The sequence below is a fragment of the Microbispora sp. NBRC 16548 genome, from assembly GCF_030268985.1.
Classification (GTDB): Bacteria; Actinomycetota; Actinomycetes; order Streptosporangiales; family Streptosporangiaceae; genus Microbispora; species Microbispora catharanthi.
The window spans coordinates 1-55,507 of the sequence record NZ_BSSF01000019.1 but is presented as its reverse complement, the minus strand read 5'-3'; the positions used below and the strand labels follow the sequence as shown (position 1 = coordinate 55,507).

General features: G+C 71.8%; 55 protein-coding genes, 2 tRNA genes, 1 pseudogene and 1 riboswitch. Of the genes and pseudogenes, 25 read left to right on the top strand and 33 right to left on the bottom strand.

Features of this window, described 5'->3' with window-relative positions; genetic code table 11:
- Positions 1-133 precede the first annotated feature (133 nt).
- On the top strand, positions 134-667 hold the full coding sequence (locus QSK36_RS37195; protein ID WP_183537992.1) for a peptidylprolyl isomerase: 534 nt from the start codon (positions 134-136) through the stop codon (positions 665-667).
- Positions 668-789: 122 nt separating this feature from the next.
- Positions 790-1,653 (top strand): rhomboid family intramembrane serine protease, encoded by an 864-nt coding sequence (locus tag QSK36_RS37190; RefSeq protein ID WP_183537991.1) that lies wholly within the window; start codon positions 790-792, stop codon positions 1,651-1,653.
- Here the strand turns inward: QSK36_RS37190 and QSK36_RS37185 are convergent.
- Positions 1,646-2,359 (bottom strand): TetR/AcrR family transcriptional regulator, encoded by a 714-nt coding sequence (locus QSK36_RS37185; RefSeq protein ID WP_285785614.1) that lies wholly within the window; start codon positions 2,357-2,359, stop codon positions 1,646-1,648. The genes QSK36_RS37190 and QSK36_RS37185 overlap by 8 nt on opposite strands.
- Positions 2,360-2,472: 113 nt before the next feature.
- Here QSK36_RS37185 and QSK36_RS37180 point away from each other — a divergent pair, with 113 nt between their 5' ends.
- Both QSK36_RS37180 and QSK36_RS37175 read left to right on the top strand, forming a co-directional pair.
- A complete protein-coding gene (locus tag QSK36_RS37180; protein WP_285785613.1) occupies positions 2,473-3,207 on the top strand; it encodes an SDR family oxidoreductase in 735 nt (244 codons plus the stop codon).
- 65 nt (positions 3,208-3,272) lie between these two features.
- Entirely contained in the window at positions 3,273-3,479 is a 207-nt protein-coding gene (locus tag QSK36_RS37175; protein ID WP_041952913.1) for a 4-oxalocrotonate tautomerase family protein, read from the top strand.
- 131 nt (positions 3,480-3,610) lie between these two features.
- Here the strand turns inward: QSK36_RS37175 and QSK36_RS37170 are convergent, their stop codons facing one another.
- Positions 3,611-3,856, bottom strand: coding sequence for a cell division protein CrgA (locus QSK36_RS37170; protein WP_139579635.1), 246 nt, complete (start codon positions 3,854-3,856; stop codon positions 3,611-3,613).
- Between the two features lie 195 nt (positions 3,857-4,051).
- On the opposite strand from QSK36_RS37170, the gene QSK36_RS37165 reads away from it, so the two are divergent.
- Complete coding sequence (locus tag QSK36_RS37165) at positions 4,052-4,630, top strand: anthranilate synthase component II (RefSeq protein ID WP_041952911.1); 579 nt, start codon at positions 4,052-4,054, stop codon at positions 4,628-4,630.
- 184 nt (positions 4,631-4,814) lie between these two features.
- On the opposite strand, the gene pknB is transcribed toward QSK36_RS37165, so the two are convergent.
- From pknB to QSK36_RS37130, 7 genes are all read right to left on the bottom strand, one after another.
- Positions 4,815-6,722 carry a Stk1 family PASTA domain-containing Ser/Thr kinase gene (gene pknB, locus QSK36_RS37160; protein WP_285785612.1) on the bottom strand — a complete coding sequence of 636 codons (1,908 nt, stop codon included), beginning with the start codon at positions 6,720-6,722 and terminating at the stop codon, positions 4,815-4,817.
- 67 nt (positions 6,723-6,789) lie between these two features.
- The gene (locus tag QSK36_RS37155; RefSeq protein ID WP_285785611.1) at positions 6,790-8,277 is read right to left on the bottom strand and encodes a serine/threonine-protein kinase; all 1,488 of its coding nucleotides are present in this window, start codon (positions 8,275-8,277) and stop codon (positions 6,790-6,792) included.
- Positions 8,274-9,731, bottom strand: a complete 1,458-nt coding sequence (locus tag QSK36_RS37150; protein ID WP_285785610.1) for a peptidoglycan D,D-transpeptidase FtsI family protein — start codon at positions 9,729-9,731, stop codon at positions 8,274-8,276. The genes QSK36_RS37155 and QSK36_RS37150 overlap by 4 nt, the downstream gene beginning before the upstream one ends.
- Complete coding sequence (locus QSK36_RS37145) at positions 9,728-11,077, bottom strand: FtsW/RodA/SpoVE family cell cycle protein (RefSeq protein ID WP_285785679.1); 1,350 nt, start codon at positions 11,075-11,077, stop codon at positions 9,728-9,730. Before QSK36_RS37145 ends, QSK36_RS37150 begins: the two co-directional genes overlap by 4 nt.
- Before the next feature lie 26 nt (positions 11,078-11,103).
- Positions 11,104-12,378 (bottom strand): Stp1/IreP family PP2C-type Ser/Thr phosphatase, encoded by a 1,275-nt coding sequence (locus QSK36_RS37140; RefSeq protein ID WP_183537985.1) that lies wholly within the window; start codon positions 12,376-12,378, stop codon positions 11,104-11,106.
- On the bottom strand, positions 12,375-12,839 hold the full coding sequence (locus QSK36_RS37135) for an FHA domain-containing protein FhaB/FipA (RefSeq protein ID WP_041952906.1): 465 nt from the start codon (positions 12,837-12,839) through the stop codon (positions 12,375-12,377). Before QSK36_RS37135 ends, QSK36_RS37140 begins: the two co-directional genes overlap by 4 nt.
- Positions 12,840-12,856: 17 nt before the next feature.
- Positions 12,857-13,597: an FHA domain-containing protein gene (locus tag QSK36_RS37130; RefSeq protein WP_183537984.1), complete on the bottom strand. Its 741-nt coding sequence runs from the start codon at positions 13,595-13,597 to the stop codon at positions 12,857-12,859.
- A 157-nt stretch (positions 13,598-13,754) separates the two neighbouring features.
- Here QSK36_RS37130 and QSK36_RS37125 point away from each other — a divergent pair.
- Positions 13,755-13,840: transfer RNA gene (locus QSK36_RS37125), tRNA-Leu, on the top strand.
- Positions 13,841-14,386: 546 nt separating this feature from the next.
- Here QSK36_RS37125 and QSK36_RS37120 read toward each other — a convergent pair.
- Together QSK36_RS37120 and QSK36_RS37115 are read right to left on the bottom strand one after the other, a co-directional pair.
- The gene (locus tag QSK36_RS37120) at positions 14,387-15,391 is read right to left on the bottom strand and encodes a hemolysin family protein (protein ID WP_139579642.1); all 1,005 of its coding nucleotides are present in this window, start codon (positions 15,389-15,391) and stop codon (positions 14,387-14,389) included.
- Positions 15,388-16,872 carry a hemolysin family protein gene (locus QSK36_RS37115; protein ID WP_285785609.1) on the bottom strand — a complete coding sequence of 495 codons (1,485 nt, stop codon included), beginning with the start codon at positions 16,870-16,872 and terminating at the stop codon, positions 15,388-15,390. Before QSK36_RS37115 ends, QSK36_RS37120 begins: the two co-directional genes overlap by 4 nt.
- A 254-nt stretch (positions 16,873-17,126) precedes the next feature.
- Here QSK36_RS37115 and QSK36_RS37110 point away from each other — a divergent pair, with 254 nt between their 5' ends.
- Entirely contained in the window at positions 17,127-18,380 is a 1,254-nt protein-coding gene (locus QSK36_RS37110; RefSeq protein WP_285785608.1) for an LCP family protein, read from the top strand.
- Between the two features lie 52 nt (positions 18,381-18,432).
- Here QSK36_RS37110 and QSK36_RS37105 read toward each other — a convergent pair whose 3' ends face one another.
- On the bottom strand, positions 18,433-19,083 hold the full coding sequence (locus tag QSK36_RS37105; protein ID WP_285785607.1) for a GOLPH3/VPS74 family protein: 651 nt from the start codon (positions 19,081-19,083) through the stop codon (positions 18,433-18,435).
- Between the two features lie 43 nt (positions 19,084-19,126).
- On the opposite strand from QSK36_RS37105, the gene QSK36_RS37100 reads away from it, so the two are divergent.
- On the top strand, positions 19,127-19,732 hold the full coding sequence (locus tag QSK36_RS37100; protein WP_285785606.1) for a TenA family protein: 606 nt from the start codon (positions 19,127-19,129) through the stop codon (positions 19,730-19,732).
- 22 nt (positions 19,733-19,754) lie between these two features.
- Positions 19,755-20,633 (top strand): Fpg/Nei family DNA glycosylase, encoded by an 879-nt coding sequence (locus tag QSK36_RS37095; protein ID WP_285785605.1) that lies wholly within the window; start codon positions 19,755-19,757, stop codon positions 20,631-20,633.
- 37 nt (positions 20,634-20,670) lie between these two features.
- Here QSK36_RS37095 and QSK36_RS37090 read toward each other — a convergent pair whose 3' ends face one another.
- Positions 20,671-21,549, bottom strand: coding sequence for an alpha/beta fold hydrolase (locus QSK36_RS37090; RefSeq protein ID WP_352241579.1), 879 nt, complete (start codon positions 21,547-21,549; stop codon positions 20,671-20,673).
- A gap of 194 nt (positions 21,550-21,743) precedes the next feature.
- On the opposite strand from QSK36_RS37090, the gene QSK36_RS37085 reads away from it, so the two are divergent.
- Together QSK36_RS37085 and QSK36_RS37080 are read left to right on the top strand one after the other, a co-directional pair.
- Complete coding sequence (locus tag QSK36_RS37085) at positions 21,744-22,067, top strand: rhodanese-like domain-containing protein (RefSeq protein ID WP_142563707.1); 324 nt, start codon at positions 21,744-21,746, stop codon at positions 22,065-22,067.
- A gap of 55 nt (positions 22,068-22,122) precedes the next feature.
- A riboswitch (TPP riboswitch) is annotated at positions 22,123-22,239 on the top strand.
- On the top strand, positions 22,230-23,570 hold the full coding sequence (locus tag QSK36_RS37080; RefSeq protein WP_285785604.1) for a purine-cytosine permease family protein: 1,341 nt from the start codon (positions 22,230-22,232) through the stop codon (positions 23,568-23,570). Its footprint overlaps the riboswitch before it by 10 nt.
- 18 nt (positions 23,571-23,588) lie before the next feature.
- On the opposite strand, the gene QSK36_RS37075 is transcribed toward QSK36_RS37080, so the two are convergent.
- The 4 genes from QSK36_RS37075 to QSK36_RS37060 form a co-directional block, all read right to left on the bottom strand.
- Positions 23,589-24,179, bottom strand: a complete 591-nt coding sequence (locus QSK36_RS37075; protein ID WP_183537978.1) for a TetR/AcrR family transcriptional regulator — start codon at positions 24,177-24,179, stop codon at positions 23,589-23,591.
- A gap of 24 nt (positions 24,180-24,203) precedes the next feature.
- Positions 24,204-24,932, bottom strand: coding sequence for an ABC transporter ATP-binding protein (locus QSK36_RS37070; RefSeq protein WP_225898225.1), 729 nt, complete (start codon positions 24,930-24,932; stop codon positions 24,204-24,206).
- Positions 24,929-26,071: an ABC transporter permease gene (locus QSK36_RS37065; protein ID WP_285785603.1), complete on the bottom strand. Its 1,143-nt coding sequence runs from the start codon at positions 26,069-26,071 to the stop codon at positions 24,929-24,931. The genes QSK36_RS37070 and QSK36_RS37065 overlap by 4 nt, the downstream gene beginning before the upstream one ends.
- 247 nt (positions 26,072-26,318) lie before the next feature.
- Complete coding sequence (locus QSK36_RS37060) at positions 26,319-26,879, bottom strand: methylated-DNA--[protein]-cysteine S-methyltransferase (protein ID WP_183537976.1); 561 nt, start codon at positions 26,877-26,879, stop codon at positions 26,319-26,321.
- Between the two features lie 104 nt (positions 26,880-26,983).
- Between QSK36_RS37060 and QSK36_RS37055 the strand changes: the two genes are divergently transcribed.
- A complete protein-coding gene (locus tag QSK36_RS37055; protein ID WP_285785602.1) occupies positions 26,984-29,002 on the top strand; it encodes a sensor histidine kinase in 2,019 nt (672 codons plus the stop codon).
- A 149-nt stretch (positions 29,003-29,151) separates the two neighbouring features.
- Entirely contained in the window at positions 29,152-29,604 is a 453-nt protein-coding gene (locus tag QSK36_RS37050; protein ID WP_352241575.1) for an ATP-binding protein, read from the top strand.
- A 9-nt stretch (positions 29,605-29,613) separates the two neighbouring features.
- Here the strand turns inward: QSK36_RS37050 and QSK36_RS37045 are convergent, their stop codons facing one another.
- The 4 genes from QSK36_RS37045 to QSK36_RS37030 form a co-directional block, all read right to left on the bottom strand.
- Entirely contained in the window at positions 29,614-30,123 is a 510-nt protein-coding gene (locus QSK36_RS37045) for a GNAT family N-acetyltransferase (protein WP_285785601.1), read from the bottom strand.
- Between the two features lie 25 nt (positions 30,124-30,148).
- Positions 30,149-30,811, bottom strand: coding sequence for a YidC/Oxa1 family membrane protein insertase (locus QSK36_RS37040; RefSeq protein WP_285785600.1), 663 nt, complete (start codon positions 30,809-30,811; stop codon positions 30,149-30,151).
- 73 nt (positions 30,812-30,884) lie between these two features.
- Positions 30,885-31,166, bottom strand: coding sequence for a DUF6412 domain-containing protein (locus QSK36_RS37035; RefSeq protein WP_285785599.1), 282 nt, complete (start codon positions 31,164-31,166; stop codon positions 30,885-30,887).
- Position 31,167: 1 nt separating this feature from the next.
- Positions 31,168-31,335: a hypothetical protein gene (locus tag QSK36_RS37030; RefSeq protein WP_182897859.1), complete on the bottom strand. Its 168-nt coding sequence runs from the start codon at positions 31,333-31,335 to the stop codon at positions 31,168-31,170.
- A 261-nt stretch (positions 31,336-31,596) separates the two neighbouring features.
- Here QSK36_RS37030 and QSK36_RS37025 point away from each other — a divergent pair, with 261 nt between their 5' ends.
- The gene (locus QSK36_RS37025) at positions 31,597-32,310 is read left to right on the top strand and encodes a response regulator transcription factor (protein WP_139579654.1); all 714 of its coding nucleotides are present in this window, start codon (positions 31,597-31,599) and stop codon (positions 32,308-32,310) included.
- Positions 32,307-33,422: a sensor histidine kinase gene (locus QSK36_RS37020; RefSeq protein WP_285785598.1), complete on the top strand. Its 1,116-nt coding sequence runs from the start codon at positions 32,307-32,309 to the stop codon at positions 33,420-33,422. Before QSK36_RS37025 ends, QSK36_RS37020 begins: the two co-directional genes overlap by 4 nt.
- A gap of 125 nt (positions 33,423-33,547) precedes the next feature.
- Here QSK36_RS37020 and QSK36_RS37015 read toward each other — a convergent pair whose 3' ends face one another.
- The 8 genes from QSK36_RS37015 to QSK36_RS36980 all read right to left on the bottom strand — a co-directional run bounded on the left by QSK36_RS37015 (position 33,548) and on the right by QSK36_RS36980 (position 40,248).
- Complete coding sequence (locus tag QSK36_RS37015) at positions 33,548-35,329, bottom strand: ABC transporter ATP-binding protein (protein WP_285785597.1); 1,782 nt, start codon at positions 35,327-35,329, stop codon at positions 33,548-33,550.
- Positions 35,326-35,853: a TlpA family protein disulfide reductase gene (locus QSK36_RS37010; RefSeq protein WP_041952887.1), complete on the bottom strand. Its 528-nt coding sequence runs from the start codon at positions 35,851-35,853 to the stop codon at positions 35,326-35,328. Before QSK36_RS37010 ends, QSK36_RS37015 begins: the two co-directional genes overlap by 4 nt.
- Positions 35,854-35,880: 27 nt before the next feature.
- Complete coding sequence (locus tag QSK36_RS37005; RefSeq protein ID WP_285785596.1) at positions 35,881-36,357, bottom strand: S26 family signal peptidase; 477 nt, start codon at positions 36,355-36,357, stop codon at positions 35,881-35,883.
- 2 nt (positions 36,358-36,359) lie between these two features.
- Positions 36,360-36,914 (bottom strand): MauE/DoxX family redox-associated membrane protein, encoded by a 555-nt coding sequence (locus tag QSK36_RS37000; protein ID WP_285785595.1) that lies wholly within the window; start codon positions 36,912-36,914, stop codon positions 36,360-36,362.
- A gap of 174 nt (positions 36,915-37,088) precedes the next feature.
- Positions 37,089-37,286, bottom strand: coding sequence for a hypothetical protein (locus tag QSK36_RS36995; RefSeq protein ID WP_041952886.1), 198 nt, complete (start codon positions 37,284-37,286; stop codon positions 37,089-37,091).
- A gap of 285 nt (positions 37,287-37,571) precedes the next feature.
- Positions 37,572-39,146: a multicopper oxidase family protein gene (locus QSK36_RS36990; protein ID WP_285785594.1), complete on the bottom strand. Its 1,575-nt coding sequence runs from the start codon at positions 39,144-39,146 to the stop codon at positions 37,572-37,574.
- 11 nt (positions 39,147-39,157) lie between these two features.
- Positions 39,158-39,628: a COX15/CtaA family protein gene (locus QSK36_RS36985; protein ID WP_183537969.1), complete on the bottom strand. Its 471-nt coding sequence runs from the start codon at positions 39,626-39,628 to the stop codon at positions 39,158-39,160.
- A gap of 182 nt (positions 39,629-39,810) precedes the next feature.
- On the bottom strand, positions 39,811-40,248 hold the full coding sequence (locus tag QSK36_RS36980; protein WP_225898224.1) for a hypothetical protein: 438 nt from the start codon (positions 40,246-40,248) through the stop codon (positions 39,811-39,813).
- A gap of 224 nt (positions 40,249-40,472) precedes the next feature.
- Here QSK36_RS36980 and QSK36_RS36975 point away from each other — a divergent pair, with 224 nt between their 5' ends.
- From QSK36_RS36975 to serS, 7 genes are all read left to right on the top strand, one after another.
- Positions 40,473-40,823, top strand: coding sequence for an STAS domain-containing protein (locus QSK36_RS36975; protein WP_030511009.1), 351 nt, complete (start codon positions 40,473-40,475; stop codon positions 40,821-40,823).
- Positions 40,824-40,836: 13 nt separating this feature from the next.
- The gene (locus QSK36_RS36970; protein ID WP_285785593.1) at positions 40,837-41,574 is read left to right on the top strand and encodes a glycosyltransferase family 2 protein; all 738 of its coding nucleotides are present in this window, start codon (positions 40,837-40,839) and stop codon (positions 41,572-41,574) included.
- A gap of 99 nt (positions 41,575-41,673) precedes the next feature.
- A complete protein-coding gene (gene mptB / locus QSK36_RS36965; protein WP_285785592.1) occupies positions 41,674-43,134 on the top strand; it encodes a polyprenol phosphomannose-dependent alpha 1,6 mannosyltransferase MptB in 1,461 nt (486 codons plus the stop codon).
- 2,103 nt (positions 43,135-45,237) lie between these two features.
- Positions 45,238-46,491 carry a glycosyltransferase 87 family protein gene (locus QSK36_RS36960; RefSeq protein WP_285785591.1) on the top strand — a complete coding sequence of 418 codons (1,254 nt, stop codon included), beginning with the start codon at positions 45,238-45,240 and terminating at the stop codon, positions 46,489-46,491.
- A 22-nt stretch (positions 46,492-46,513) separates the two neighbouring features.
- Complete coding sequence (locus QSK36_RS36955; RefSeq protein WP_285785590.1) at positions 46,514-46,933, top strand: DUF4446 family protein; 420 nt, start codon at positions 46,514-46,516, stop codon at positions 46,931-46,933.
- A gap of 88 nt (positions 46,934-47,021) precedes the next feature.
- Positions 47,022-47,942 carry a prephenate dehydratase gene (gene pheA / locus QSK36_RS36950; RefSeq protein WP_183537964.1) on the top strand — a complete coding sequence of 307 codons (921 nt, stop codon included), beginning with the start codon at positions 47,022-47,024 and terminating at the stop codon, positions 47,940-47,942.
- Positions 47,943-47,980: 38 nt separating this feature from the next.
- Complete coding sequence (gene serS, locus QSK36_RS36945) at positions 47,981-49,246, top strand: serine--tRNA ligase (RefSeq protein ID WP_183537963.1); 1,266 nt, start codon at positions 47,981-47,983, stop codon at positions 49,244-49,246.
- Between the two features lie 349 nt (positions 49,247-49,595).
- Here serS and QSK36_RS36940 read toward each other — a convergent pair whose 3' ends face one another.
- Positions 49,596-49,799 carry a cold-shock protein gene (locus QSK36_RS36940; RefSeq protein WP_041952879.1) on the bottom strand — a complete coding sequence of 68 codons (204 nt, stop codon included), beginning with the start codon at positions 49,797-49,799 and terminating at the stop codon, positions 49,596-49,598.
- Positions 49,800-50,039: 240 nt separating this feature from the next.
- On the opposite strand from QSK36_RS36940, the gene QSK36_RS36935 reads away from it, so the two are divergent.
- Entirely contained in the window at positions 50,040-50,837 is a 798-nt protein-coding gene (locus tag QSK36_RS36935) for an HAD family hydrolase (RefSeq protein ID WP_183537962.1), read from the top strand.
- A gap of 20 nt (positions 50,838-50,857) precedes the next feature.
- Here QSK36_RS36935 and QSK36_RS36930 read toward each other — a convergent pair whose 3' ends face one another.
- Both QSK36_RS36930 and QSK36_RS36925 read right to left on the bottom strand, forming a co-directional pair.
- On the bottom strand, positions 50,858-51,385 hold the full coding sequence (locus QSK36_RS36930) for a bacterial proteasome activator family protein (protein WP_041952877.1): 528 nt from the start codon (positions 51,383-51,385) through the stop codon (positions 50,858-50,860).
- 58 nt (positions 51,386-51,443) lie between these two features.
- Positions 51,444-52,406 carry an NAD(P)H-quinone oxidoreductase gene (locus QSK36_RS36925; RefSeq protein WP_183537961.1) on the bottom strand — a complete coding sequence of 321 codons (963 nt, stop codon included), beginning with the start codon at positions 52,404-52,406 and terminating at the stop codon, positions 51,444-51,446.
- Positions 52,407-52,592: 186 nt separating this feature from the next.
- Here QSK36_RS36925 and QSK36_RS43775 point away from each other — a divergent pair, with 186 nt between their 5' ends.
- Complete coding sequence (locus tag QSK36_RS43775) at positions 52,593-54,977, top strand: MinD/ParA family ATP-binding protein (protein ID WP_502883415.1); 2,385 nt, start codon at positions 52,593-52,595, stop codon at positions 54,975-54,977.
- Between the two features lie 99 nt (positions 54,978-55,076).
- Positions 55,077-55,165: transfer RNA gene (locus tag QSK36_RS36915), tRNA-Ser, on the top strand.
- Positions 55,166-55,201: 36 nt separating this feature from the next.
- Here the strand turns inward: QSK36_RS36915 and QSK36_RS36910 are convergent.
- Positions 55,202-55,507: pseudogene (locus tag QSK36_RS36910) on the bottom strand (hypothetical protein); the annotation flags it as partial.

The window sequence follows — 55,507 nt, the reverse complement described above, 5'->3', positions numbered from 1 at the left end:
CTCCCCAATCGACGGGGCCCCGGAACGACCCCTTCCCGGATGGTCGTGGCTCAATCACGAGCGGTGCTTGAAGGCATGCTCGATACCCTGTTCACCGGACAACTAACACGAGCTACCAAAGGGGGCGGCCCTCGTGGCTGACAACCTCATCGCGAATCTGCGCACGAACCACGGCACGATCCGCGTGCAGCTTTTCCCCAACAAGGCGCCGAAGACCGTGCGCAACTTCGTCGAACTCGCCGAGGGCACCCGGGAGTGGACCCACCCGGAGACCGGTGAGAAGCAGACGAACGTCAAGCTCTACGACGGCACGATCTTCCACCGCGTCATCAACGGGTTCATGATCCAGGGCGGCGACCCGCTCGGCCAGGGCATCGGCGGCCCCGGCTACGACTTCGACGACGAGATCCACCCCGAGAACCAGTTCAACCGGCCCTACCTGCTCGCTATGGCGAACGCGGGCAAGCGGTTCGGCAAGGGCACCAACGGCTCCCAGTTCTTCATCACGGTCGCGCCGACGCCGCACCTCAACCAGGGACACACGATCTTCGGTGAGGTGATCGAGGGCACCGAGGTGGTCGACGCGATCGCGAAGACCCCCACCGGCCGCAACGACCGGCCGGTGAACGACGTGGTCCTCGAAGAGGTCACCATCGAGCGGTCCTGACGCCGCCCCTTCCGGCGCTCCGGAGACGCCTCGGCCCCGCGAACACGCGGCCGGGGCGTTTCCGGCTTATAGGCTGGCTGGTGGATGCGCCCCCGCACAGGGCCCCGCCCAGGAAGGACCCCATGACCTCCCAGCCTCCGCCGCCCCCGCAGCCGGGGGCGCAAGCCGTGCCCACCTGCTACCGGCACCCCGAGCGCGAGACCTACGTCCGCTGCCAGCGCTGCGAGCGCCCGATCTGCCCCGACTGCATGCGTGAGGCGGCGGTCGGCCACCAGTGCCCCGAATGCGTCCGCGACGGCAGTCGCGAGGTGCGGCAGGCCCAGGCGACCTTCGGCGGTGCCGCCGTGGCCACGCCCCGCGTCACGTGGACCCTGCTGATCCTCAACGTGCTCGCGTACGGGGCCGAGGTCCTGCGGCCCGACGAGGTCGTCCAGCGGTTCGCGATGTGGTCGCTCGGGGTCCACATGGGCGAGTGGTGGCGGCTGATCACCAGTGCCTTCCTGCACTCCCCGCCGCCGTCGTTCTGGCACATCCTGTTCAACATGTGGGCGCTCTACGCCCTCGGCCCCGAGCTGGAGCGCAGGCTCGGCGCCGGCCGGTTCGCCGCGCTCTACCTGCTGTCGGCGCTGGGCGGCTCGGTCGCCATCTACCTGTTCGGCACGTCGGCCGTCGGCGCCTCCGGCGCCATCTACGGCCTGTTCGGCGCGTTGTTCGTCGTCGCCCGCAGACTCGGCTACGACGCCCGCGGCGCTCTCTGGCTGATCGGCATCAACGTGGTGCTCACGTTCGTCGTGCCGGGCATCAGCTGGCAGGGCCATCTCGGCGGGCTCGTGACCGGCACGATCCTCGCCGCCGGCTTCGCCTACGCTCCGCCGCGCAACCGCACCCTCGTACAGGCCGGCGTCGCCGCCGCGGTGCTGGTGGCGCTGGTCCTGCTCGTCACCATGCTCCCGCCGTACGGCCTGCTGGAGGGCGCCTTCACCTGACGCTCCCCGCACCGGGCTGCGTGATGCGGTCGAGCCAGCGCCGGAGCAGGGCGGTCTCGACCGGCTCGAGGGCGTCGGTGCCGGCGAGGTCGAGCTGCGCGCGCAGGCGCAGCGCGGCCTCGTGGAGGGGATCGGCGTCCTCCCGCACGGTCGCCTCGGTGAGCACGTGCGCGAACACGGCGTCGCGCATGCGGTGGGACAGCGCCGGGTCGTCGAAGAGCTCCGGACTGGCGATGTGGTCGAGCGCGGTCCCGACGCTCGCGGACAGGATCAGCCGGGCGGCGAGCGGCGGCTCCACTTTCAGCGCGCCGATCGCCGCGCACCGTACGAGCGTCGCCTCCAGCAGCTCGAACACCCGGTCGCGAGCCGTGGACCGGGACCACGGCCGAGGCGTGAACATGAGCTGGTAGAGGGCCTGGTTCTCCCGGGCGAACGCCATGTGGCCGTCCCAGCCGGCCCGGAGGTCGGCCACCGGGTCGGTCGTCCGCTCCTGCGCCGCCTTGAGCGCGGCGTAGCGCTCGTACCCGTGGTCGGCGACGGCGTCGAGGAGCCCTCGCTTGTCGCCGAACAGCCGGTAGAGCACGGGCTGGGTCACGCCGACCGCTTCACAGACCGCCCGCGTGGCGATGTCGTTGTCCGTGGACGTCGCCAGTTGCTTCTCCGCGGCCTCGATCATCGCCGCGCGTAGGGTGTCCGCACCTGCCATGTAACCAATGATACGGAAGTCCGCTAGCGCCGATACGGATATCGTGCTAACGTCTGTCACGTAACGTCGATACGGACAAGTCGTATCGGCGATATAGGCAAGGGGGCTCTCCAATGAGTGATCAGCGCGTGGCCGTCGTCACCGGCGGCTCCCGCGGGATCGGCCGGGCGGTCGCGACGACGCTGGCCGCGCGCGGCTTCGCCGTCGTCGTGGGATACCAGGGAGCGGCCGCGGCCGCGGCCGAGGTGGTCGACGCCGTCACATCGGCCGGCGGCCGGGCGATCGCGGTGCAGGCCGACGTCGCGGACGAGAACGCGGTCGCGGCGATGTTCGAGGCGGCGGAGAAGCAGTTCAGCGGGGTCGACGTCGTCGTCAACTCGGCGGGGCGCCTGTCGCTGTCCCCGATCGCCGACCTCGACCTCGACGACCTGGACGCCCTGCACCGCACCAACATCCGCGGCACCTTCGTCATGGCGCGGGAGGCCGCGCGCCGCGTGCGCGACGGGGGAACGATCATCACGATGTCCACGTCCGTCGTGGGGCTGCAACTGCCCACCTACGGGGCGTACGTCGCCAGCAAGGGCGCCGTCGAGGCGATGACGCTCGTGCTCGCCCGCGAACTGCGGGGGCGGCAGATCACGGTCAACGCGGTGGCGCCCGGCCCGACCGCCACCGAACTGTTCCTCGACGGCAAGGACGAGGCCACCATCGAGCGGATGGCCAAGCAGCCCCCGCTCGAACGACTCGGCACCCCTGAGGACATCGCGGAGGTCGTCGCCTTCCTGGCGAGCCCTGCGGGGCACTGGATCAACGGGCAGGTCGTGCGCGCCAACGGCGGCATCGTCTGACCCCCGCCGCAGTCGCCGCCACATTCCGGCCCGGAAACGCCCGAAACAACCCGAAAGGAACGACCATGCCGTTCGCCAACCTCAAGGTGCCCGCCGACACCCTGACCCCCGAGTCCAAGAAGAAGCTCATCGACGCCGTCACCGACGCCTACGCCGACGTGTACGGCGAGCGGGCCCGGGCGACCACCCTGGTCCTTCTCGAAGAGGTGCCGGACGGCGGCTGGGGCCTCGGCGGCAACGTCCTCACCGCCGAGATGCTCGGCCGAAGCTGACCCTCCTCGCGGCCGGGCCGGGCATTCGTCGCCCGGCCCGAACCCGGCGCCAACCCGGCCGGGGGGCCGCTCGGCGCCTGCTGCCCACAGGCTGTGGATAAAGGCTGTGGAAAGAATCTAAAGAAAGCAGCCTAACGCCACTTCGTCGAGAGTACGACGCCGACGATGATGAGCCCGAAACCGATCAGCAGGTTCCAGTTCGCCAGGCTGGAGATGCCGGGAACGGTCGGCGCGATGTAGTAGATCGCGATCCAGGCGATACCGATGATCCAGCAGACCACCATGACGGGGGCGAGCCAACGGGGGCTGACCTTCACCGTCTGAGACTTCTGCGGCGGCGTGTAAACGGCCTTCTTGCGGGTCTTCGACTTGGGCACGGGAGCTTCTCCTGGTGGGTACCCGCGCGGTCGTGCGGGCTGGTGTCAATAGCGTAATCGCTGTGGCGGTGAAGTCCCGAGCAAGGATAGTCGGCGCGGACCCCACCGGGCGATCCCCCATGCGGGATTGCCGTACGCTGAAAGTCCGATTTCCGCTCGGCACACCCAGCCACCCCGGTGAAGCGGGAGACATCTATGAGCCCGATCCGGGTGCTCGTGGTCGACAATCACGACAGCTTCGTGCACACGATCGTGCAGTATCTGCGCGGCCTGGGCGCGGACTGCGACGTACGGCCGCGCGACCACGTCGCCGTGGGCGACGCCGACGGCTTCGACGCCGTGCTCGTGTCACCGGGGCCCGGCACGCCGGAGGCCGCCGGGGTGTCGGTGTCCCTCGTACGGCACTGCGCCGAGCGCGGCCTGCCACTGCTCGGGGTCTGCCTCGGCCACCAGGCCATCGCCGTGGCGTACGGGGCCGCGGTGGACCGCGCGCCCGAGCTCATGCACGGCCGCACCAGCCTGATCTCCCACGACGGGCGGGGCGTGTTCCGGGAGCTCCCGTCGCCGGTCACGATGACGCGCTACCACTCGCTCGCCGTGGTCCCCGGCACCGTGCCGGACGCGCTGGAGGTGACGGCCACCACCCCGGACGGCGTCATCATGGGCCTGCGCCACCGCGACGCCCCCATCGAGGGCGTGCAGTTCCACCCCGAGTCGGTCGTGTCCGAGCACGGCCATCGGCTGCTCGGAAATTGGCTCGCGCAGATCGTGTAACGCTTTCCGCTCTCGTTACGACTAGAAGAGTGAGGGCTTCCGCCATTGCCCCCGAGTGGCGGAAGCCCTTCCTCATGCCCGGCGCCGTTCACCCGGCCGACCGTATGCGGCGGCCCGGCCGGAACGCCGGCGAAACGCCGACGGCGGCCACCGCCTCGCGGTGACCGCCGTCCACTCCATGTCGTCAGTTGCCGAACGGGTTGTCCCCGCCCTCCCCGGGCGGCCCGATCTGCACGCCGCCGCCGTCTCCGCCGCCGTCACCACCGTCTCCGGTGCCGTCACCGCCACCGTCTCCAGTGCCGTCCGTCGGCGTGTCGGTGGGCTCGCCGGTCGGCTGCTGCTGCTGCGACGGGCCGCTGGAGACCGTCAGCGTGATAGTGGTGCCGGGGTTGAGCTTCGCCCCCGACTGCGGCGACTGGTCGATCACGTTGCCCTGCGGCACCACGTCGCTCGGCTGCTCCGAGGTCTTGACCTTGAAGCCGGCGCCCTTCAGCGTCTGGGTCGCGTCCTCGAGTGTGAGGCCGACGACGCTCGGGACCTCCGTCATGTCCTTGGGCACGTACAGCCGGACCAGGGCGCCCTTCTCGACCTTCTCGCCGCCCTTGGGGCTGCTGTCGAAGACCTTGCCCTGCTCCTTGGTGGAGGCCTTCGGCACGATGCTGACCTTCAGATCGAGCGCCTCCAGTTCGGCCCTGGCCTCCTCCGGCGTCTTGCCGATCAGGTCCTCGGGGACGATGACCTTCTCCTCGCCCTTGGACACGACGACGGTGACCGTGGCCCCGCGGTCGGTCTGCTCGCCCCCGGCGGGGTCGGTGCTCACGACGGCACCCTTGGGGACGTCGCTGTTGTACTCCTCCGGTCCGAAGGCGACCTTGAATCCGGCCGCCTGCAGCGCCTGCTCTGCCGCCGCCTTCGTCTGGTTCGTCACCCTCGGCACCTCGACCTTGTCGGCCGTGGAGGATCCGCCGGACCCGAGGAACGCGTAACCGACACCGATCATGGCGCCGATCACCACCAGCGGGATCAGGATCCACAGGGTGGTCTTCAGCGCGGTGTTGCCGCCGCCGCTGCGCCGCCGCCCGTCGTACCGGCCGCCGCTGCGCTCCTCCTGGGCGTACTCGTAGTCGGGGATGGCGCGGGTGTTCTGCGTCATGGGGGCGCCGCCTGCGGTGGTCATCGTCCGCGTGCGGTCCGCCGAGCCATACCCGTTGTACTGCTGGGTGGCCATCGCCATCGTCTGCGGGTCGACCGGCATGCCCGACAGGGCCCGCTGGATGTCGCCCCGCATCTCCGTGGCGCTCTGGTAGCGGTGGAGCGGGTCCTTGGCCATCGCCTTGAGCACGATCGCGTCGGCCCACTGCGGGATCTCGGGGTCGATCCGCGACGGCGGGATCGGGTCCTCCCGCACGTGCTGGTAGGCGATCGCCACGGGTGAGTCGCCGGTGAAGGGCGGCTGGCCGGTGAGCAGCTCGTACAGCACGCAGCCGGTCGAGTAGATGTCGCTGCGGGCGTCCACACGCTCGCCGCGGGCCTGCTCGGGGGACAGGTACTGCGCGGTGCCGATCACCTGCGCCGTCTGGGTCATCGTGGCGGCGGAGTCGGCCATGGCCCGGGCGATGCCGAAGTCCATGACCTTGACCTCGCCGTTGACCGTCAACATGATGTTGGCCGGCTTGATGTCCCGGTGAACGATGCCGCCCCGGTGGCTGTAGTCCAGCGCTCGCAGGATGCCGTCCACCAGCTCCATGGCCCGCTCAGGCAGCAGCCGCCGGTCGGCGCGCAGCAGGTCGCGCAGCGTCCGCCCGTCGACGAACTCCATCACGATGTACGGCACGGGCGTGCCGTCCATCATGTCCTCGCCGGTGTCGTACACGGCGATGATCGACGGGTGGTTGAGCGAGGCGGCGGACTGCGCCTCACGCCGGAAGCGCGCCTGGAACGTGTGGTCCCTGGCGAGGTCGGAGCGGAGCGTCTTGATGGCGACGACACGGTCCAGCCGGATGTCCCGGGCGCGATACACCTCGGCCATGCCGCCACGCCCAACGACGCCATCCAGCTCGTAGCGTCCGCCGAGAAGTCGTGGCTGAGTCATTTCCTGCACTGTCCCTTGCCGTTCATCGTGGGGTGCCACCGGTCTCCATCATCGACCCCTCTTCTCATCACTCCCCCTCATCCGGAGGGTTCGTGTCGGGTGGGGCGTCCGTAGGGGGCGGAGTCTCACTGGTTTCCGTGGCCGGGGTGGACGTCGGAGTCGGGGTCGAGGTCGGGGACGAAGCCGGTGTGGGCGTCTGGGTGGTTGATGCCGACCTGCTTACGGTAGCCGACGGAACGGCGCTCGGCTCGTCCGACGCCGCCGGAGCAGTCGGCCGATGCGTCCGCGGAACCTCTGACCTGTTCGTACGTGCCGGCGACGGCGATGGCGACGGCGAGGGGGACGGTGAGACGGGCGCGGCCGTCTCACCCGGGTCCGGCGGCGATTCGCCGGTATGGGCGGCGGTGAAGGCCAGGACCCCGATGCCCACGGCGGCGGCGCAGCCGGCCGTCGCGAGGAGCAGGGTCGCGGGACGGCGGCGCCGCCCGCCGGTCGGCCCCTGACCTCCGGGGCGCCGGGTACGGGCGTCGGGGGCGCCCGCGGGAGCCCTGCGCGGGGCGGCCGGGACCGGGCCCAGCGGCGCGGTGGCGCCGGGACGCGGGGTGTCGGCTCCTGAGGGCTCCCCCAGGGGCGCCGTCAGGCCGGGCGCGGCCGGAGGGATCGTGCGGCCGGCGCCGCCTGCCGCGGGGAAGCCCTGGGGGTCGGTCAGCGAACCGAGGAACGCCGTCGAGGCCGCCGTGCCCGCGAGGGTCTCGCGCAGCACCCGCACCCTGTCGAGGAGCACCGGCCCGGTCTCCGGCCGCGCGGCCGGGTCCTTGGCCAGCATGGCCATCACGAGGGCCGCCACCGGCGCGGGCACGTTTCCGGGCAGTGGCGGGGGCGTGTCGTTGAGGTGCCGCAGCGCGAGCGCCACCGGGGTCTCCGCCGTGAACGGCGGGCGGCCCGCGAGGCATTCGTAGGCCACCACCCCGAGCGAGTAGACGTCGCTCGCCGGGGTGAGGGTGGTGCCCGACGCCTGCTCCGGGCTCACGTACTGGGCGGTGCCGAGGATGGTGCCGGTCGCGGTCAGCGGCGCGGCCTCCAGCGCGCGGGCGATGCCGAAGTCGGTGATCTTGACCTGGCCGGTCTCGGTGACGAGCAGGTTGCCGGGCTTGACGTCGCGGTGGATCACCCCGGCGCGGTGGGCCGCGTGCAGGCCCCGGGCGGTCTGCTCGACGAGGTCGAGCGTGACGTCCGGCCCGAGCACGCCGTTGCGGGCGAGGATGGCCGACAGCGGCTCGCCCCTCACCAGTTCCATCACGAGATAGGCCAGGCCGTCGCCCTCGCCGTAGTCGAAGACCTGGGCGATCCCGGGGTCGGTCAGGGCGGCGGTGATCCTGGCCTCGGAGCGGAACCGGTCGCGGAAGGTGGCGTCGCCCGCGACATGGCGGCCGAGCAGCTTGATCGCCACCTCCCGGCCGAGCAGTTCGTCGTCGGCCCGCCAGACCTCGCCCATGCCGCCCGCGGCGATGGGGGAGGTCAGCCGGTACCGCCCGCCGAGCACCGTGTCCGTCACTGTCCGAGCACCGCCTGCATGACGTCGTGGGCGATCGGCGCGGCCACCGCACCGCCGGTGGCGTCGTTGCCGGCGCTGCCGGACTCCACGAAGACCGCCACGGCGACCTTCGGGTCCTCCACCGGGGCGAAGGAGATGAACCACGCGTGCGACGGCTTGCCCGGCAGGGTCTCCGCCGTGCCCGTCTTGCCCGCCACGGTGATGCCGGGGAGCTTGGCCGCGCCGCCGGTGCCGTGCTCGATCACGCCGATCATCATCTTGGTCAGCTCGCCGGCCACCTCGGGGGTGACGGCCTCGTCCAGCTCGTCGGGGTCGGTCCCGTCGATCTCCGCGCCGTCCGGCCCCATGATCTTGTTGACCAGGTACGGCTTCATGACCGTGCCCTGGTTGGCGATGCCGGCCGCGACCATCGCCATCTGCAGCGGGGTCATCTGGTTGCTCTGCTGGCCGATCGCGGTCTTGGCGAGAGCCGCCTTGCCCTCGTCCGGGCCGATGTTGCTGGCCGCGACGCCGAGGGGGATCTCCAGCGGCTGGCCGACCCCGAACTTCTCGGCCTGCTCCTTGAGCTTGTCGTAGCCGACGTCCATGCCCATGATGGCGAACGGCGTGTTGCAGGAGATGGTGAGCGCCTGCACCAGCGACGCCCGGCCGCCGCACGACTCGCCGTGGTAGTTGGGCAGCGAGATGTTCGTGTCCGGCAGCGGCAGCGAGTCGGGCGCGTCGACCTGCGTGTTCTCGTCGCGGGAGGTGTCGTCGCTGAGGTAGGCCGCCGAGGTGACCGTCTTGAATGTGGACCCCGGAGCGAACGTCAGGTCGATGGCCCGGTTGAGCAGCGGCTTGTTGTCGTCCTTGTCCAGCTTGTTGTACGCCGCGTTCACCTTGGCCTTGTTGACCTGGGCCAGCGGGTTCGGGTCGTACGACGGCACCGACACCATCGCGAGGATCTTGCCGGTCTTCGGCTCGAGCGCGACGACCGCGCCGCGCTTGCCGGTGCCGGCCAGGTCCTTGTACGCGATCTCCTGGGCCTTGGTGTTCAGCGTGAGGTCGACGCTCGCGCCCTTGGCGGGCTTGCCGCTGACCATGTCGATGGCCCGGCGGACCACCAGGTCGGGGTGGCTGCCGTCGAGGTAGCGGTTCATCGCGGCCTCGATGCCCGAGGCGCTCTCCGGCGCGAACCAGCCGACGACATGGGTGAACGGCTTGCCCAGCGGATACTCGCGCTCGAACCGGAACGTCTTGTCCCCGCTGTCCACGGTCTTGGCGAGCGTCGTCTTGCCGTTGTCGGCGGTGATCCAGCCGCGGTCGATCGCGTACCGGGCGTAGAAGCCCCGGACGTTGCGCGAGTCGGTCCGCAGCCCGTCGGCCTTCACCGTGCCGATGTAGGTCACGTTGGCCATGAGCAGGCCGAACATGAGCAGGCAGGCCACGGAGACGCGCTTGAGCGTGCTGTTCATCGCTGCATCACCTGCGTGAGTCCCTCGTCCTGGATCGCCTGCGGCGGCGGCCGGCGGGCCGCGTCGGACATCCGTACGAGCAGGGCGATGAGCATCCAGTTGGCCAGCAGCGCCGAGCCTCCGGCGGACATGAACGGCGTCACGAGACCGGTCAGCGGGATCAGCCGGGTCACGCCGCCGACGATGATGAACAGCTGCCAGGCGAGGATGAACGACAGGCCGCCCGCGAGCAGCTTGGTGAACGGGTCGCGGGCGGCCAGCGACGTGCGCAGCCCCCGCTCGACGATGAGCGCGTAGATCATCAGGATCGCCATCAGGCCGGTGAGACCCAGCTCCTCGCCCGTCGCGGTGAAGATGAAGTCGGAGAACGACAGCGGGATCAGCTTGGGGTAGCCCTGGCCGAGCCCGGTGCCGAGGATGCCGCCCGAGCCCATGGCGAACATGCCCTGCATGAGCTGGTAGCTGCCGCCGCCCGCGTCGTACAGCGCGGGGTCCTCCGCGTGCAGCCAGACGTTGAAGCGGGCCTCGACGTGACTGAAGACCTGCCCGGCGAGGAAGGCGCCGCCGACGAACAATAGGATGCCGATGAGCACCCAGGAGGTGCGCTGGGTGGCGATGTAGAGCATCGCGATGAACGCGCCGAACAGCAGCAGCGAGGTGCCGAGGTCCTTCTCCAGGACCAGGGTGGCGATCGCGAAGCCCCAGGTGATGAGCACGGGCCCGAGGTCGCGGGCGCGGGGCAGGTCGATGAACAGCAGCCGCCGGCCGGCGAGGGCGAGCACGTCGCGCTTGGCTACGAGATAGCCAGCGAAGAAGACGACGAGGGCCAGCTTGGCGAACTCACCGGGCTGGATCGAGAACCCGCCGATGCGGATCCAGATCTTGGCGCCCTGAACCTCGCTCAGCGACCCGGGCAGCAGCGCCGGGATGGCCAGCAGCACCACGCCGACGAACCCGGCGGTGTAGGTGAGGCGCTGCAAGGTGCGGTGGTCCTTCAACACGATCAGGGTCGCGGAGAACATCACCACGCCGAGCGCCGTCCACATGAGCTGACTCGTCGCGGACGCGCCGGGCTGCCCGGCCTGCTCGATCCGGTAGATCATCACCAGGCCGATGCCGTTGACCAGCGTCACGAGGGGAAGCAGAAGAGGATCGGCCCACGGCGCCCACTTGGCGAGCACCAGGTAGGCCGCGAGCATCAGACCGCCGAGGCCGAGGCCGTAGCCGAGCATGCCGGACGGGATCTTGCCGTTGATCCCGAGCCCGACGCCGGCGTACGCGCCCATCACGATCAGCACGGCGAAGGCGAGCATGCCCAACTGGGCGCCGCGCCGCTTCGCGGTCATCGGTACGGGCGTGGCTTCGACAGCAGTCACTTACTGGACCTCGTGGGGGTCGGCGTCGACTTGGCGTTCGGCGTGGGCGTCGCCGAGTCGCCGAAGCTCTTGATCCTGGTTATCCCGGTCTGCAGGTTGTCGACCGGGATGCCGCTGCGGACCTGGTCCTGCTGCACCGCCGGCAGCGACGAGACGCGTACGTGGTCGGTGTAGGCGACCTTCTTGAAGGACACAGGCCCGACCTCCGCGTCGACGCCCTGGAAGACGACGAGCTCGTCTCCCTGGGCGCCTATGTAGAACTGGCTCTGGGTCCACTGGTAGCCGAAATAGCCACCGACCCCGAGCGCGGCGGCGACGACCAGCACCCCGACGGCCACTTTCGGACCCGATCGGCCTTTGCGCGAACGCCGCGCGGAGGCCTGGGCCTCGCGCACGGGTTCGTCGTCCAGATCGTCGTCGGTGAGCACGGGTTGGGGCGCGGTGACCGTGGTGGCCCGGCCCGCGGGGGTGTCGGGCGGCGCCGAGCGGACCCGGCCGGAGCCGGCCGCACCGACGACCGCCGCCACCCCCAAGGGGGGCTGCAGGTCGTCCACCTCGATCACGTCGGCGACCACGCAGGTGATGTTGTCCGGCCCGCCGCCCCGGTTGGCGAGGTCGATGAGCTGCCGGACGACGTCCTCGGGATCGTCGATCGTGGTCAGGGTGTGGTGCAGGGTCTCGGCGCTGACCACCGTGGACAGGCCGTCCGAGCACAGCAGGTAACGGTCGCCCACCTGGGCCTCCCGGTCCTGCAGGTCGGGATCGACCTCGCCGCTCCCGTCCAGCGCGCGCAGCAGGATCGAGCGCTGGGGATGGTTGGCGGCCTCCTCCTGGGTGATCCGCCCGTCGTCCACCAGTGACTGCACGAGCGTGTGGTCGTGCGTGATCTGGTACAGCTCGCCGTTCCTGAGCAGGTACGCGCGGGAGTCGCCCACGTGGACCAGCGCGAAGCGTGAGCCGCTCCAGAGCATCGCGGTGAGGGTGGTGCCCATGCCCTTGAGGCTGGGGTCCCGGGCCACCATCGCGTGCAGCTGGTGGTTGGCGTCCCGGACCGCCGCCTCGATGGCGCTGAGCAGGTCACCGCCGGAGGCGTCCCGGTCGAGGGACGACAATGCGGCGATGGCGACCGAACTGGCCACCTCGCCGTGGGCATGCCCGCCCATGCCGTCTGCGACGGCCAGCAGGCGGCCGCTGGCGTACGCCGAGTCCTCGTTGCCTTCACGGAGGAGCCCGACGTCCGAGCGAGCGGCGTAGCGGAGTGCGATGGTCATTTGCGCAATTCGATGACGGTCTTGCCGATGCGGATCGGAACTCCGAGGGGCACCGGGGTCGGGCGGGTCACTTTAGAGCGTTCGAGGTACGTGCCATTGGTGGAGCCGAGATCCTCCACGATCCACTGGCCGTCCTGGGGGAAGAGCCGGGCGTGCCGGCTCGAAGCGTAGTCGTCGCTGAGAACCAGCGTGGCGTCGTTCGCCCGGCCGATGGTGATTGGCGTCTCCGTGAGGTTGATGATGGTCCCTTGCAGGGGGCCACCGGTGACGATCAGCTGGCGGGGTTCGCCCTTCTTGGGCTTGGAAACCTGTCGGGGCTGCTTGACCGGTTTGCGTGTGGGCGCGGGAGCCGTACGCGGACCGAACAGGTCTGTCCGGATGACGCCGACCGCGGCGATCACGAAGAACCACAGCACCGCCAGGAAGGCGAGCCGGATCAGCAGCAGCGTTAGCTCGGACATGGACCGTTTGTCTACCTCTAATCGCGCCTGAACACCAGTGTCGTGCGGCCGAGCGTCACCCTCGTCCCGTCCTGCATCTCGATCCTGCGGATCGGCTGGCCGTTGATGAAGGTGCCGTTGGTCGACCCCAGGTCCACGAGCACGACCTGCGGCCCTTCCACTCTTAGCTCGGCATGATGCCGTGATACGCCGGGATCCACCAGCCGAAGATCACAATCGGTTCCGCGGCCCAGCAAAGTGACCGGTGTGGTCAGCTCGTACGAGCGCTGGCCCTGGGGGTCGTCCTGGGTGGAGACGAGCAGCCGGGGGCGGCCCTGGAACGCGCTGGGCCGGCCGGCCGGCACGTCGCTCGGCGGCTGACGGATCTCGTCCTGCTCGACCGTGGCGCCCCGGATCACCCCCGACCGGATGCGGAAGAGCCCGACCGCGAGGTCGTCTGCGGTCTCGAAACGCACCCGCACCGGCCCGACGAACGAGTAGCCCTGCTCCTTGGCGTACTCCCGTGCGAGAGTGGCCAGCTCGTGGCCGATGCTGTCGGCGTACACCTCCAGCCGCTCGCTGTCGGTCGTCGACAGCTCCACCACGAAGTCGTTCGGCACGAGCGTGCGACCCTGAGCGACGATCGCGGCGCGCTCGTCCATCTCCCTCTGCACGGCGCTGGCAACCTCGACCGGCTGGAGATCGGACTTGAACGCCCGCGCGAAGGCCCCTTCAACCAACCCTTCGAGCCTGCGCTCGAAGCGCTGAAGGACTCCCACCGGACACCTCCCTTCCATTGCCACTATGGTCGCGACCGCTCCGGTGCTGCACTGAGCCCCTTCGCATCGTCGTTTAGAAGGATCGTATCCGGGTTCGTAAGCACGGGCGGATACGTGCTAACCTTTCCAGGCACCCAGAGATGGGGACCAACCGCAAGGGCAAGTGGCGGAATGGCAGACGCGCACGGTTCAGGTCCGTGTGTCCGAAAGGACGTGGGGGTTCAACTCCCCCCTTGCCCACCAAGAACAGGCCTCGCTTGGCAGTCGCCCGGCGGGGCTTCTTCTTTGTGTGATCCAGTGGGGCAACGCCCTGGAACCCCCGGGCAGATGAGCGGCCTCGCTTGGCAGTCGCCCGGCGGGGCTTCTTCTTTGTGTGACCCAGTGGAGCAACCCCCTGGGACCCCCGGGCAGATGGGCAACCTCGCCTGGACGCAAGCGAAGCCTCCACGTCCGGCCTCCCCTCCCGGCCCGTACGGCACGGGCCCTCCTGGCGATGTCGCGGCGGGGGCCCCGAACATCGGGGCCCCTCCGTCGCGCACTGCACATTCTCAGGAGGCCGCCTTTCAAACCACTTTCCCCGCGCTTGCAGGGGCGACCTTTACCTTCTGTCCCAGTTCGTGAGCACAGGGGTCTCGCGATGGAAGATTTTCGGTGAAGCCGCAGGCGCGGGGCCGCGCCGTGACGTCCCAGGTCGGCGCGCCCGCTCACGCGACGGGCGCGCCGCTCCCGAACGACGAGGGAAGACGGCGGGTCTGAGCGCCTCGATGAGCGAAGCGGGAGACACAGTCGTCAGGCGACGAGCAGTTCGCCGACCAGAGTGGTGAGATCGATCACACCGACGGGCGTGCCGCCGGCGTCCGTGACGAGCCCGAGCTGCGCGCGGGCCTCCTGCAGCAGGGTCACGGCGTCGGAGATCGTGGTGTCCTTCGCCATGCGGGGGACGGGGGTCGCCAGCTCGCCTGCCCTGTGTCCCGGCTGAAGGACCGCGTCGCGCACGTGGAGCACGCCGACCACGTCGTCGGGGGTGACGACCAGCATGCGCAGGCTCCCGCCGCGCGCGGCCGTCCGGCGTACGAGCAGGTCGTCGGCGTTCGCGGGCACCGAGGACGCCTCGCCGACGGGCACCATCAGCCGCTCGACCGGCTGGGAGTGGACCCGTAGCGCGCGGGTGAGCAGGTCGTGCTCGTCGCGGTCGAGCATGCCCATCCGGCCCGACTCGGCGACCAGCATGGCGAGCTGGCGGGGTGTGCGGGTGGTGGCCAGCTCGTCGCGGGGCCGCACGCCGGCCAGCCGCAGGATGCCGTTGGTCAGCGCGTTCAGCAGGGCCAGGATCGGGCGGACGAGCCAGGCGAAGCTGCGGAACGGCAGCGCCAGCCCCATCGCGGCGCGCTCGGGGTGCGTGAGCGCCAGCGACTTGGGCGCCATCTCGCCGACGACCATGTGGAGGAACGTCACCAGGGCGAGCGCCACGACGTACGCCACGGGCGTGCGCAGCGTCTCCGGCAGCAGCGTGAGCACCGGCTCCATCAGATGCTCGATGGAGGGCTCGGCGACCATGCCGAGGCCCAGGGAGGCCAGTGTGATGCCGAGCTGCGCCCCGGCGAGCATGAGCGACAGCTCGCGCCCGCCCCTGACCGCGGCGCGGGCCGTGACCTTGGCCAGCCGGCCGCCGCTGACGGCGATCTCCTCCAGGCGGTGGCGGCGGGCGGAGACCAGGGCGAACTCGGCCGCGACGAAGAACCCGTTGACGGCGAGCAGGACTATGCCGAGCAGAACGCCGGTGAGAGAGTTCATGCGGGCCTGCCCTGGAACAGTGCGGAGAACAGCTCGGGGGCGTAGTCGGCGCCGCCCGCGCCGCGGGCCGCCGCGCGGGCCTTCTCCCGCTCCGGCCGCTCCTCCGCATCCGCGTCCGTCGGCGCCTCGGCCGGTGCGTCCGCCGGCGCCTGCGTCGACACCCGCACCCACTCGGGGACGCGGCGGCGCACGCTCAGGACCGTGAGCACGGCCCGCTCGGCGTCGTCGTCCTCGTCGTCGAAGAGATGGGGCTCGGGCACGAGGGGGGAGACGACCTGGTCGCCGGGCTCGGCCATCCGGCCGAGGAGCGCGAGGACGAGACCGGCCACGGTCTCGTAGTCCTCGCTCTCCGGCAGCCGTACGTGCGTGGCGCGCTCGACCTCGTCGAGGCGGAGGGTGCCCGGCACGTCCCAGACGCCCTCGCCGTGCCGTACGACGCCGAGCGGTTCGGGGTCGTTCTCGTCCACCAGCTCGCCGACGAGCTCCTCGGCCAGGTCCTCCAGCGTCACCACGCCGGCCAGCCCGCCGTACTCGTCGATCACGCAGGTGAACGTCTCACCGGCGGAGGTCATCCGCCGCAGCAGCTCGGGCAGCGGCAGGGTCGCGGGGACGAGCAGCGGCGCGCGGGTGATGCCGCCGACGAGCCCGCCGGAGGGAGAGCCGGCCTTCAGATACTCGGGCAGCCCGGCCACCCCGACGACGTCGTCGGCGTCGGTGCCCAGGACCGGATAGCGGGAGTGACCGTGCGTGCGCAGGGCGTCGAGGAACTCGTCGACCGGCCACTCGGCGCGCAGCGAGACCACGCGCGGGCGGGGGACCATGACGTCCTCGGCGGTACGGTCGCCGAACTCCAGCGCACGCTCCAGCGTGTCGGCCAGCCGGGGCGGCAGCTCGCCGGCCGCGGCCGACTCCGTCACGATGCGCGACAGCTCCTCGGGGGTGGCGCCGTGTTCGAGCTCCTCCACGGGCTCGATGCCGAACAGGCGCACGAGCCGGGTGGCCGCGGCGTCGAACAGGCGGATGACCGGCCCGGCGACCACGAGATAGACGTGCGTCGGGCGGGAGAGGACCTTCGCGACGTCCTCGGGCCGCGCGATGCCGAGGTTCTTGGGGGCCAGCTCGCCGAGGATCATCTGCACGACGGTGGCGATCGCGACGCCGAGGGCCACCGCGACACCGGGGACGGCCGAGCCGGGCAGCCCGGCGGCCTCCAGCGGGCCGCGCAGCACGCCGGCGATCGCGGGCTGGGCGATGAAGCCCACCAGCAGGGTGGTGACGGTGATCCCGAGCTGCGCGCCGGAGAGCATGAACGACAGCCGTCCGGTGATGTCGAGGGCCCGGCGCGCCGCGCCGTCGCCGGCCGCCGCCTGCTCGCGAAGGGTGCCCCGGTCGGCGGCCACGAAGGCGAACTCCTGCGCCACGAAGAATCCGGTGGCCAGGGTCAGAAGGAGGACGGCCAGGAGGCCGAGGGCGGCGCTCATCGGGCGCCCGCCGTGCGATCATGAGATCCCGTGCCTGGGCACGGGCAGGTACTCCAGGGGTCCGGAACGGACACGACGATCCTTTCGCGTGGTGGTATACCACCGTAACGGCTGGAATCTCTCCTGTGTTTCCCGGCAGCCTTTACTGACTGCTTAGAGGGCGTCTGGGTACCGTGAAGAAGGGGACGCATCGGCAAAGACTTTCGCCGCTGCGGTCAAAGCAGTCGCAAGGACACTGAGGGCTGGGGGTTCACGTGGCCGACGAGGACGAGGCGACCCGTGCCTATCGGCGTGCGGCCCAACCCCCGGCAGCACCGCCCCCGGCTGCCCCGTCCCGGACGGCACAGCCTCAGCCGGCGGCTCCGGCGGGGTCCGGCAGGGAGGACACGGTCCCCCGCGCCCGGTCCAAGGTGTACGGCAAGCCGCGTCCCGGCAGCGCCCCGGTCCGCCCGCTCGGCGGGAGCAGGCACGAGGCCGGGGACCAGGGAAGCGCCCCGCACGGCGGGGGCGGCGGGCCGACGGGCCGCGACGGCTCCGTGCGCGGCGGCGGACGCGGACCGCGCCGGACCGGCAGGATCGTCCTGCGGGTCGTCGTCGTGGTGGTCGTGCTCCTGCTCGTCGCCGCCGTCGCCGGATATTTCTGGATCGGCTCCCGGCTCCGGCCGGTCGAGTCGCTGAACGACTACGACGGGCGGCCCGCCGAGACGCCGGGCCAGGACTGGCTGCTGGTCGGGTCCGACAGCCGGGCGGGCCTGACGGCCGCACAGCGCAAGAAGCTGGCCACAGGGAAGGCCGTCGGCAAGCGCACCGACACGATGATGCTGCTGCACATCCCCGAGAGCGGCCGGCCCACCCTGGTCAGCCTGCCCCGTGACTCGTACGTCCCGATCGAGGGGCACGGCAGCGGCAAGCTGAACGCGGCGTACGCCTTCGGCGGCCCGGAGCTGCTGGCCAAGACGGTCGAGCGGGTGACCGGCATCCGAATCGACCACTACATGGAGATCGGCTTCGGCGGTTTCGTCGGCATCGTGGACGCGATCGGCGGGGTCAACATCTGCGTGAAGCAGGACATCAAGGACCCGAAGGCCGGGATCAACCTGAAGAAGGGCTGCCAGGACATGGACGGCGGCACCGCGCTCGGCTACGTGCGCACCAGGGCCACCGGCGCCATCCCCGACTTCGAGCGCACCCAGCGGCAGCGCCAGTTCTTCTCGGCCGTCGTGCAGAAGGCCGCGAGCCCGGGCACGCTGATCAACCCGTTCACCTCGGTCCCGCTGGCGCTGAGCGCGGCCGACTCGGTCTCCGTCGACCCCGGCAGCGGCCTGTTCGACCTGCTGTCGGTCGGCATGGCCATGCGCGAGGGGCCCGTCGCGACCGCCGTGCCGATCGGCTCGCTGCCGACGATCGGCGGCCAGGCGGTGGTCAAGTGGGACACCCAGAAGGCGCTGCGCCTGTTTGAGGCGCTGGCCGCCGACAAGCAGGTGCCCAAGGACGTCATCACCAAGTAGGGGGACCGCCGCTCGCGCGGGCGCACGACGTGCGCGGCACGAGCGGCAGGGGTCAGCTCCCCGCGGTGGCGGCGACCGTCGCGGCGGTGGTGGCGGCGGCCACGGCGGCGTGGATCGAGGCGATCGTCTTGCGGACCGCCTCGGCGGTCCACTGTCCCTCGGCGATCTCCTTGATCCGGCCCTTCTGCGCGTCGGGGAACGCCTTGCGGTCGAGCTTGGCCGCGTGCATGACCGCGATCAGGACCGCCGTCCGCTCGTCCGGCTCGGCTCCGGCCAGCACGTTCTGGACGCGCTCCCGCACGCCCTGCTCGTGGCTCGGGTCGAGCTCGGGATAGCGCGTGGTGGGGAAGATCCCCAGGATCTTGCCCTCCTGCTCGCTCAGCACGCCCCGGGCGGCCAGACGGGTCAGCAGCCGCTTGCGCAGCCTGCCCGCGCGGAGCTTGCCCACCCACCAGTCGGCCTTGCGCGGACCGCGCTCCTCGGCGATGCGGGTGAGCGCCGCGTCCAGCTCCTCATCGCCCACCGGGGTGGGATCGACGGGCACGACCTTCGCGCCGTCGAGGTCCACCCGGCGGCGTACGGCCAGATCCGCGAGCAGGGCCCCGGCCAGGGCGCAGTCGAGCTCCACCGACCCGATGATCGGCTTGCCGGTGTCCTCCCGGTAGGCCAGTAGCAGCACTTCCTCGGCGATCGTCAGTGTCACGCAGTCGAGCCTAACTCGCGGATTACGGTCACAATGAGCCCTTATGGGAATCTCTGCGGACCTGCACGCCATCGGGCGGCCGATGCTGGACGCCCAGCTCGCGCACCCGACCGTACGCGGCATCTCGGCGGGCGACCTGCCCGAGGCGGTCTTCCGGTCATGGCTGGAGCAGGACTACCTGTTCCTGCTCGACTACGTCCGGGTGTTCTCGCGGCTGGCCTGGCAGGCTCCGGACGCCCACCTCGGCGACCTGGTCGACCTGGCGTACGCGACGTGGCACGACGAGCTCGACCTGCACCGGTCGCTGGCGGCCGGCTTCGGCGCCGACCTCGACGGTGCGGTGAAGGGCCCGGCCTGCGCGGCGTACACCTCGTTCCTGCTGGAGTCGGCGGCGGACTACGGCGAGGGGCTGGCGGCTCTCTACCCCTGCATGTGGGGCTACTCGACGCTCGGCCGGATCCTGGCCGCCGACCCGCCCGCCGAACCGCGCTATCGGGCCTGGGTGGACACCTACGCCGACCCCGGGTTCGCCGCCCTCGCCGCGCGTATCGCCGTCATGATCGACCAGGCGGCTCCGGGCCCGGCACGCGCCCGGGAGCTGTTCGTTCGCGGCATGGAGCACGAGCTCGCGTTCTGGGACGTCCCCTAACCGGCCGGGTTAGTGTGAGGGCATGCCGGAGCTGCCCGAGGTCGAGGCGCTCGCCGAGTTCCTTCGCGAGCACGCCGTCGGCCATGCCGTCGTCGGGGTCGACGTGACCGCCTTCCAGGCGCTCAAGACGGTCGACCCGCCCGTCACCGCGCTCGCCGGACTGCTCGTCACCGGTGTGGCGCGGCACGGCAAGTTCCTCGACGTCGACTGCGACGGCCTGCACTTCGTCACCCATCTGGCCCGCGGCGGCTGGCTGCGCTGGCGCGACGACCTCACCGGCGCGAAACCGGTGCGGCCGGGCAAGGGCCCGCTCGCGGTGCGGGTGCGGCTGTCGCCGGGCGAGGACGGCCGCGCCCCCGGGTTCGAGCTGACCGAGGCGGGCACGCAGAAGCGCCTGGCCGTCTACGTGGTGCGCGATCCGGAGGACGTTCCCGGCGTCGCCGGGCTCGGGCCCGACCCGCTGGCCGAGGGTTTCACGCCGGACCTGCTCAAGACGATCGTGGGCGGGAGCCGCGCGCAGATCAAGGGCCTGCTGCGGGACCAGAAGGTGATCGCGGGCATCGGCAACGCCTACTCCGACGAGGTGCTGCACGTCGCGAAGATGTCCCCCTTCAAGATCGCCGGAACGCTGACGGACGGCCAGGTCGCCGACCTGCACGACGCGATCGTGAGCACGCTGCGGGACGCGGTCGGGCGGGCCAGGGGGCTGGCCGCCAAGGACCTCAAGTCGGAGAAGAAGTCGGGCCTGCGCGTGCACGGCCGTACGGGCGAGGCGTGCGAGGTGTGCGGCGACACGATCAGGGAGGTGTCGTTCGCCGACTCGTCGCTGCAGTACTGCCCGACCTGCCAGACCGGCGGCAAGCCGCTGGCCGACCGCCGCCTGTCGCGCCTGCTCAAGTAGGCCCGTGAGGAGCGACCCCACCTTCGGCGGGTTCACGTCAGGCCCGGAGGAACTCGGCGATCGGCTCGGCCTGGCCGAAGATGGCGTGACCGGTCCGGGGGAGCAGGTTCACGGTCGCGTGCGGGACGCACTCACGGACGCGCCGCACGGTCTGGCGAGAGTCGATCATGGCGTCGCGGTCGCCGGCGATGACGAGTACGGGCATGGTGAGGCCCCGCAACGCGTCGTCGGGGAACACCGGGAGCTTCTCCCTGCGCGGGTTGAAGTGCGTGAACGTCAGGACGACGGCGTCGAGCGCCTGCCGGTCCCTCTCCCCGTCGAGGCCCGCGACGGCCATCGCCGACTCGCGTAGTCCACCACGTCGGAACGGGCCGGTCAGCAGGGCCTTGAAGATCCAGCCGACCTTCTGCCGCCCCACGCCGCCGGGGCATATCAGGGCCAGTCGAGTCACTCGTTCCGGACGGCGGACGGCGTAGTCCAGGGCCGTCCAGCCGCCGAGGGAGGTGCCGACGAACGCGGCGCCGGCGATCCCGAGCCCCTGCAGCACGTCGTCGAGCCAGAGTGACACGGCGCCGGAGTCCAGGGCGGGGCGCGAGGGCGCGCTCAGGCCCGGCTCGCCGACCAGGTCGACGGCGTACGTGCGGAAGTGCCGGGACCAGGTGGGGACGTCTCCCCGCCACATCGAGGCGTTCGCGCCCGAGCCGTGCAGCAGCACGAGAGGCGGCGCGTCCGGGGGGCCGCAGACGTGGACGAAGGTCTCGCCCTCGCGAGTCGGCACCCGTACGTGCTCGGCCGGGATCGGCCAGGCGTCCAGCACCTGCCGGTAGTGGTCGAGGAGCTCGCGCCGACCGGCCTCGGACTTGTAGATCGTCATGGCGCCCGCACCGCCGGCCGCGCGCCGCACCACATCGTTCACCGTCGGCCTCCCGTCGGAGCGGACCGCACATGGCGGCCGCGATTGTCATTTATCGCTCTCTAACATACGTTACTGAGGGAGGGATGGGGAAGTTTGGATGACAAACGACCGTGTCGATGCGGCCCGCGGATCACCGTGGGTCACAGCTCGCCACATGGGCCCGGGCATCGGTGGTGTGCCGTCAGAATGGGCGCATGACATTGCCGGAAATCGCCCCCGACGCACTGCCCGAGGACGCGTACCTGCTGGACGTCCGCGAGAACGAGGAGTGGGTGGCCGGTCACGCCCCCGGCGCCGTCCACATCCCGCTCGGCGAGCTGCAGGTGCGGGTGGACGAGGTGCCGCACGACCGGCCGGTGTACGTGGTCTGCCGGGTCGGCGGCCGGTCGGCGCACGCCGCGATGTGGCTCAACCACATCGGCCGGGACGCCGTGAACGTGGACGGCGGCATGCGGTCCTGGGCCGCGGTCGGGCGTCCGATGGTGAGCGAGACCGGGGAGGCGCCCTACGTGGCGTAGGGACAGGGGCGGCGTAGGAAAACGGTCAAAGAAGTGTCATAATCCCCAAGACATCATCAATACCCGCGGGAGCTCGGGCGTGACCGGGCTGAGAGGGCGGATCCACATCGTGCCGCCGACCGCATGAACCTGTCCGGATAATGCCGGCGTAGGGAGCGTGTGATGACTTCTGCCGTCGTCGACGACGCGCACGCGGAGGTTCCGCTCACTCTGGACGAGGAGGCCCCGAGAACCCTGGGCCTGCTCGACCAGGGCGCCTTCTGGGCCAACCTCGGCGTCAGCCTCCTCGGCTTCTCGGGGGCGCTGTTCCTGCTCGACCCGCTGGGCGGCAAACCGCTCACGTTCACCGCGGCGGTGCTCGCCGCCGTCGTCGGCAGCCTGCTCGGGACGGCGATGGTCGGCCTTGCCGCGATCCCCGGCGTACGCACCGGGCGGCCCGCGATGGTGCTGCTGCGCGGCCTGTTCGGGGCCCGGCTCTCGTACATCCCGACCGTGCTGAACATCGTGCAGATGCTCGGCTGGGGCGCCTTCGAGCTGTGGGTCATCGCCAACGGCGCGCAGGCGCTGTTCGGCCCGGCGGTGCCGTACGCGGTGTGGGCGGTCGCGGCGGGCGCGCTGACGATCGCGCTGACGATCCGGCCGCTCGGCGCGCTGCGGCTGCTGCGGCGGTACGTCACGGCGGGTGTGGTGATCGCGATGATCTGGCTGTCGATCGCCCTGTTCCGGCAGGGGCCGTCCGTGGGGGGCGGCTCCTGGGACGCCTTCGCCCCGGCCGTCGACTACGTCATCGCGCTGTCGGTGTCGTGGGTGCCGATGGCCGCCGACTACGCCAGGCACTCGCGGTCGAGCGGCGCGGCGTTCACCGGTGTCGTCGCGGGATACACGATCGCCCAGGTGGCCTGCCTGGCCCTCGGCATCGCCGCGCTCGCCCTGGTCGGCAACGACGGGGACAAGGTGTGGGACCCGTTCGTGGCCGCCCCTCTCGGGGTCGTGTTCTTCGGCATCCTGGTGCTGCGTGAGGCCGACCAGTCGTTCGCGAACGTCTACTCGACGACCGTGTCGATCCAGAACCTCGCGCCGCGCTGGGACCGCCGGGCGATCTCGGTCGTGATCGGCGTGCTCACCACGCTGATCGCGCTGTTCGCCGACGTGAACTCCTACGGCGCGTTCCTGAGCGTGATCGGGGCGGTGTTCGTGCCGATGTTCGCCGTGCTCGTGGTGGACTACTTCCTGCTCGGCGGGGCCGCCCGGTGGAACACGGCCGAGGACGCCCCCTCCCGCTGGCTCATGATCGTGCCGTGGATCCTCGGGTTCGCGGCGTACTGGATCGTGACCTCCACCCCGACCGTCGGCTGGTGGGACGGGATCTGGACCGAGGTCCGCCTCGCCCTCGGGTTCGTCCACCAGCCGTGGATGAACGCGGCGCTCGCCGCGTTCCTCGTCGCCGGGCTGGCGACCGTGGCGCTGTCCCTCCCGGCCCGCCGCCTACGGTCGCGCCGTTGAAGACGAGACGGCCCCGCGTCAGGACGTCGTCGTGCCCGCCGAACGCACGAACGGCTCCAGCAGGGCCCGCGCGGACTCCCAGGTGGTCTGCAGGTCGCTGCCGGACTCGATCAGCCGGGACCCGGCGAACACGATCGCGTTGATCATCTCTGCTGTCTCGGGCACCGCGGAGACGCCGAGGTGGCGCAGCGCCTCCACGAGCGGCTCCAGGAGCTGCTGGTGCATGGCACGGCTCTGCTCGGCGACCGTGTCGCCCGGCGCGACCTCCGCAAGGACGGTGGCCAGCGCGTGCTCACCCTCGTTGATGAGCTCGAAGTTGGTCAGCACGTAGGCGAGTACGCGGTCGGCCGGGGTCGCGGCGGCGTCCATCGCGGCGGCGACCCCGGCCGACCAGCGGGGGAAGACGTCCTCCACCAGCGCGTTGAGCAGGTCCTCCGAGGACCGGAAGTACTGGTAGAGACTGGGCCGGGCCAGCCCGGCGCGCGCCGCGACCCGGGTCAGGGTCGGTGGCCGGCCGGTCTCCGCGAGGATCTCCCTGGCGGCGTCGAGCAGCGCCCGGTGCTGGGCGGCCCGATGCTCGGCGACGGTCGACGCCTGAATGCGTGGCACCTGCTCTCCTCCACCATGGTCGGCCTACTCCGACAGTCTCCCATCCACCATCGACAGGACACGATCGCAGTGACCGAGCACGTCGTGATCGTGGGTGACCATGATCGTCGCGACCGCGGACTCGTGCGTCTCGTGTGCGAGCAACGTGACGATGTCGTCACTGCGGGCGCGGTCCAGCGCGGCGGTCGGCTCGTCCACCAGCAGCACGGCCGGGCGGGTGACGAGGGCGCGGGCGATGCCCACGCGCTGCCGCTCGCCGCCGGACAACTGGTGGGGGCGGTGCCCGGCGCGGTGCCCCATGCCGACGCGGTCGAGCAGCTCCCGCGGGTCGTGACCGTCACCCGCGCGCTTGCCCGCCACGTCGAGCGCGAAGCGGAGCTGGTCGAGCGCGGTTAGGGCCGGGATGAGGTTGCCGGACTGGAAGACGAACCCGATCCGTTCGCGGCGGTGGCGGGCCTTCTCCCGGGCGCTCGCCCGGGAGATGTCGACGCCGTCGAGCAGGACCCGGCCGGTGTCCGGCGTGGTGAGCGCGCCGGCGACGGCGAGCAGGCTCGACTTGCCGGAGCCGGACGGTCCGACGATGGCGACGAACTCGCCGGACGCCACGTCGAGGTTGACGTCGTCGAGCGCGGTGACCGTGGCGTCGCCGTCGCCGAGGGTCAGGGTGACGCCCTCCACCAGCAGGCCGCCGCGTTCCTGGGCGCCTGCCCGGCGGGCGGCCGGACGGGGGGACGTGGAGCTGCCGGCGGTCATCTTTGCCCTCCCAGGGCTGCGAGCGGGTCGACGCGGACGATGCGGCCCACGGCCGCCACGGCACCGGCGAGGCCGAGGCCGATGAGGAGCAGGGCGGCGAGGACGAGCGGGCCCACCTCCAGGAGGAACGGCATGGGGGTCGTGGTGAGCAGCGTGCCGCCCCCCACCCCCAGCAGGAAGCCCACGGCGGTGGACACGGTCAGGATGACGGTCGCCTGGATCATCGTGTCCCGCATGAGGTAGCCGGTCGAGGCGCCCATGGCCCGTATGACGGCGAGCTCGTGCTTGCGCTGGATCGTCCACACGGTGAAGAACGTCCCGACGACGAGCGCGGAGATGGCGTACAGGAAGACCTGGATCAGCGTGAGCGTGGAGGTCTCGGCGGAGTAGCCGGGGGAGGCGCTGAAGGACTCCTTGAGCGTCATGCTCGTGGTGCCCGCCGCGGCGTCGCCGCCCGGCAGGTCGATCCGGTCTCCGTCCCGTGCGCGCAGGGCGATGGCCGTGGCCTCCTCGTACGCCCCGTCACGCACCTCGTCCCCCGGCCCGGCGCCCGCGTGCACCTGCTGCCAGGTGTGCAACGGCAGGTACGCCACGTCGACATGCCCGAAGGTGCGCTGGTCGCCCGTGGTGCCGACGACCTTGAGCCGGGTGCCCAGACGGTCGATGACGACGGTGTCGCCGATGGCCACGCCCTCGTCCAGGACGGTCTCGCTGACCACGATCCCGTCGGGGTCGCCGAGTCCGGTGCCGCCGGAGACGGCGGGTGCGAGGAAGGAGCCGGGGTCGACGCCGAACAGGGCCAGGTCGATCGGCACCTGGGCGCCGCCGGCGGTCTTGGCCTTGGCGTTGACCAGCATGTTGCCGAACGGCGCGGCGTCGCCGACGTCGTCGCGGCCCTTCCACGCCTCGGCCTGGTTCACGTTGACGGTGCTGCGGGAGAAGGCGGAGTCGGTCTTGGTGCCCTCGGCGAAGGCGAACGCGGTGACGGGCAACCGCTGGAGCCCGGAGACGCCGTCGTTGACGAGCCCGGAGGAGAGGCCGGACAGCAGCACGACGAGGATCGCGATGAGGGCGACGACTCCGCCCATCAGGCCGAAGCGTGCGCGGGCGAAGACCAGCTCGCGCCAGGCCAGGAACATGGCACTCCTTGAAAGGCAGGGATTTCAGGGACGACGAGCGCCCCGAGTTGCCGACGCGCCGTTGGTAACATACCAACGGCGCGTCGGAAAGATTGGACCGCCCCGTGGTCCGTGGAGCATCCCCGCCAGGCACCGCAAGCGTGTCCGGCCATTCCGGCGTGATCGAGCGCGCCTTCGGCGAGAACCGCGCGTCAAGGTCATCGGCCGCTTTCCCGGTGAAACCCGAAGACGCCACCCGCCGGAGTGACTAGAGAGCGCCCTCCAGGCGGAGCAGGTGCTCCTTGGCCGCCGGGCCGCCGGCGTACCCGCCCAGCGCACCGGGGCCCTCCACCGCCCGGTGACACGGCAGGAGCAGGCAGACCGGGTTGCCGGCCAGGGCGTTGGCCACCGCGCGGGGCGCCTGCGGCCGGCCGATCCGCTCGGCGATCTCCTGGTAGGTGGTGACGCTGCCGTACGGCACGGCCGGCATGAGCTGGATCACCGTACGGCTGAAGCCGGTGACCAGGCGCAGGTCCACCGAGAGGGAGAAGGTGCGCAGCCTGCCGGTGAAGTAGGCGTCCAGTTCCCTGCGCAGGGGATCGATGCGGCGCGGGTCGGGCCCGATGAACGAGCCCACGGCGCGGGAGACCCGGGCGAAGACCTCGTGCTCGTCCTCGTAGGTGCAGGCCAGCACGCCGCGTGCGGTCACCGCGAGGACCAGGCGGCCCACCGGCGCGTCCATGGTGCCGAAGGCGACCTCGGGCGGGGCCACGCCGACGTAGCCCGGCGAGGTCACGCGGAGCAGGGCTTCGAGGTCCTCGGTGGACATGGGCGCCCCACTTTCTCTTCTCTGCGTGCAGGCAGCGTATCGGAGCGGTCGCGAGGTGACGGAAAACCCCAAGATCAAAAGGTGAAAGAAGGCACGATGGGGACGTGGGTGACAGCAGCATGGACGGCCGGGCGGCGGACCTCGCCCCCGCGGTCCCGGACGCCGTGGCTGCGGATGTCACGGCTTTCGGTGACGCGGCCCTCGGTGACGCGGCCCTCGGTGATGCGGCCTTCGGTGATGCGGCCTTCGATGACGCGGGCTTCGGCGACGCGGGCTTCGGCGACGCCGAGGAGGGCCTCGCGCGTGCGGTCCTGGCCGGCTCCCCCGACGCGATCGTCGCGCTCGACCGCGACCTGGCCGTGCTGAGCTGGAACGCCGCGGCCGAGCGGCTGTTCGGCTGGCCCGCGTCCGATCTGCTGGGCAGGCGGGCCCCGATCGTGCCCGACGAGCTGATGGCCGAGCACAACGCCGTGCTCGAACGCGTACGCGCGGGCGGCCGGGTGTCGCTGACCACCAAGCGCCTCCACCGCGACGGGCGGCTGCTCGACCTGCGGGTGGACACGAGCGCCTTGTGCTCGCCGGGCGGTGCCCTGCTCGGATACGTGAGCGTCTACCACGCCGCAGAGGACGACGACGCCGCGCACGGCAGGATGGTGCGGCGTGCCCGCCTGGTGCGGCGGCTGACCGACGTGGTCGGCGACATCAACGCCGAGCTCGACCTGCCCGTCGTGCTCGACCGCATCGCCGCGAGCCTGACCGAGCTGACCGGCGCCGACGCCGGCGGTTTTGTGTCCATCGAGGGAGAGCGGCTGCGCCTGGTCGGCGTCCACCAGTTGCCCGAGACGCTGCGCGGGGCCACCGCCGGGCTGCACACCAGCCTGGTCGCCAAGCTGCTGCGCACCGGCAAGACCGTGCTGCTCGAGACCGGCCCAGAGGGCTTCCAGGACCTGATCTGGGCGCGTCTGCCCGGCCTGCACACGATCGCCGTCGGCATCGCCGCCGTGGGCGGGCGTCCCTATGGAGCGCTCTACGCGTTGTTCGCCCGGCGCAAGGCGAGCCATCTGGAGCTCGAACTGCTCGAACTGCTGGCCGGACACGCCGGGATCGCGGTCGCCAACGCCATGGCGTACCAGGACGCGGTGCGGCAGCGCGCCCACGAGCGGGCCGTCTTCGACGCCAGCGCCGACGGCATCGCGGTGCTGGACGGCGCGGGCGCGGTCGTCCGGTGGAATCCCGCGGCGGCCGAGCTGACCGGCCACCCGGCGGACCGGGTCATCGGGAGGCCGTTGCCCTTCCCGCTGCCGGCACCGGGGGAGAAGCTCACCTTCCAGCTTCCGTCCGGCCGATGGCTCGACGTGCTGTGCGCGGAGATCCGGGAGACGGGGGAGACCGTCGTCGACTTCCGCGACGTGACCCGGGCCAAGGAGCTGGAGGAGGCCAAGGACCTGTTCCTCGCCACCACCAGCCACGAGCTGCGTACGCCGATCACGATCGTCCACGGCTTCGCCAGCACGCTCGACTCCCGCTGGGACCACCTGTCCGACGAGGAGCGGCGGTCGGCGGTCCACACGATCGCCGAGCGCGCCCGCTCGCTCGGGCAGCTCATGGACCACCTGCTGCTCGGCGCGCGGGCGGGGGCGGAGGAGCTGAAGGTCAGGGTCGAGCCCTTCGACCTGGCCGCCCGGGTGCACGCGGCGACGCTCGGGCTGCCGGTCCTGTCCGACCGGCACCGGCTGGAGGTGGACATCCCGCCCGATCTCCCCTTCGTGTACGGGGACGCGCTGGCCACCGACATCCTTCTGGCCCAGCTCCTGGAGAACGCGTTCAAGTACTCCCCGGACGGCGGCCTGATCCGGGTCGAGGCGTGGCCGGAGGACGACCGGGTCGTGCTGGTGGTGGACGACGAGGGAGTGGGCATCGCGGCGGGCGACCGGGAGCGGATCTTCGAGCGGTTCGTCCAGGCCGACAGCGGCAACCGGCGCAGATTCGGCGGGGTCGGGCTCGGGCTCTACATCGTGCGCAACCTCGCCCGCGCCCAGGGCGGAGACGTCGCCGCGCTGCCCCGATCCGGCGGGGGAACCCGCATGCGGCTGGTGTTGACCTCGGCAGGATCTTCATCCTGATAAGACAGATCGGAGCGTGGCGTCACCACTTAAGCACTGAACTATTGTCCAATGTGCACAAGCTGTGATCCGGGGCACGGTTTCCCGGCCGAGTAAGCGGGGCATTTCGGTCGTACTGGCTCGTGCAGCAGAAACGGGGGAACGGGGAGGTGAGTGCGTCGAGCGTCGTGATGCTGCCGTACGCACCGTCGAGCGTCGCCGTCGCACGTCAGCGCCTCAGCGCCGAACTTTCGAACGCGGGGCTGCTCGCCACCGCCGTCGACGACGTCGTTCTGATCATGAGCGAACTGCTGAGCAACGCGCTGCGCCACGCCCACCCTCTCCCGTCCGGCCAGCTCAAAGTGGCGTGGCTCTGCTCGGACACCCAGGTCGAGGTGGCCGTGAGCGACGGCGGCGCGTATACGGAACCCCGTGCCGGTCGCCCGACACTGTCGTCCCTCGGCGGCCGTGGGCTCGGCATCGTCGAATACCTCGCCGAGCGCTGGGGGGTCAGGCACGAGGAGGAGGCGACCACTGTCTGGGCCGTCGTCTCCGCCTCATGGCCCGCCCCAAACGGGCATCCCGAGCTGTCCGAAACCCCGGTGCTGCGCGAGGTCGGCTGAGGCCCGCCGCTACGCTCCGCCTCCGCCTCCGAAGGCGTGCTCCATGCAGACCAGGTCGTCCCGGGAGTCCCACGACTCGGTGACGACGAAGCCGAGCCGTTCGTAGAGGGCGATCGCCGTCGTCCGCCAGCGCCACACCGACAGCCGTACCGACCGCAGGCCGGTCGCGTGCGCCCGGGTGAGCGCGGCGCGGACGAGCGCGCCGGCCACGCCCCTGCCGCGCTCGCCCGGATCGACCCACAGCCGTTTGATCTCCGCCCGCCCCTCGACGGGCGCCGCGAGCACCACGCAGCCGATCGCGGCGTCCCCGCGGCGCGCGACTAGCACGACGTCGTCCGCGAACGCCGCGCCCGGGTCCTCGACCTCCACCCGATAGCGCTCGGGCAGGTGCGCAGGGCCGGCCACCGGGACGCCCTTCTCGGCCTCGGTCCGCAGGTGGTAGGCGGCCAGGAGCGCCCGCAGGTCGTCGCCGCCGGTGTCCCCCGCCGCCCAGGACACGATCACGTGGTCACGGGTCATGCCGTCAGCATTCCAGCCCCCGGCGTCACGCGGTGCGCGGGTGGAGCACGGCCCGCTCGGCCGTCGTCCAGGCGCTGCTCACGAGCAGGTAGACGCCCGCCGCGAGCGGGAGGAAGGCCGCCACGGCCACGGTCCAGAACGGCGTGAGGAGTTGGATGCGCCGCATCGGCGCCGTGGGCTCGACCCTGCGAGCGGCGATCACGGCCACGGCCACGAGCAGTGCGAGCAGCCCGGCGAAGACCAGGACCGGCGGGCTGACCAGGCCCGCCCCGGCGACCGCGGCCGCGAGGTGCTCCCCCAGTGGCACGCCGAGCACGCTCTGCGCCAGCAGCAGGTTCGGGTGGCCCGCGATCACGGCGGCCGTGAACAGCCGGTAGGTCACCATGAAGAACGGCGACTGCGCGAACGCCGGAAGATAGCCGGTGAACTGGCCGAGGCCCTCCTTGGCGTACAACGCGTTCACCTCACGCAGGAGCCGCTGCGGATCGTTCTTCCACCGCGTGCGCAGCCTGTCCACCTGGGGAGCGAGCCGCGTCCTGATCCGCTGGGCCCGGGCGACGCGGACGCTCAGCGGTAGCAGCGACAGCCGTACGGCGAGGGTGACCAGGACGATCGCGAGCCCGGCGCCGGTGACATGGCTGAGTGCCTCGATGAGCCGGTAGGCGGGGTCGAGCACGAAGTCGAACATGGGAAGCCTTTCGTCTGTGACCTTTTGCCGAGGGATGAGGGCATGACGAAAGCGCTCGTGACCGGATGGCCGGTCAGGCGAGCGCGGGGCTTCCGGATGGTGCGCGGGGACGGGGACGGCCAGACGCGCCGGGATCGCGCAGCCTGACCATCGCCGTCTCACCGTTGTACGACGGCCTGCCCGGCCCCCGACGCAGAACGGGGACGCCGGTCAGCCGGCAGAGCATCCAGGCGAACACCAGGACGGCCACGCCGGCCAGGCCGACCGCGGTCAGCGCGCCGGGGGCGGAAGACCCGGCGGCCAACTCGGCCAGCAGCCAGACGAGCGATCCGACGGCGGCCTGGAGAGCGTTCACGTCAGCGGGACAGCTTCCCGACGACGGTGACCACCACGACGGCGACGAGGGCGATGATCCCGATGATCAGCAGGAACTTCAGTGTCGCGAACAGTGCGGGGATCACGAATCCGATCACCAGCCAGACGGCCAGGAGGATCCCCAGTACGGTCAGTACGGTACGGGCCATGGCCCCAAGGTACGCGGTGACACCGACAACCGCGAGCTTGATCCAGAATCGGTTCGCATACCCGCGATCCATGAGGTTTCACGTGAATCATCGCGTTCGGCGGCAGTTCACCAACAGACAGTCATGACGCCACGCCCGGCGCGCACGAAGCCGACGGCCGGGAGCGGCGTGCCCGGGTCGCGACGACCGCCGCGGCGGCCGGTTCTTACGAGACGGTGACGGGGCTCGGCCGGGTCGCCCGGCGGACTTACCGTTGAGGGCGTGTCCTCCTCGAAGTCTTCCCCGAATCCCGCCCGTGTCCTCGTGGTGGACGACGACCCCACCGTCGCCGAGGTGGTGGCCCGCTATCTGGAGCGGGACGGGCACGAGGTCGAGTGCGTGGGCGACGGGGCCGAGGCGCTGCGGCGGGCCCTGGCCGACCCGCCCGATCTGATGGTGCTCGACCTGATGCTGCCCAAGCTCGACGGCCTGCAGGTCTGCCGGAAGCTGCGGGAGCGCTGGCCCGTCCCGGTGATCATGCTGACCGCTCTCGGCGAGGAGATGGACCGGGTGGTCGGCCTGGAGACCGGCGCCGACGACTACGTGACGAAGCCGTTCAGCCCGCGCGAGCTGGCGCTGCGCGTGCAGTCCGTGCTGCGGCGGGCCCGCGGCGCGCTGGTGCCGACGGGCACCGGCGTGCTGCGTGACGGCGACCTGGTGGTGGACGTCGGCGCCCACGAGGTGCGCCTGGGCGGCAAGGAGATCACACTGACCGCCCGGGAGTTCGACCTGCTCGTGTACCTGCTGCGCAACCCCCGTCAGGCGTTCAGCCGCACGGCCCTGCTCGACCAGGTCTGGGGCTGGTCGTTCGGCGACTCCTCCACCGTGACGGTCCACGTGCGCAGACTGCGGGAGAAGATCGAGGACGACCCCACCGACCCGCGCCGGATCGTCACGGTCTGGGGCGTCGGCTACCGCTACGAGCCGCTGTCGTGATCGTCCAGATCGTCGCGGTCGCCGCCGGGCTCGGTCTCGTCATCGCGGCCCTCGGCCTGGCGCTGCTGCGGGTGCTGCGCCGCCGGTCGATCGGCGTGATGCTCGCGGTCGTCGCGGCCGTGACGGTCTCCGCGACGCTCGCCGGGGTGGTCGCCATCACCCTCGCCATGATCATCGACGGGCGGCCGAAGAACATCGTGCTCACCGTCGTCGGCATCGGCGGTCTGGTGGGCCTCGGCGTCGCGCTGGTGAACGCCCGCACGGTGGTGCGCGCAAGCAGGAGCCTCGTCGGCGCGCTGGAGAGCGTGCCGCCCTCCGGCCGGTTCACCCCGCCGCCCGCGCCGCTCCCCGCCGAACTGCAGACCATCAGCACCGCGCTTGAGCAGGCGTACGAGCGGCTGCGGCTGGGTCGCGAACGCGAGCGGGCGCTGGAGAGCGCGCGGCGCGAACTGGTCGCGTGGGTCAGCCACGACCTGCGCACTCCCCTCGCGGGCATGCGGGCGATGGTGGAGGCACTGGAGGACGGGGTGGCCGACGACCCCGAGACCGTCAAGCGCTACCACGTCCAGATCAGGGTGGAGGTCGACCGGCTCGCCGGGATGGTGGAGGACCTGTTCGAGCTGTCGCGCATCCACGCGGGCACGCTGCGGCCCGCGCTCACCCGCACGGGGCTCGGCGACCTCGTCGCGGACACCCTCGCCGCCGTCGAACCGCTGGCCCGCGCCGAGGGCGTGCACCTCACCGGCGAGGCGGACCCGCGGGTCCCGGTGCACGCGGACGCCGGGCAACTCGGCCGGGCCGTACGCAACCTGGTGGTGAACGCCATCCGCCACACGCCCGCCGGGGGCACGGTCGTCGTACGGGCGGTGGCGGAAGGGACGACCGCCCGCCTGTCCGTGCTGGACGGCTGCGGCGGCATCCCGGAGGAGGACCTTCCCCGCGTCTTCGACGTCGCGTTCCGCGGCGAGGCGGCGCGGACGCCCGGCCCCGACGGCGGCGCCGGGCTCGGCCTCGCGATCGCGCGCGGCATCGTGGAGGCCCACGACGGCGAGATCGGCGTGGTCAACGAGGGCCCCGGCTGCCTGTTCACGATCACGCTGCCACTGGCCTGACAGCGCCTCGCCGGGGCGGGGTCGCCCGCTCGGCGAGTTCCGGCGTTCACGGCGTGATCGGGAACGCCGCCGGCCAAGGCGCCGGCGGGATGCCGGGCATGGGCCCGCAGGTCCGGGTGGCCGCGTCAGCCGACCTGGTACCCCTCCGCCTGGATCGCGAACAGGTTCGCGTACAGGCCGCCGAGGCGCAGCAGGTCAGCGTGCGAGCCGCGCTCGGCTACCCGCCCCTCGTCCAGGACCACGATCAGGTCGGCCTCCCGGATCGAGCCGAGACGATGCGAGATGAGCAGGTTGGTCCGCCCCGCCCGATGCCGCCGCAGCCCGCTGTGGATCTCGTGTTCGGCCTCGGCGTCCAGGCCCGAGCTGGGCTCGTCCAGGATCAGCAGGTCGCGTCCGCCCCTGAGGTAGGCGCGCGCCAGCGCGAGACGCTGCCACTGACCGCCGGACAGGTGGACGCCCGCCTCGCCGCCGTCGAGGAAGATCCGCGACAGCAGCGTGTCGTAGCCGCGGGGCAGCGCGCCGACGAAGCCGTCGGCCCCGGCCCGGGCGGCCGCCGCGGTTATCCGCTCCCGGTCCCCCATCGCGTCGAGGTCGCCGAGGCCGATGTTGTCGGCCGCGCTCATGTCGTAGGTCATGTAGTCCTGGAACACCGAGCCGATCCGCCGCCGCAGCTGCGCGGGATCGACATCCCTGAGGTCGACGCCGTCCCAGAGGATCGCACCCCGCTCCGGGTCGTACATCCGGCACAGCAGCTTGACCACCGTGCTCTTGCCCGCGCCGTTGCGGCCGACGAGACCGACCGAGTGTCCGTACGGAATGGTGAACGAGACGCCTCGCAGTGCCCACTCGTGCTCGGCCGAGTAGCGGAACCAGACGTCGCGGAACTCGATCCCCCGCCGCAGCCCGGGAACCGATCCCGGCTCGGGCCGTACGGGGAGGTCCGGCGGGGCCGTCAGCACCGACAGGTAGTGGCCGAAGAGCAGCGCCTGCTGGTGGATCGTCGCGATCTCGCCGACGAGACCGGTGATCGACGCCTGGACCCCGGCGACGGCGGCGACGAACAGCGAGACGTCCCCCACGGTCCGTCCCCCGCCGAGCGTCTCCAGCAGGGTCCAGACCAGACCCGCCCCCGCCAGCAGCGCGCTCGCGCCCCCCATGACGCTCTGGACGGCCGTCTCCCGGCGGTCCGAGCGGCGGCGCTCGGCGTCGGCGGCCGTGCGCTGCTCGCGCATCAGGCCGCGAAGGTGGCCCGCGAGGCCGAACAGCCTGATCTCCTTGGCGGCCTGGGCGCTCAGGAGGAGGTCCTGGAAGAAGAACTCCCTGCGCTCGTTCGGGCCTATGCCGATCAGCATCGCGGCACGGCGCCGGGACAGCCAGACCTCGGCCGCCAGGCCCGGCACGGCGGTGGCCGCCACCAGGACGGCCATCCATGGGCTGATCAGGGCGAGAGCGCCGAGAAAGCCCGCACCGGCCAGTAGCGACCTGACGATCCCGAAGGCGGCCATGACCACCATGCCGGGCGTGGCGCCGCCGTACTGCAGCGCGAGCCGCAACCTGTCGAGGAAGGCGGGATCCTCGAACCTGGCCAGGCCGACGAACCGTTCGGTGGCGAGGAACAGGCGGTCCTGCGCGACGACGCCGATCCTCCTGCCGATCTCCTCCCGCAGATACAGGGTGATCTGGGGGACGACGGCCGCCGTGGTCCCGCAGGCGGCGAGTGCGGCGCCGAGCCAGGCGATCGACGCCGGGGTCGCCGTCCCGTGGGCGACCAGGTCGAGCACGGCCTTGGTCAGCCAGGCGATGGCCGGTGGGACCACCGCGCCGGCCGCGATCAGCGCGCCGTAGGCCGCCAGCCTCGCCCTGCCCGCCTCCCACGCCAGCCGTACGGCCGCCCAGACGGCCTTCACGCGCCCAGGCCCTCCATGCTGGTGCCGCTCGCCAGGATCGTGCGGGAGGCGTCGACCAGCGCGAAGGCGGGGAACCCGGACACCGACAGCGCCCTCGTGAGGCCGCCGCCGGAGCCGTCGATCACCACGCGGGCGACGGGTTCGAGCGCGGCACGCTCCGCCGCGACGTCCTCCTCGCGACCGGCCAGTACGGCGAGGACCGACGACCTCCCGCCCGCGCGGTTCTTGGCGGCGTCGACGAACGACGGCATGCGTTCGGCGCAGGCGGGGCAGCCCGGCGAGAAGACGCCCACGAGGGTGGGCGTCCCGGGGAGGGTGTCGTCGGACACCGTCTCCCCGTCCGTGGTCACGGCGGTGAACGGGCCGACGGCCGACCCCGCGGGGGCCATGACCCCGGGCCCGCGGCGCAACGCCGCCAACGCCTCAGAGTGTTCACGGAGCCTTCGGATGATGCCCACGGACAGGACGAGGTCCACGGCGCACAAGACCCCGACGACCGCGACGAAGGCGATGAGGAACGGCATGAGATCTCCCTGCTTGGGCCGTGATTTTCAGCGACTGCCGTCCGGCGGCAACCGCCGCAGGACCACTCCCAGGACCCGCTCGGCGGGCACGAAGCCGCGCTGGCGCGAGTCCAGGCTCGAGCGCGGGTCGTCCCCCAGCACGACCAGGTGGCCGGCCGGCACCCGGTCGGCGCCCCGGAGCGCGGGCGCGTCCGCCACCCGTGCGGGCACCGGATCGCCCCCGACCGCCGCCACCCGCTTGATGTGCCATTTCCGTTCCGGCCCCGGCTGGTGACCCCGCGGCCGCGGCGCCTCGATCACGACGACCTCGCCCACCCGTACGCCGTGCGGTGGGACACGCCGCACCAGGACGCGATCTCCCGTGCGGAAGCTCGGCCGCATGCTCGTGCCGGACACTTCGACCAGGACGAAGCGCCGGCGCAGCCAGGCGACCACGGCCAGGCCGGAGAGCGCCACGGCCACGACGGGAAGGAGGACCAGCCGCCCCCGGACCGGGTCGGCCACCGCTACCTGCTCTCCCGGGTGAGGCCGAACAGGTCGGCGATCTCTCCCGTCAGCACGACCAGGACCGTCACCAGGAGCGCGGCCAGGGCCGCGACCGCCGCTCCCGCGAGCTCGGCCGGCCCGCGTGCGGGAACGAGGACCGTCAGCGCCAGGCCGGTGAGGGCGATCAGCCCGAGGAGGGCGTTGCGGGCGAGGTCGGCGGGCCCGACCGGAAGCTTCCTGCCGCCGAAACAGTGGCAGGGGACCGCGAGCCCCCTGCGGATCGCGGCGTGGATGACGAAGGAGAACGCCGCCAGCGCGGCCAGCGCCACCGCGAACCCGGCGGACTCCATGGCCGGGACGGTCATCAGCACGACGACGGCCGCCTCCGCGACGGCCACCACGGCCGCGAGCGCGTGGCGCCGCTCCGCTCGCAGGGCCCCCATATGAGCGGGAAGCAGCCGCGCCGTGGCGTCGGCGAACCGCAGCCACGACTCCCGCCCGCGCAGCTTCGACGCGAGTGAGACCAGGAACGTCAGCCCGATGGCCATCCGGCAGGCGAGGAGCAGGTAGTTCACGGATTCCCCCTTCGGCTCGGACTCCGCCGCGCACACCACACGTGATCGCCGAGAGGCGGCCCGGCGGCAGGGACCGGGCGGGCGCCGCCGACCTCGCCCGCAACGCCCTCCCCGGGCCCGGCGGCCGAGGCCGCGCGCGGGCGTCGCCCGCGCGTGACCCGCCGCGCCGGAACCTCAGCAGGCCTGGCTGTAGCAGTAGTAGCCGTAGTTGCCGCCGTAGCAGCACACCTGCCGTACGCCGTTGTTGCAGGGGCAGTTAGGGCCGGCCTGGCTGTAGCCCGGGCACCAGCACGGCACGGCGGCCGACGCCTCGGTCCTCGGCACCAGGCGGGCCAGCAGGCGGTCGCCCCAGGACTGGAACGTGCGAACCATGCGAGACTCCTCCCTTCGCGGGCTGATCATGCGAGCAGCCGTCCTCACGTTCTCATCGGGGCGGCGGAGATCAACCGATGAGAGGTCGCGATGTGGTCCGGTGGCCCTCGCAGTCAGGGATCCCGGCCCGGTGACATGCGGGGGCGCCGCCCGAGCCGGAACCCGGTCCGGCGGGGGTGACATCGCCTGTCATGAAAGGTTCACGGCCGCGGGCCGGACCGTTCCAGCATCACGAGACCAGGTCGTGGTGTGGGCGGCCTTCGCGGGGCTCGCCTCGGCCGGGAGTCACTCCGGCTCGTTCCCGGCCGTCCCGCCCACGGTGAAGGGCGTGGTGACTCCCTCGTACATGAGGTGGGCGACGAGACCCTCCGTGGCGTGCGGCAGGTTGTGGCAGTGGTCCATCCAGATGCCCGGGTTGTCGGCGACGAAGGCGATGTCGTACGACTCGCCGGTGCCGACTTCGAGCGAGTCCACCCACCAGGGGCCGCCCGTCGCGCGCACGCCGTCGCGGCTCAGCACCACGGCGTGGTGGCCGTGCAGGTGCATCGGGTGCGGCTCGCCGCTGTCGTTGACGATGCGCACCCGCACCACGTCGCCCTCGGCGACGACGAACATCGGCACGTCGGGGAACATGTGGCCGTTGATCGTCCACCAGATCCCCGGACGTCCGTCGAGGAAGCCCGGGCGGCGCCCGATCTCGTAGTCGAACCGCCGATCGGGCCGGTCCGGGTCGAACCCGAGCGGCGCCGGAGTACCGTAGTGGAGCAGGTCCAGCGAGGTCGCGGGCCGGGGGACGGCGGGCACGTCGTACGACCGCGAACCGAGCACGACGCCGGCCGGGCCGCCGACGTGCACCCGCACCGGCGAGCCGTCCTCGGGCATGGTCACCTCGATGTCGGCGCGGCCTCCCGCCGTGACCGTCACGGCGGTGTCCCGTACGGGAGCGGGGTCGTGCAGGTCGGTGCCGTCGACGGCGGCGAGCCGGAACGGGGCGCCGCCGACCCATACGGGCGTCTGGCCGTTCTCCGTGTTGATGACCCGTACGCGCACCCGTTCGCCGGGGCGCGCCTCGGCGCGGACGTCTCCCTCACGCCCGTTGATCGTGCGGGCCCCGTCGTAGAGGTGCAGCAGCGCCACGACGTCGGCCGTGCCCGCGGGCGGTCGCGCCGCCGGAGTCACCACCAGGGCGCCCAGCAGACCGCGGCGCACCTGCTCGTGGGACACCTGGTGGGAGTGGTACCAGAAGGTGCCGGCCTGGCCGGCGACGAACCGGTAGGTGAACGACCGGCCCACGCCGACCGCGTCCTGGGTGACACCGGCGACCCCGTCCGCGGCGTTGGGCACGTCGACGCCGTGCCAGTGCAGCGTGATGCCGTCCGGCACGGACTCGTTGACCAGGCGGACCTGCACCAACTGCCCGACGGTCGCGTGGATGACCGGGCCGGGCGAGGTGCCGTTCAGCGTGTACCCGTCCACCGGGCGGCCGGTGGCCAGCCGGAACCGCTGCCTGCGCGCGACCAGGGTGATCGAGACGTCGGCCGCGCGGTCCGGATCGGCCGTCAGCGACGTCAGGCTGCGCGCTGACGCCGTGTGCGCCGAGTGCCCGCTGTGCTCCGGCTGCCCGCTGTGCTCCGGCTGCGCGCTGTGCTCCGAGTGCATGTGCTCCGAGTGTGCGGAGGTGTCGGCGGCCACGTGTGTGAGGGCGCCGCCGTAGTCCGCGTACCCCATGTCCATGACGGAGTACGCACCGGGCATCAGACTGTCCTGCCACATCCAGGCCAGCGGGCCGAGCAGGGCGATGGTCGCGGCGCCCGCCAGGGCGAGCCGGAGGCGGGCACCGCGACGGCGAGTCGCGTCCATGCGAGTTGTCGTCAGACGGCGGTCTCGACACGGGCGTGGGGCTGCGCGGTCGCGCCCGCCGCCGCCCGGCGGCCGCGAAGCGCGGCGTGGACGGCCGCGCTGAACAGCAGCAGCGCGTTGAGGCCGTGCAGGGCGCCCAGGGCGGGGATCTCGTGGCCGAGGAGGCCCAGGGAGACCTGGACGGCGACGAGCAGGATAACGAGGACGGCCCCCTTGACCGCTCCGGGGACCTTCGCGAAGAACGAGGAGATCAGCAGGAGCAGGGCGATCACGGGGATGACCATCATCCCGTTGATGCCGTGGACCACGAAGGCGAAGAACTCGGGGAACTCCATCCCTCCGCTCTCCGCGCTCGCCTTGTCGATCACGCCGCCCTGCTCGACGTACTTGAACAGCCCGGCGTCGCCGAGCACGACCATCATCGCCTGCACGGCGACCTCGGCCGCGACGAGTGAGGCCAGGACCTTGTAGACCAGTTTCATGCGCTCTTCCCCTCCTGTGTCGGCCGGCGCACGTCTGCGCGCGCCGGCTCTTACACAGAGGAAGGTAGGGACGCCTCCATGGAGAACACTTAATGATGACTTGTAACTCTTGGCGTCGCCGGCCTTCGGCGCGGAAGCCCAGCTCGGCGCGGCGCCGGCCGCCCAGGTCACAGGTCGCCGGGTCACAGGTCGGTCTGGGGTTCCAGCTGGCCGCGCCAGGAGGGGACGTCCGGTGCGGCCTCCCGCTGGCGTGGGGTGAACGCCTCCGCCATGGCCCGGAACGTGGGGCACGGCCAGCGCCACATGCAGCTCCGGCACCGCAGGATCGGGTTGGCGGGGTCGCTCGAGATGCCGCCCGCGTCCCTGGGCTGGTGCAGATCGAGCAGCCGGATGCCGAGCTCGGAGAAGCTCAGCAGCTCCTCGCGCGCCTCGGCGAGGAAGTCGAGGTCCTCGGCCGCCAACCGGGCGCTGACCGGGACGTACCCCTCGCGGTTGACCAGGCCGCGCAGCGGCTCGGCCGCGTCGCGCCACGACGAGGCCTTCTCGGTGCGCACCTGGATGGTCTCCAGATGCTCGCGCAGGACGCGCCGCTGTGGATCCTCGGGTATTTCACTGTTCATCTGCTCTCGGGCCCGCTGTGCTCGGCGCCCGCCCTCCTTTGCGAAGTGACGACCAAGACGCGGAGGTTCCGGGCCCTCCATCCGGCGACGCCGGTGTCGCATAGCGTCAAGCTTCGCGCACTCGGCGTTTACGTGGGGCCGGAATCGGGGACAAAGGGCGGACGACTCTTCGATGAATCCGATGGAGCGTGACCCGGGGCCGGGACGACGCTAGTGTGCGCCTCGTGGAGCTCAAAGTCGCGACGCAATCCCACGCCGGTCAGGCCGTCATGGCCGTCTTCGGCGAAATCGACCTATATACCGCGCCCCGGCTGCAGGCGGAGTTCACCCGTCTGCTGGAGACCGGGCCCGACCGGGTGGTCATCGACATGTCCGGAGTGGAGTTCTGCGACTCCACGGGCATGAACGTGCTGCTCTCGGCGCTCAAACGGCTGCGCGAGCGGGGCGGCACGCTGGAGGTGGCGGCGCCGAGACCGGCGGTACGCAAGATCCTCCAGGTCACCGGTCTGGACTCGGTGTTCACCGTGCACGACACGGTGCCCGCCGACCTGCTCACGGCCGAGCATCAGGGCTAGGCGCATGGGGGAGATGGCAGTACCCGAGCCGGACACCGCGGTGGTGATCCCGGCGAAGGACGAGGCCGACCGCATCGGCGCCACCGTGACCGCCGCCCTGAAGCTGCCCGGCGTGGATCTCGTGGTCGTGGTCGACGACGGCTCGTCCGACGAGACCGGCCGGGTGGCCAGGGCGGCGGGCGCCCGGGTCGTACGGCACAGCCGCAACCGGGGCAAGGCGGCGGCGATGGAGAGCGGCGCCGAGGCCGTGCGCCTCCTGGACGAGGACCATCCCCGGCACCTGCTGTTCCTCGACGCCGACCTGGGCGAGACGGCTGCGGCGGCCCTCCCGCTGATCGCGCCGGTGCGCGCGGGCGAGGCCGACATGACCATCGCGAAGTTCGCGACCAGGGTGAAGCTCGGCGGGCACGGCATCGTCGTACGGCTGGCCCGCGACGGCATCAAGAGGCTCACCGGCTGGGAGGCCACCCAGCCGCTCAACGGGCAGCGGTGCCTCACCCGGGCGGCGTTCGAGGCGGCCCGGCCGCTCGCCCACGGCTTCGGCGTCGAGACCGGCATGACCGTCGATCTGCTCAGGAAGGGCTTCCGGGTGATCGAGGCCGAGGTCGAGATGTCGCACCGGGCGACCGGCACCGACTGGCGCTCCCAGTTGCACAGGGCCAAGCAGCTCCGCGACGTCGGCCTGGCCCTCGCCGCCCGCGAGCCCGCGGTGGACCAGGCGCGCGCCGCCCTCCGCCCGCCGCGCCGCTGAGCCCCACCGTCGTACGAGCGCCGCGCCCGGAGGCGCGGCCGTTGCCGCCGGGCACGGCGGCCGGCCGGTGACGGCGGGCTGATGTGGTGGAATTCTGGGGTGGATTCGCGGGGGCGCGCACGGATCGCCGCCCGGCTGGCCCCGGCCGCCGGCGGCCTCTCGGTCGTCCTCACGATCACGATCGGCCTCCTCGGGCCGTCCTCGATGGTGCCCGGGCTGCCCGGGCGGTCGTGGCAGCCCCCCTACTCGCTCGGTCTCGCACCCGACGGTCATCTCGTCGTCGCGCTGGCCGCCGCGGCGCTCGTCCTCGGCACGGTCGGCCTGGCCGCCGGCCTCGCGTACGCCGACCGGATGCCGCGGGCGCGCACGCTGGTCGTCGCCGGGTGCGCCGCCGCCGCGGTCCTCGCGTTCCTGCCGCCCTCCGGGTCGGCCGACCACCTCAACTACGCGGCGTACGGCCGGATGGCGGCCCTCGGCTACGACCCGTACGCGACCGTGCCCGCCGACCTTCCCGCCGATCCCGTCGTCGGGCGGGTGGAGGAATGGAGCAGGACGCCCAGCGTGTACGGCCCGGTCGCGACGGCCGTACAGGCGCTGGCGAGCCACGTCGGGGGCGAGTCGGTCCGCCTGACGGTCTTCGTGATGGCCCTGGTCAACGCCGCCGCCTTCGTCGCCGCCGGCCTGCTCCTCCACCGCGCCACCGCCGGCGATCCCGTACGGCAGCGCCGCGCGGCCCTGCTGTGGACGGCCAACCCGCTGATCGTCTACGAGCTCGTGGCCGGGATGCACCTCGACACCGTGGCGATCGCGTTCGTCGTGGCCGGGCTGGTCGCCCGCCGGGGCGTGCCGCTCGGCCTGGGCGTCGCGGTCAAGGCCACCGTGGGCCTGGTGGCGCTGGGCACGGCGTGGGAGCTGCGCAGGAGCCCCCGGCGGCTCGCCCTGGTCGCCGGGACGGCGGCGCTGACCGTGCTCCTGGCATACCTGCTCGCCGGGCCCCACTCGCTCGATCAGCTCGTCAACGCCAGCAAGTCGGTCTCGCTCGCCACGCCGTGGAAGCTGGCCCAAAGGGCGCTGCAGGGGGTGTTCGGACCCGGGGCCTACCGGGCCTGGATTCAGGTCGGGTCGCTGCTCCTGCTGGCCGCGCTCGCCGCCCTCCTCCTGCGCGGACGTCCGGCGGCCGGCCGCGAGGGGCCGGTGGTCGCCCTGGCCGTCGCCGTGGCCTGGCTGTTCGCCACGCCGTACGCGCTGCCCTGGTATGACGGGCTGGGGTTCGCGCTGCTGGCCCTGGTCGCCTGGCCGGGCCTGGAGGCGTTCCTGGTCGCCCGGCTCGCCGTGCTCTCATCGGCCTACCTGCCCGCGCGTCAGGCGGATCAGCCGGACGACCTGGGGTGGCTCGTCGACGTGGTCAGGGGCTGGGTGGCGCCGTCGCTCCTGCTGGCGCTGACGATCGCGCTGCTGTGGTGGGCGGCGCGGTCTGGAGCGCGCGTACGGACGCCGCCAGCGTCAGCGGCACCGCGACCGTCAGGGCCATCGCCGGAATCGCGATCCCCGAGTCGTTGATCAGGAACCCGGTGAACGCCGCGGTCAGCGCGCCGAACAGCCCGGCCCGCAGCTCCGGCGTCCGCTCGTAGGCCAGGCTCAGCGCGGGCGCGCCCCACCGGGACGGCCGGGCCAGCACGAGGAACAGGAACGCCAGCGCGACCACCGACAGCAGCGTCAGCGGGAGATTGCCCAGCGTGTGGAGCATCGCCCCGAGCTTGCGCCCGACGACCGAGCCGCCCTCGCCGCCGATGATCTGCTGGACGAACGCACCGAGGTGGGTTCGCCGGTCGGCGGGGCGCAGCCAGTCGGCCACCGCGATCAGCATGATGAGCACGCCCCCCGCCACGGCGATCAGCCCCAGCCGGAGGACCGACACCCGCCTGCCCGTGACCATCAGCACGCACACCGCCACGCCGAGGACGAACGACGGCACCCCGCCGAAGTCCGCGCCCCAGGTCGGCCAGCCGTCCCCGGCGATCGCGAGCAGGCCGTACGCCACGCAGACGGCCACGGCGAGCCTCGGTCGGCGGCGCAGCGCGCAGGCGACGGCCGCCAGGAGCAGGATCGTGCCCGTCGAGTAGACGGCGAAGGCCATGTTGCCGAAGCCGTAGAACCTGCCGCCGGTCACGGGCTCGTAGCCGGCCACCGCGTTCACCTGCAGCCGCGAGCCCGTCACCACGTCGGCGAGGAGCGCGAGCGAGCTGATCCCGGCGACCACGGCGGGCGGCCCCAGCACGTGGCGGCGCCACGGCCCGGCGTACGCGAGCCCGGCCACCAGGACGGCGAAGCCCAGGATCGTGCCGAGAAGGGCGGGCATCGGGTGCGCGAAGCCCCACCACGGCACGAGCTGCGCCAGGAAGATCGACACCGGGAGTGCGCCGCTGATCGTCGCGACGACCCGTGTGGTCGTCAGCATCCGCCGGTGGCGCCTGATCACGAGCGCGGCCAGGCCGTAGAAGAGCAGTTGTGCGGCGACCAGCGTGATGAAGAACGGCTCCCTGACCTCCCTGAGCACCTGGCTCGCGAGGTCTGCGTCGGCGAGCCCGGGGGCCGCCTCGCTCACCGGCGGCGCCGCGCCGCCGCCCGACCACGCCCTGCCGACCGCGCCCTCGGGAGTGGGGAGGCCGAGCAGGTGCGTGACCGTCGTCGTGACGTCGGTGATCGTGACCAGCGCCCGCTGCCGGGTCGAGGCGGCGGTCAGCCACCCGTGCCCGTACGGCCCGCCGGCGGCGATCGCGACGTGCAGGTGGGCGATGGAACCCTCGCCGCGGCCGGGGGAGTCGGACAGCCCCGCCACGAGCACGGTCGAACCGGCGGGCACCTTGGCGAGCACCTCGGCGACGGTCCGGTCGGCCGCGCTCACGGCCGCCCGCCGCTCCTGCCCGCGCCCGTCGCCGGCCGGGTCGTCGGGCTGGGCCCCGGTGATCTCCCCCGCCTCGGCGACCACGAGGGCGTACGGCGTGAGATCGGGCAGCGCGGCGGGTGTCGCGGCATACGTCGCGACCCTGCCGGACCGGTCGGCGGCGGTCAGGGCGGCCCCCGGGCCGATGGCCGCGATCTTTCCCCCGGCGGCGGTCACGGCGTCGGCGAGGAGCCCGAGCCGGGCCTTGAACGGACCGGACTGCTGCACGGCGACCAGTTCGGACCAGTTCGGGATCGTCGCCGTGCCGCCCGCGCCGGTGACGGGCTCGGGAAGGGGGCCGCACCCGGTGCCCGGAGTTCCCGCCCGCTGGCCCGCGGAGACCGTCAGCCAGCCGGCGGCCGGACAGGTCACGGGCAGCCCCTCGGGAGGGACCGTCCTCGTGGACAGCGACGCGCTGGAGCCGCGGGCGGCCAGCCCCCACAGCGCGGGGGTCCGCCGCGGATCGAGGTCGTCCCAGCGGAGGCCGGGCACCCCGATCATCACGACCCGGCCCGTCACCGCGGCGGCCTGTCGTGCAGCCGACGCGGGAGCGGCGGGCAGGACCAGGGCCGTCACGACGAGCACCAGGATCGACGCGAAGAGCCCCGCCGCGGCTCGGGCCGCCGGGCCCGGAGCCGTCGCTGATCCAGGTGGCACTGTCCCGCGCTCCCTCATGATCGATAACGGTGCGGACACGGTCCACGGTAGCCTGCCTGGTCATGACGACTGGCCGGATCGCGGGGGCCCGCCGGCCCGCCTGGGCGTGGGCGCTCGCCCTGGTGGCGCTGGCCGCCGCGGCGTCGCCGCTGATCGCCTACTGGCTGACCAACCCCGAGGACCAGCGTCTGGTGGACCTGGACGTCTACCGTACGGGCGGCTGGGCGCTGCTGCGGGGTCTGCCCGTCTACAACGTGATCACGCCGGCTCCCCAGTTGCTGCCGTTCACGTATCCGCCGGTGGCCGCGATGCTGGCGGTGCCGCTCGCCATGATGTCGTGGCCGGTCGCGCAGTGGGTGTGGACGGTCGCCATCGTCGCGGTCCTCGCCGTGACGGTCCGGCACGCCTTCCAGGCCTTCCTGGACGGGGTGCGCGGCGCCCTGGCCGCGTCGCTGCTGTTCGCCGTGCTGTGCGCGGCGTGCACCTATCTCATGCCGATCAGGGACCAGTTCAGGTTCGGCCAGGTGGACCTGTTCCTCCTGGCGTTGTGCCTGCTCGACTGCGTGGCGCGCAGGCCGTGGTGGCCGCGCGGGATGCTGATCGGCCTCGCCACGGCGGTGAAGCTCACCCCCGGCGTGTTCCTCGTCTACCTGGCGATCACCGCCTTCCCCGCCCGGGAGGGGGATACAAGGCAGCGCCGTGCCTTCTTCATGGCGGTGTTCACGGCGGCCCTGCTCACGCTGCTGCCGTTCCTGGTGATCTTCGACGACGCCCGGGACTTCTGGTTCGGGGCGCTGCTCGACTCCGAGCGCCTCGGCGCGAACGCCGCCACCACCAACCAGTCGCTGCGCGGCATGCTGCTCAGGCTCTACCTGCCCGGCTGGCTGACCACGGTGCTCTGGCTCGCCGCCGTCGCCGTGATCGGCTGGTACGGCTTCCGCCGCGCCCGGCGGGCGTACCTGGACGGCGACGTCACGACCGCGGTGGCGCTCACGGGGCTGATGGCGGTGCTGTTGTCGCCGGTGGCCTGGATCCACCACATCGCCTGGGTCGTGGTCGTGCTCGCGGCCCTCGCGGGGTCCGGGCGCGACCGGGTCCGGCTGCTGGTCGCGGCGGGCGTGTGGCTCTACTACGTGCTGCCCATCCCGTGGTGGGGCGTGACGCTCAAGGCGCTGGAGATCCCTGTGCTCAGCCCGGTCGCGGGCAAGATCGTGCAGAACGCGTTCGGCCTCGGCGCGATCGGCCTCGTCTGGCTCCTCGGATCCTGGTTGCCCCGGCGGCGGGCCGCTGTCGCCGTTCCCGCTGCGGTCACTTGACCAATTCATTACGCTCGGTGCCGTGCTGGTTACCGTTGTGGAGATGGCCGGTGTCCTGGCGGGGGTGACCGGCGTGGCCGTCGGCCTGATCGCGCTGCGCGCCGCCCGCCGTTCCGTGCGGGTGTGCCTGGACGCCCTGGATCGGCGGGCCGCCGTCGAGGGCCCGGTGGACAGCAGGGCGATCCGCGACGTGGCGCTGTATCGATACGACGCGCTCGACGAGATGACCGGCACGCTGTCGTTCTCGCTCGCGCTCATCAACGGCTTCGGCGACGGCGTCGTGCTGACGTCCATCAACGGCCGCACCGAGACCCGCACGTACGCCCGTGCCGTACGCGGAGGGAAGGGGCTGCAGCCGCTGTCGCCGGAGGAGGAGCACGCCGTGCGGGCCGCCAGACTCGGCATCGGGCCGGAGGTCGAGCCGCAACGCCTTCCCCGCTGAGCCGGGACGGCGGTTCACGGGCGGAAGCCGGTCGGCCCAGGAGTGTCTCCGCATGCCCGCCACACCTACCTGCGGATACCCTTGGGACATGTCGAAGCTCGCGTACCTGGGGCCTCAGGGCACCTTCTGTGAGGCGGCCCTGCGGCTCCTGGAGCCGGATGCCGAGCGCCTGCCCTGCGCCAACGTCGGAGCCGCGCTCGACGCCGCCCGCAACGGCGAGGCGGACGGCGCGGTGGTCCCGCTGGAGAACTCGGTGGAGGGGGCGATCACCCAGACCCTCGACGAGCTGGCCGGGGGGAGGCCGCTCCACATCACCGGCGAGTGGCTGCTTCCGGTCGAGTTCTCCCTGCTGGTGCGGCCCGGCACCGAGCTGGCCCAGATCAAGCGGATCATCACCCACCCGGCGGCCCACACCCAGTGCCGCGGGTTCATCGAGCGCGAGATGCCCGGCGCCGTCGTGATCGCGGCCTCGTCGACGGCCGCCGCCGCGCAGGAGGTCGCCTCTCCCGAGTCTCCGTACGACGCGGCGATCAGCCCGGCCATCGCCGGGGAGTACTACGGGCTCGACGCGATCGCCTCGAACATCGGCGACCGCTCCGACACCGTCACCCGGTTCATCAAGGTGAACCGCCCCGGGCGGCTGCCCGAGCCGACCGGCGCCGACCGCACCTCGCTCGTGGCCTTCCTGCGCGACGACCACCCGGGCGCGCTGCTGGAGATGCTGAGCGAGTTCGCGGTGCGCGGGGTCAACCTGACCCGCATCGAGTCGCGTCCCACCGGCGACGGCATCGGCCGCTACTTCTTCCACTTCGACTTCGAGGGGCACATCGCCGACGCCCGGGTCGGGGAGGCCGTCGCCGGGCTCCACCGGCTCTGCGACGACCTGCGTTTCCTCGGCAGCTATCCGCGGGCCGACCGGGTTCCGACGCAGATCAAGGAGGGTACGGGCGACGCGGACTTCGCCGAGGCCGCCGAATGGCTCGGAAAGATCCGCGCCGGTCTCGCTTGACGGGCGGGAGCCGCACCGGCTCCGGTAGCCTTTGAGCCGTGATTGACCTGCGAACCCTTCGTGAGGACCCTGACCGGCTCCGGGCGTCGCAGCGCGTCCGCGGCGAGGACGACTCGATCGTGGAGACCCTGCTGTCGCTCGACGAGCGCCGCCGTGCCGCGCTCAACACCTTCGAGTCGCTGCGCGCCGAGCAGAAGAGCATCGGCAAGTCGGTGTCCCGCGCGTCCGGAGACGAGCGCCAGGCGCTGCTCGACCGCGCGAAGGAACTGGCCGCGCAGGTGAAGGCGGCCGAGACCGAGGCCGCCGCGCTGGCGAGCGAGCTCGACGACCTGCTCATGACCGTGCCGAACATCGTCGAGGAGGGCGCGCCCTCCGGCGGCGAGGACGACTACGTGGTGCTGGAGGAGATCGGCGAGAAGCCCGTCTTCGACTTCGCGCCCCGCGACCACGTCGAGCTGGGCGAACTGCTCGGCGCGATCGACATCGAGCGCGGCGCGAAGGTCTCGGGCGCCCGCTTCTTCTTCCTGAGGGGCGTCGGCGCGCGGCTCCAGCTCGGGCTGCTCAACATGGCGATGCAGCAGGCGATCGAGGCGGGCTTCACGCCGATGATCACCCCTGTGCTCGTGAAGCCCGAGTCGATGCAGGGCACCGGATTCCACGTCGCCCACGACAAGGAGATCTACCGCCTGCCCGAGGACGACCTCTACCTGGTCGGCACCAGCGAGGTGCCGCTGGCGGCCTACCACTCCGACGAGATCCTCGACCGGGCGTCGCTGCCGATGCGGTACGCCGGCTGGTCGTCCTGTTTCCGGCGCGAGGCCGGGTCGTACGGCAAGGACACCCGGGGCATCATCCGGGTCCACCAGTTCGACAAGGTCGAGATGTTCTCCTACTGCCGGCCGGAGGACTCCCACGAGGAGCACCTGCGGCTGCTCGCCTGGGAGAAGGAGATGCTCGAGAAGGTGGAGCTGCCCTACCGCATCATCGACACGGCGGCGGGCGACCTCGGCACCTCGGCGGCCCGCAAGTACGACTGCGAGGCGTGGATTCCCTCGCAGGGCCGCTACCGCGAGCTCACCTCGACCTCCAACTGCACCGACTTCCAGGCCCGCCGCCTGAAGGTGCGCTACAAGGACGAGGACGGCAAGCCGCACCACGTGGCGACGCTCAACGGCACGCTCGCGACCACCCGCTGGATCGTGGCGATCCTGGAGAACCACCAGCAGGCCGACGGCTCGGTGGTCGTCCCCAAGGCGCTGCGGCCGTACGTGGGGCTCGACGTCCTGGAGCCGCTGTCCCGGTAGATCCACCGGCCTTGATCGAGGACCTCCGGCGTGGTGCCGCTCACCGCGTCCGGAGGTCTTCGTGTCTCACGGTGACGTTCTGTGGCGGGTTGCGGCGGCAGCGCGGGCCGGCATCGAATGCCTCAGATGTCCGGCAGAAGTGGAATCTGCGACCTTTGACGGCAGGGCCCGTCAGATGTGATGTAAATCTCTCGGTTCGGACGGCGTCCGAGTGCGCAGAAGGCCTCCGCGCGTGAAACTTTCATGCGCGCAGTCCGTCCGCGGGTTCGCCCCCGGCTTACGGCCGGACGCCCCCGGACATGCGAAAGGCGGGGCTCGCCACGGCGAACCCCGCCTTCGTCAGGTCAGGTCAGAGACCACGGACGTTCGACGCCTGCGGACCCTTCGGACCGGCGATGACCTCGAACTCGACCCGCTGGCCGTCCTCCAGGTTGCGGTAGCCGCTGCCCGTGATGGCGGAGAAGTGCACGAACACGTCGGGCTCGCCGCCGTCCGGTGCGATGAAGCCGAAGCCCTTCTCAGCGTTGAACCACTTGACGGTTCCCTGAGCCATTACTGCTCTCCCTAAGGAAGTGAATCTTGGGGACCACACCTCGTGGACCCCGGGTGTGTCGCACAGCTCCCCGGGTGGCTCATACAGTCAAACTGGTTTTCGCTACGGGAACAGCTAATACAACGCCTTCACATCTAACACTATGTAGCCCGTTGGTGTTCCACGTCCGGGGGAGATTTCTCGCCCGAGGTGTGGCCGAGGGCATGGCATGGCCTATCTCGGTGCACACTGGAACCTGTCATGACCTGCCCCCGCCTCGTCGCCACGGACCTCGACGGCACCGCTCTGCGCACCGACGGAACAGTCTCTCCACGTACCGCCGCCGCCTTCGCCCGGGTGGAGGAGGCCGGCGGCACCCTCGTCTTCGTGACCGGGCGGCCGCCCCGGTGGATGCACACCGTCGCGGGAGCCGTACGGCACCGCGGGCTCGCCATCTGCGCGAACGGCGCGCTCGTGTACGACCTCCACACCGAGGAGATCGTCGAGTCGCACCTGATCGACTCCGACGTGCTCGAAGAGTGCGTCGCCCGGCTGCGGCGGCATGTGCCCGATCTCACGTTCTCGGTGGAGTACGAGGGAGGCTTCGCGCACGAGTCCGACTACGCGCTGGGGCGCTGGGACGCTCGGGAGCTGGCCTATGGGCGGATGGTGGCCATCGCGGCGCTGACGTCCCGGCCGTGCGCCAAGCTGCTCGCGCAGCACCCCTCGATGGACCCCGACGAGTTGCACCGCGGGGTGCTGGAGATCGTCGGCGACATCGTGACCCCGACGCACTCCAGCGGGCGGGCACTGATCGAGATGAGCGCGTTCGGTGTGACGAAGGCCACAGCGCTGGCGACGCTGGCCGAGGAGCGGGGGATCAAGCCCGCGGAGGTGGTCGCCTTCGGCGACATGCCGAATGATCTGCCGATGCTGACCTGGGCCGGCACGTCGTACGCCGTGGCGAACGCCCACGCCGACGTGCTGGCCGCCGTCGATCACGTGACGGCGGCCAACAACGACGACGGTGTGGCGGTCGTGCTCGAGACCCTGTTCTGAGTCAGGCGGGTGTCGGGGTTCTACAGGTAGGGGCCGCCCGCGCGGTGGCCCTGGTCGTCCTGCGCGGCCTGGCCCATGCCGCCGGGGAGTGCGCGGCGCATCTGCTCCAGCTGCGCCCGGGCGGCCATCTGCTGGGCGAACAGCGTGGTCTGGATGCCGTGGAACAGGCCCTCCAGCCAGCCGACGAGCTGGGCGTGCGCGACCCTCAGCTCGGCGTCGCTCGGCGGGGTCGCGCTCTCGTCGCTGAACGGCAGGGACAGCCGCTCCAGCTCCTCGACCAGTTCGGGGGCCAGACCCTCCTCGAGCTCCTTGATGGAGCTCTGGTGGATGTCCTTGAGCCGCTTGCGGCTGGCGTCGTCGAGGGGAGCCGCCCGCACCTCCTCCAACAGCTGGCGGATCATGCTCCCGATCCGCATCACCTTGGCGGGCTGCTCCACCAGGTCGGCGACGGACCGCTCCTCGTGCTCGCCCTTACCGTTGCCGCCGGAGACCGAGAGGCCCTGCGGCCCCACGACCACGATCTGCGGCGTGCTCTCGTCTGCGTTCATCGATCGCTTACAACTCCTGATTCGCCGGGGCACACCGTGCTCACCCCATCAACCTAACTCACCTGACCAGCAGGAGCTTTCCGATGTGTTCACCCTCTTCGAGGGTTCGGTGAGCGCGGGCGGCCTGGTCGAGGGGGATCCGCTCGTGCACCACGGGCCGTACGGCTCCGGCGGCGACGAGCGGCCACACGTTGTCCACCACGCCCCGGCAGATCACGCCCTTGTCGTCCACCGGGCGGTTGCGCAGCCCGGTCGCGTGGACCGAGGCCCGCTTGGCGAGCAGCGTGCCGAGGTCGAGCTCGCCCTTCGCGCCGCCCTGCATGCCGATGACGACCAGACGGCCGCCGGTGGCGAGGGCGCGTAGGTTCCCGGGCAGGTACTTCGCGCCGATGATGTCGAGGATGACGTCGGCCCGGCCCTCGAACCGCTCAGCGAAGTCCTCCTCGCGGTAGTTCACGCCCTCGTCCGCGCCGAGCTCGCGGCAGCGCGCGAGCTTGTCCGCGGAGCCGGCCGTCACGAGCACGCGCGAGCCGTACGCCTTGGCGAGCTGGATGGCCAGGGTGCCGATGCCGCTCGCGCCGCCGTGCACGAGCAGGGTCTCGCCCTTCCGCAGGCGGGCGGTCATGAAGACGTTCGACCACACCGTGCAGGCGACCTCGGGGAGACCGGCGGCCTCGTCCAGCGCGATTCCCTCCGGCGCCGGCATCACCTGCTGCCAGGGGACCGCCACGCGTTCGGCGTATCCGCCGCCGGCCAGCAGGGCGCAGACGCGGTCGCCGGGCGCGAGATGCGGGACGTTCTCGCCGACTTCGACGATCGTCCCGGAGCATTCGAGTCCCGGGATCTCGGAGGCCCCGGGCGGCGGCGGGTAGAAGCCGCGGCGCTGGAGCAGGTCCGCCCGGTTGACGGCCGAGGCGGCGACCTCGATGACGACCTCACCTGCGCCGGGACGCGGGTCGGGCACTTCCTGCCAGGCCAAAACCTCAGGTCCGCCGGGTTCGGAAATCACGATCGCACGCATGTGACCTAAAGTAGCGTGGCGGAGAACTCGGCGGTTGCCCGCATTCACCGTATTACGTGGCGCTAATCTGCAATGTGTTTGCTACCCCATTAGCCCAGCCCGAGGGGGTACACGGTGGCGAGACATGATCGTGAGGATCCGCATTCTCTCGAGGACCAGCTGGCATGGCTTGACGCGATCAAGGAAATGCCCGACGAGGTGGAGATAGCGGTCAGCGCGGTCACCTCCGCCACGCTCGCCTCTCCACCGCCGCCGCCCGCCGACCCCGAGCCCGCCTCGCCGTACCCCGCCGACCCCTGGAGCCTCGTCCCGTCCGAGCCCGCGTCCGGCGGCCTGCTCCGCGGCGCGGCCGACAGCGCGACCGGCTCCGCGTACGGCGCCCCGCCGCAGGAGGACGCGCAGACTTCCGAGGCGTCGTCCACCGGTCCCATCCGCGACCCCCTCTTCGATGCCGACTATGCGAAGAGTTTTGGGTATGAAAGTGGTGAAAAGTCCGAATTTGGGTCCGGTTATGGCGCCGACTCGGCCTACGGCGAGACGAACTTCGGCGACACGACGAACGTCAGTGATACGACGGCCTTCGGCGATACGACGGCCTTCTTGACCAGGCCCGAGTCCTCGCCTTCCGAGAAGCGTGAGGACGCGCCGCCGGCCGAGCCGCCCACCGCGAGCACCGCGTTCGGCACACCGCCGGAGACGAGGGGTGAGGAGTCCGCCACGTCGACCGGGCCGGTGAGCGCCCCGTCGTTCGGCTCGTCTTTCGGTTCGTCTCCCGGTTCGTCTCCCGGTTCGTCCTTCGAGGCGGCGTCGGAGTCGTCCTTCCCGGGATCTTTCGGTGCCTCTTCCGACGCGGGATCGGAGTCTCCCGAGGGGGCCTCGGACGCGACGCCGGAGAGGCCGGGCGATGACCAGGAGTCCACGGAGGACGACGGCCGCCCCACTCCGCCGCCGGGCGGCCTGAGCGGTCCCTCGTCCTTCACCACCCCCCTGCTCGGCGAACAGCCTTTCGGCGGTGGCGCCTTCCCCGGCTCCCCGGCGGACACCGACGCCTACAAGAACATCGGCGCGTTCTCCGGCAGCGAGTCGGCCAAGCCCTTCGTCTCCCCGGCGTCCGGCACGTCGTCCTCGGCGAAGGAGCCGTTGCGGGGCTGGCTGGAGCCGGCCGTGCCGGTGCCGGCCGCCCAGCAGGAACCCGACGCTCCCGGCGTCCCCGCCGAGCCGGAGGAGCCGCCCGCGCCATCGGAGATCCCGTCTCCGTTCGCCGCCCCCCGGGCCGAGTCCGCGCCGGACTTCACGGACGACCGTTTCATCGGCTCCCTGCGGGAGGACCTGGCCGCCGAGGAGCGGAAGCCGTACGAGCCGGGTCCGGTTGTGGCGTCGCCGCCCCCGCCCGCGCCTGCGCTGGCGCCCGCACCTCAACCCGCCCCTCAACCCGCACCCGAGCGAGCCTCGGCGCCGAGCCCCGCACCGGACCAGGCGCCGGCCGTGGAACGGGACGCGGTGGCGGAGCGGGAGGCATACCAGCCCCCACGCCGGCCGGCTCCCGTCTCCGCCTTCAGCTCGCCCGCGCGTACGACGGGGAAGTCGGCCGGGTCCAAGCCGACCGCCGACAGCCTCGATCCGGTCACCCTGCTGAGGGGGCGGCGGAACGCTCCCGCGACGGGCTGGCGGCGGCTGGTCTACAAGGCGTCCGCCGGGCTGATCAAGCCGGGTGAGGCTCCGGAGGTGCGGCGGCGCCGCGAACTCGTGCAGCGCGCCCGCACGCCCGTCGCCACCGGTCACCACCGGGTCGCCGTGCTCAGCCTCAAGGGCGGGGTGGGCAAGACCACCACGACCGTCGGCCTCGGCGCCACGCTCGCGCAGGTGCGCGGCGACCGTGTCATCGCGGTCGACGCCAACCCCGATCGTGGAACGCTCTCCGACAAGGTCGAGCTGGAGACCGCGGCCACCGTACGCGACCTGCTGAACGAGCGCGCGCAGATCAAGCGGTACGTGGACATCCGGGCCTTCACCTCGCAGACGCCCTCGCGGCTGGAGATCCTGGCGTCGGACCGCGACCCGTCGGTGTCGGAGGCGTTCAGCGCCAAGGACTACCACGCGGTGGCGAATGTGCTGGAGAACTTCTACTCCATCTGCATCACCGACTGCGGCACCGGCCTCCTGCACTCCGCCATGTCGGGCGTGCTCGGCATGGCCGACCAGATCGTACTGGTCAGCTCGCCGTCCGTGGACGGCGCCCGGGCGGCCTCGGCCACGCTGGACTGGCTGGAGGCGCACCACTACGGCGACCTCGTCCGGGCCGCGACCGTGGTGCTGTGCAGCGTACGGCCCCGGTCGAAGTCCACCGTGGACCTCGACAAGCTGGAGGCGCACTTCGCCGCCCGCTGCCGCACCGTCGTCCGCGTGCCGTACGACGCCCACCTGGAGGAGGGCGCTGAGATCGACCTGGACCGCCTCCAGCAGGCCACCAGGGACGCCTATCTTCGCCTGGCGGCCTCCGTGGGCGACGGCTTCGCCGGGCCGCACGCGCTGGCCGAGCCCAGGTTCTCGGAGATCCCGGACCACCTGTAGGCGAGACGTGGCGGCGGGATGATCTCTTTCGCGGTCGCGGTCACCAACCGGAGAGTGAGAGACTAGGCTGCTGCGTGGCGCTCCAGCGTGGGGCGCCGGGGAGAGCTCGCCTAGTGGACGATGGCGGCGGTCTTGAAAACCGCTAGGCCGGGTGACCGGTCTCGTGGGTTCGAATCCCACGCTCTCCGCTCTGTGATGTCGCAAGACATCGGAAACCCTCGAACCTACGGGTTCGGGGGTTTCTTCGTGTACTGGGGTTGGTAGTCGCGGGTGGGGTCGATGGTCAGCTCGCGGAGGAGTTCTCCGGTGGTGGCGTTGACCACCCGGACGTGGAGATCGTCGACGAGCAGGATGACGTGGGTTCGGGCGTGGGTTCGTCCGATGCCGATGTGGTGGAGCCGGCCGCCGATCCGCAGGGTGACGACGCCGGTGTGGTCGACGCGGTCGTGCCGGACGCGGGTGTGGGTGTCGCCGTCGCGGTTGGCGGCCGGTTGGGCCTTGGGCCGGGTGTTGTAGGCCGCGGCGGGGGT

Excerpts from the sequence above, each read along its gene's own strand:
- QSK36_RS37190 (WP_183537991.1), top strand. The coding sequence starts at position 790 with ATGACCTCCCAGCCTCCGCCGCCCCCGCAGCCGGGGGCGCAAGCCGTG.
- QSK36_RS37185 (WP_285785614.1), bottom strand. The coding sequence starts at position 2,359 with ATGGCAGGTGCGGACACCCTACGCGCGGCGATGATCGAGGCCGCGGAG.
- QSK36_RS37180 (WP_285785613.1), top strand. The coding sequence starts at position 2,473 with ATGAGTGATCAGCGCGTGGCCGTCGTCACCGGCGGCTCCCGCGGGATC.
- QSK36_RS37175 (WP_041952913.1), top strand. The coding sequence starts at position 3,273 with ATGCCGTTCGCCAACCTCAAGGTGCCCGCCGACACCCTGACCCCCGAG.
- QSK36_RS37165 (WP_041952911.1), top strand. The coding sequence starts at position 4,052 with ATGAGCCCGATCCGGGTGCTCGTGGTCGACAATCACGACAGCTTCGTG.
- pknB (WP_285785612.1), bottom strand. The coding sequence starts at position 6,722 with ATGACTCAGCCACGACTTCTCGGCGGACGCTACGAGCTGGATGGCGTC.
- QSK36_RS37150 (WP_285785610.1), bottom strand. The coding sequence starts at position 9,731 with ATGAACAGCACGCTCAAGCGCGTCTCCGTGGCCTGCCTGCTCATGTTC.
- QSK36_RS37145 (WP_285785679.1), bottom strand. The coding sequence starts at position 11,077 with ATGACCGCGAAGCGGCGCGGCGCCCAGTTGGGCATGCTCGCCTTCGCC.
- QSK36_RS37140 (WP_183537985.1), bottom strand. The coding sequence starts at position 12,378 with ATGACCATCGCACTCCGCTACGCCGCTCGCTCGGACGTCGGGCTCCTC.
- QSK36_RS37135 (WP_041952906.1), bottom strand. The coding sequence starts at position 12,839 with ATGTCCGAGCTAACGCTGCTGCTGATCCGGCTCGCCTTCCTGGCGGTG.
- QSK36_RS37120 (WP_139579642.1), bottom strand. The coding sequence starts at position 15,391 with ATGAACTCTCTCACCGGCGTTCTGCTCGGCATAGTCCTGCTCGCCGTC.
- QSK36_RS37115 (WP_285785609.1), bottom strand. The coding sequence starts at position 16,872 with ATGAGCGCCGCCCTCGGCCTCCTGGCCGTCCTCCTTCTGACCCTGGCC.
- QSK36_RS37100 (WP_285785606.1), top strand. The coding sequence starts at position 19,127 with ATGGGAATCTCTGCGGACCTGCACGCCATCGGGCGGCCGATGCTGGAC.
- QSK36_RS37095 (WP_285785605.1), top strand. The coding sequence starts at position 19,755 with ATGCCGGAGCTGCCCGAGGTCGAGGCGCTCGCCGAGTTCCTTCGCGAG.
- QSK36_RS37085 (WP_142563707.1), top strand. The coding sequence starts at position 21,744 with ATGACATTGCCGGAAATCGCCCCCGACGCACTGCCCGAGGACGCGTAC.
- QSK36_RS37080 (WP_285785604.1), top strand. The coding sequence starts at position 22,230 with ATGACTTCTGCCGTCGTCGACGACGCGCACGCGGAGGTTCCGCTCACT.
- QSK36_RS37070 (WP_225898225.1), bottom strand. The coding sequence starts at position 24,932 with ATGACCGCCGGCAGCTCCACGTCCCCCCGTCCGGCCGCCCGCCGGGCA.
- QSK36_RS37065 (WP_285785603.1), bottom strand. The coding sequence starts at position 26,071 with ATGTTCCTGGCCTGGCGCGAGCTGGTCTTCGCCCGCGCACGCTTCGGC.
- QSK36_RS37060 (WP_183537976.1), bottom strand. The coding sequence starts at position 26,879 with ATGTCCACCGAGGACCTCGAAGCCCTGCTCCGCGTGACCTCGCCGGGC.
- QSK36_RS37045 (WP_285785601.1), bottom strand. The coding sequence starts at position 30,123 with ATGACCCGTGACCACGTGATCGTGTCCTGGGCGGCGGGGGACACCGGC.
- QSK36_RS37040 (WP_285785600.1), bottom strand. The coding sequence starts at position 30,811 with ATGTTCGACTTCGTGCTCGACCCCGCCTACCGGCTCATCGAGGCACTC.
- QSK36_RS37030 (WP_182897859.1), bottom strand. The coding sequence starts at position 31,335 with ATGGCCCGTACCGTACTGACCGTACTGGGGATCCTCCTGGCCGTCTGG.
- QSK36_RS37010 (WP_041952887.1), bottom strand. The coding sequence starts at position 35,853 with ATGCCGTTCCTCATCGCCTTCGTCGCGGTCGTCGGGGTCTTGTGCGCC.
- QSK36_RS36995 (WP_041952886.1), bottom strand. The coding sequence starts at position 37,286 with ATGGTTCGCACGTTCCAGTCCTGGGGCGACCGCCTGCTGGCCCGCCTG.
- QSK36_RS36990 (WP_285785594.1), bottom strand. The coding sequence starts at position 39,146 with ATGGACGCGACTCGCCGTCGCGGTGCCCGCCTCCGGCTCGCCCTGGCG.
- QSK36_RS36985 (WP_183537969.1), bottom strand. The coding sequence starts at position 39,628 with ATGAAACTGGTCTACAAGGTCCTGGCCTCACTCGTCGCGGCCGAGGTC.
- QSK36_RS36980 (WP_225898224.1), bottom strand. The coding sequence starts at position 40,248 with ATGAACAGTGAAATACCCGAGGATCCACAGCGGCGCGTCCTGCGCGAG.
- QSK36_RS36970 (WP_285785593.1), top strand. The coding sequence starts at position 40,837 with ATGGCAGTACCCGAGCCGGACACCGCGGTGGTGATCCCGGCGAAGGAC.
- QSK36_RS36960 (WP_285785591.1), top strand. The coding sequence starts at position 45,238 with ATGACGACTGGCCGGATCGCGGGGGCCCGCCGGCCCGCCTGGGCGTGG.
- pheA (WP_183537964.1), top strand. The coding sequence starts at position 47,022 with ATGTCGAAGCTCGCGTACCTGGGGCCTCAGGGCACCTTCTGTGAGGCG.
- QSK36_RS36940 (WP_041952879.1), bottom strand. The coding sequence starts at position 49,799 with ATGGCTCAGGGAACCGTCAAGTGGTTCAACGCTGAGAAGGGCTTCGGC.
- QSK36_RS36935 (WP_183537962.1), top strand. The coding sequence starts at position 50,040 with ATGACCTGCCCCCGCCTCGTCGCCACGGACCTCGACGGCACCGCTCTG.
- QSK36_RS36930 (WP_041952877.1), bottom strand. The coding sequence starts at position 51,385 with ATGAACGCAGACGAGAGCACGCCGCAGATCGTGGTCGTGGGGCCGCAG.
- QSK36_RS36925 (WP_183537961.1), bottom strand. The coding sequence starts at position 52,406 with ATGCGTGCGATCGTGATTTCCGAACCCGGCGGACCTGAGGTTTTGGCC.
- QSK36_RS43775 (WP_502883415.1), top strand. The coding sequence starts at position 52,593 with ATGCCCGACGAGGTGGAGATAGCGGTCAGCGCGGTCACCTCCGCCACG.